This is a genomic window from Pedobacter cryoconitis, from assembly GCF_003259615.1.
Classification (GTDB): Bacteria; Bacteroidota; Bacteroidia; order Sphingobacteriales; family Sphingobacteriaceae; genus Pedobacter; species Pedobacter cryoconitis.
Map to the genome: position 1 here is coordinate 57672 of NZ_QLLR01000015.1, position 57671 is coordinate 115342.

General features: G+C 40.7%; 38 protein-coding genes (2 of these 38 cut by a window edge). 9 read left to right on the forward strand and 29 right to left on the reverse strand.

Annotation, left to right across the window (positions count from 1 at the left end; genetic code table 11):
* The 5 genes from LY11_RS14920 to LY11_RS14940 form a co-directional block, all read right to left on the reverse strand.
* On the reverse strand, window positions 1-752 hold the 5' portion of the coding sequence (locus LY11_RS14920) for an undecaprenyl-phosphate glucose phosphotransferase (RefSeq protein WP_111634467.1). 643 nt of this gene lie to the left of the window's left edge; the window shows 752 of its 1395 coding nt (coding positions 1-752); its start codon is at window positions 750-752; its stop codon lies beyond the left edge, outside the window.
* Between the two features lie 358 nt (window positions 753-1110).
* The gene (gene rfbA / locus LY11_RS14925; RefSeq protein WP_111634468.1) at window positions 1111-1971 is read right to left on the reverse strand and encodes a glucose-1-phosphate thymidylyltransferase RfbA; all 861 of its coding nucleotides are present in this window, start codon (window positions 1969-1971) and stop codon (window positions 1111-1113) included.
* A gap of 3 nt (window positions 1972-1974) precedes the next feature.
* Window positions 1975-2847 (reverse strand): dTDP-4-dehydrorhamnose reductase, encoded by an 873-nt coding sequence (rfbD, locus tag LY11_RS14930; RefSeq protein ID WP_111634469.1) that lies wholly within the window; start codon window positions 2845-2847, stop codon window positions 1975-1977.
* Window positions 2848-3903 (reverse strand): dTDP-glucose 4,6-dehydratase, encoded by a 1056-nt coding sequence (gene rfbB, locus LY11_RS14935; RefSeq protein ID WP_111634470.1) that lies wholly within the window; start codon window positions 3901-3903, stop codon window positions 2848-2850.
* 33 nt (window positions 3904-3936) lie between these two features.
* On the reverse strand, window positions 3937-4845 hold the full coding sequence (locus LY11_RS14940) for a nucleotidyltransferase family protein (RefSeq protein ID WP_111634471.1): 909 nt from the start codon (window positions 4843-4845) through the stop codon (window positions 3937-3939).
* 395 nt (window positions 4846-5240) lie between these two features.
* Here LY11_RS14940 and LY11_RS14945 point away from each other — a divergent pair, with 395 nt between their 5' ends.
* Complete coding sequence (locus LY11_RS14945; protein ID WP_111634472.1) at window positions 5241-6320, forward strand: mannose-1-phosphate guanylyltransferase; 1080 nt, start codon at window positions 5241-5243, stop codon at window positions 6318-6320.
* 62 nt (window positions 6321-6382) lie between these two features.
* A complete protein-coding gene (locus tag LY11_RS14950) occupies window positions 6383-7945 on the forward strand; it encodes a capsule assembly Wzi family protein (RefSeq protein WP_111634473.1) in 1563 nt (520 codons plus the stop codon).
* A gap of 14 nt (window positions 7946-7959) precedes the next feature.
* On the opposite strand, the gene LY11_RS14955 is transcribed toward LY11_RS14950, so the two are convergent.
* From LY11_RS14955 to LY11_RS15010, 12 genes are all read right to left on the reverse strand, one after another.
* Entirely contained in the window at window positions 7960-9066 is a 1107-nt protein-coding gene (locus LY11_RS14955) for a DUF1972 domain-containing protein (RefSeq protein ID WP_111634474.1), read from the reverse strand.
* Window positions 9057-10178 carry a glycosyltransferase family 4 protein gene (locus LY11_RS14960; protein ID WP_111634475.1) on the reverse strand — a complete coding sequence of 374 codons (1122 nt, stop codon included), beginning with the start codon at window positions 10176-10178 and terminating at the stop codon, window positions 9057-9059. Before LY11_RS14960 ends, LY11_RS14955 begins: the two co-directional genes overlap by 10 nt.
* The gene (locus LY11_RS14965) at window positions 10178-11254 is read right to left on the reverse strand and encodes a glycoside hydrolase family 99-like domain-containing protein (RefSeq protein WP_111634476.1); all 1077 of its coding nucleotides are present in this window, start codon (window positions 11252-11254) and stop codon (window positions 10178-10180) included. Before LY11_RS14965 ends, LY11_RS14960 begins: the two co-directional genes overlap by 1 nt.
* Before the next feature lie 33 nt (window positions 11255-11287).
* Window positions 11288-12343: an alpha-2,8-polysialyltransferase family protein gene (locus tag LY11_RS14970; RefSeq protein WP_111634477.1), complete on the reverse strand. Its 1056-nt coding sequence runs from the start codon at window positions 12341-12343 to the stop codon at window positions 11288-11290.
* Window positions 12300-13547 carry a hypothetical protein gene (locus LY11_RS14975; RefSeq protein WP_111634478.1) on the reverse strand — a complete coding sequence of 416 codons (1248 nt, stop codon included), beginning with the start codon at window positions 13545-13547 and terminating at the stop codon, window positions 12300-12302. Before LY11_RS14975 ends, LY11_RS14970 begins: the two co-directional genes overlap by 44 nt.
* Window positions 13531-14766 (reverse strand): MATE family efflux transporter, encoded by a 1236-nt coding sequence (locus LY11_RS14980; protein ID WP_111634479.1) that lies wholly within the window; start codon window positions 14764-14766, stop codon window positions 13531-13533. The genes LY11_RS14975 and LY11_RS14980 overlap by 17 nt, the downstream gene beginning before the upstream one ends.
* Window positions 14763-15395, reverse strand: a complete 633-nt coding sequence (locus LY11_RS14985; protein ID WP_111634480.1) for an HAD family hydrolase — start codon at window positions 15393-15395, stop codon at window positions 14763-14765. Before LY11_RS14985 ends, LY11_RS14980 begins: the two co-directional genes overlap by 4 nt.
* Complete coding sequence (locus LY11_RS14990; RefSeq protein WP_111634481.1) at window positions 15379-16116, reverse strand: 3-deoxy-manno-octulosonate cytidylyltransferase; 738 nt, start codon at window positions 16114-16116, stop codon at window positions 15379-15381. The genes LY11_RS14985 and LY11_RS14990 overlap by 17 nt, the downstream gene beginning before the upstream one ends.
* Window positions 16116-17657: an aldolase catalytic domain-containing protein gene (locus LY11_RS14995; RefSeq protein WP_111634482.1), complete on the reverse strand. Its 1542-nt coding sequence runs from the start codon at window positions 17655-17657 to the stop codon at window positions 16116-16118. Before LY11_RS14995 ends, LY11_RS14990 begins: the two co-directional genes overlap by 1 nt.
* Before the next feature lie 6 nt (window positions 17658-17663).
* Complete coding sequence (locus tag LY11_RS15000; protein WP_111634483.1) at window positions 17664-20021, reverse strand: GumC family protein; 2358 nt, start codon at window positions 20019-20021, stop codon at window positions 17664-17666.
* Window positions 20022-20046: 25 nt separating this feature from the next.
* Window positions 20047-20856: a polysaccharide biosynthesis/export family protein gene (locus LY11_RS15005; RefSeq protein WP_111634484.1), complete on the reverse strand. Its 810-nt coding sequence runs from the start codon at window positions 20854-20856 to the stop codon at window positions 20047-20049.
* A gap of 167 nt (window positions 20857-21023) precedes the next feature.
* Entirely contained in the window at window positions 21024-21752 is a 729-nt protein-coding gene (locus LY11_RS15010; protein WP_111634485.1) for a tyrosine-protein phosphatase, read from the reverse strand.
* Window positions 21753-22661: 909 nt separating this feature from the next.
* On the opposite strand from LY11_RS15010, the gene LY11_RS15015 reads away from it, so the two are divergent.
* The 5 genes from LY11_RS15015 (at window position 22662) to LY11_RS15035 (ending at window position 28637) form a co-directional block, all read left to right on the forward strand.
* Window positions 22662-23882, forward strand: a complete 1221-nt coding sequence (locus LY11_RS15015; protein WP_245952781.1) for a BamA/TamA family outer membrane protein — start codon at window positions 22662-22664, stop codon at window positions 23880-23882.
* 43 nt (window positions 23883-23925) lie between these two features.
* Window positions 23926-25131, forward strand: a complete 1206-nt coding sequence (locus LY11_RS15020; RefSeq protein ID WP_111634486.1) for an RsiV family protein — start codon at window positions 23926-23928, stop codon at window positions 25129-25131.
* A gap of 22 nt (window positions 25132-25153) precedes the next feature.
* Window positions 25154-25720: an HD domain-containing protein gene (locus tag LY11_RS15025; protein ID WP_111634487.1), complete on the forward strand. Its 567-nt coding sequence runs from the start codon at window positions 25154-25156 to the stop codon at window positions 25718-25720.
* A gap of 451 nt (window positions 25721-26171) precedes the next feature.
* Window positions 26172-27698 carry a serine hydrolase domain-containing protein gene (locus LY11_RS15030; protein ID WP_111634488.1) on the forward strand — a complete coding sequence of 509 codons (1527 nt, stop codon included), beginning with the start codon at window positions 26172-26174 and terminating at the stop codon, window positions 27696-27698.
* 51 nt (window positions 27699-27749) lie between these two features.
* Window positions 27750-28637, forward strand: coding sequence for a polysaccharide lyase (locus LY11_RS15035; RefSeq protein WP_245952783.1), 888 nt, complete (start codon window positions 27750-27752; stop codon window positions 28635-28637).
* Window positions 28638-28736: 99 nt separating this feature from the next.
* On the opposite strand, the gene LY11_RS15040 is transcribed toward LY11_RS15035, so the two are convergent.
* The 4 genes from LY11_RS15040 to LY11_RS15055 form a co-directional block, all read right to left on the reverse strand.
* Window positions 28737-29498 carry a ThuA domain-containing protein gene (locus LY11_RS15040; protein WP_211321559.1) on the reverse strand — a complete coding sequence of 254 codons (762 nt, stop codon included), beginning with the start codon at window positions 29496-29498 and terminating at the stop codon, window positions 28737-28739.
* A gap of 26 nt (window positions 29499-29524) precedes the next feature.
* Window positions 29525-31498: a glycoside hydrolase family 9 protein gene (locus tag LY11_RS15045; RefSeq protein WP_211321560.1), complete on the reverse strand. Its 1974-nt coding sequence runs from the start codon at window positions 31496-31498 to the stop codon at window positions 29525-29527.
* 48 nt (window positions 31499-31546) lie between these two features.
* Window positions 31547-33160 (reverse strand): Na+/H+ antiporter, encoded by a 1614-nt coding sequence (locus LY11_RS15050; RefSeq protein WP_111634490.1) that lies wholly within the window; start codon window positions 33158-33160, stop codon window positions 31547-31549.
* Window positions 33161-33239: 79 nt separating this feature from the next.
* The gene (locus LY11_RS15055) at window positions 33240-33929 is read right to left on the reverse strand and encodes a DUF2461 domain-containing protein (protein ID WP_111634491.1); all 690 of its coding nucleotides are present in this window, start codon (window positions 33927-33929) and stop codon (window positions 33240-33242) included.
* A gap of 158 nt (window positions 33930-34087) precedes the next feature.
* Between LY11_RS15055 and LY11_RS15060 the strand changes: the two genes are divergently transcribed.
* Window positions 34088-34423, forward strand: a complete 336-nt coding sequence (locus tag LY11_RS15060; protein WP_111634492.1) for a cupin domain-containing protein — start codon at window positions 34088-34090, stop codon at window positions 34421-34423.
* A 70-nt stretch (window positions 34424-34493) separates the two neighbouring features.
* Here the strand turns inward: LY11_RS15060 and LY11_RS15065 are convergent, their stop codons facing one another.
* The 8 genes from LY11_RS15065 to LY11_RS15100 form a co-directional block, all read right to left on the reverse strand.
* A complete protein-coding gene (locus LY11_RS15065; RefSeq protein ID WP_111634493.1) occupies window positions 34494-34859 on the reverse strand; it encodes a hypothetical protein in 366 nt (121 codons plus the stop codon).
* A gap of 137 nt (window positions 34860-34996) precedes the next feature.
* On the reverse strand, window positions 34997-35299 hold the full coding sequence (locus LY11_RS15070) for a tetratricopeptide repeat protein (RefSeq protein ID WP_111634494.1): 303 nt from the start codon (window positions 35297-35299) through the stop codon (window positions 34997-34999).
* Window positions 35300-35502: 203 nt separating this feature from the next.
* Complete coding sequence (locus LY11_RS15075; RefSeq protein WP_111634495.1) at window positions 35503-42945, reverse strand: non-ribosomal peptide synthetase; 7443 nt, start codon at window positions 42943-42945, stop codon at window positions 35503-35505.
* A 26-nt stretch (window positions 42946-42971) separates the two neighbouring features.
* A complete protein-coding gene (locus LY11_RS15080) occupies window positions 42972-52580 on the reverse strand; it encodes a non-ribosomal peptide synthetase (RefSeq protein WP_111634496.1) in 9609 nt (3202 codons plus the stop codon).
* Between the two features lie 86 nt (window positions 52581-52666).
* Window positions 52667-54265, reverse strand: coding sequence for an MBL fold metallo-hydrolase (locus LY11_RS15085; RefSeq protein ID WP_111634497.1), 1599 nt, complete (start codon window positions 54263-54265; stop codon window positions 52667-52669).
* A 517-nt stretch (window positions 54266-54782) separates the two neighbouring features.
* Window positions 54783-55199 (reverse strand): DoxX family protein, encoded by a 417-nt coding sequence (locus LY11_RS15090; RefSeq protein ID WP_111634498.1) that lies wholly within the window; start codon window positions 55197-55199, stop codon window positions 54783-54785.
* Between the two features lie 49 nt (window positions 55200-55248).
* Window positions 55249-55944, reverse strand: a complete 696-nt coding sequence (locus LY11_RS15095) for a GNAT family N-acetyltransferase (protein WP_111634499.1) — start codon at window positions 55942-55944, stop codon at window positions 55249-55251.
* Between the two features lie 27 nt (window positions 55945-55971).
* On the reverse strand, window positions 55972-56466 hold the full coding sequence (locus LY11_RS15100) for a MarR family transcriptional regulator (protein ID WP_111634500.1): 495 nt from the start codon (window positions 56464-56466) through the stop codon (window positions 55972-55974).
* Window positions 56467-56765: 299 nt separating this feature from the next.
* Between LY11_RS15100 and LY11_RS15105 the strand changes: the two genes are divergently transcribed.
* Window positions 56766-57671: the 5' end (the start) of an alpha-galactosidase gene (locus tag LY11_RS15105; RefSeq protein ID WP_111634501.1), read on the forward strand. It continues 1302 nt past the right edge of the window; the window shows 906 of its 2208 coding nt (coding positions 1-906); its start codon is at window positions 56766-56768; its stop codon lies beyond the right edge, outside the window.

Below are 57671 nucleotides of genomic sequence, written 5' to 3' on the forward strand. Positions count from 1 at the left end.
CCCATATAACTCATGGTATACGGCGCATCCAAAGAACCTGCGATGTCAGGAATGAACTTCAGGCGCAGACATTGTTTATCTGCTTCTCTGACCAAAGAATGCATCTTTGACATTCTTTCTGGTGGCACAGAAACGTACAGATCTTTGACACCACCTGCCGCTGCTGCTTTCATTTCAGCAATGGCAAAGTCAGAAATCATGCCTGTTTTATCACTGTAAAAGTCTTCATCCCGCTCTGCGATAATCCCATAAAAATCTACGTTATTTTGCTTTGTCAGATAACTGGCAAGTCGGTTTCCCGTAGGGTTCCCCCCCATTACAGCCACCTTTTTAGTGACATGGAATTTACTGATTAACAGGAATTGCAAAGATGTACCTACAAAACGGTTTAGCAAAAATGCACTGGAAAGCAGGAAATAAAAGATAGTAATGAATGTTTTTGAAAAGTCAACATTCTTTTCCAGTAAAAGATAAGCTGAAAACAACACGCTGTGCATGAGTATACTTCTCCAGGTGCTTCTGTAAATACGCTCCAGTCGTCTGGCTCCATACTCAGTATACATACCAAAAAACAAGGCATTAAACACCCAAATCAGGTTACATACGATCACATAATGATGTAATAATTCATAAGAAACATTTTTTCCCATGTAAATACTTAAATCATAGGCCGCAAAGTAAACCAGATTAAGCATTAACAGGTCAGTGACGGGTAAAACATACCTTAAAAGGTATAAATAACGTGTTTGCATAGGTAGATTTATTTATAGACACACGAATATAGCAAATAAGCGCCAATCGCAAAGAGAATTATAAATTTTATTCTAATATTTAACTTAAAAAGTTATTTATAGCGTGATATTTATTATTTAATCAAAATTTAACAATAATTGAATAAAATATAAGCGCCATACTCCTTATGGTTTTAAAAGCTTTTTTTAGATTTCATTTAAGAATAAAATAACAAGAATAATACCTCAATACGGAAAAAATGGGAATCAAAGGAAACATTCCTTACAACTTACAGCGATATTTACAAAAAAAAAAGATCCCTCAAACGATTGCCTGAGGGATCTTTTCAGCGCAGCACAATTGCCGCAAAAAACAAGCTTATTTTAGCAACTTCAACAAATACTGTCCATAACCGCTTTTAACTAAAGGCGTAGCTACAGCAGTCAGCTGCGCTTCATCTATAAAGCCCATCCGGTAAGCAACTTCTTCGATCGCCCCTATTTTCTGCCCCTGACGCTCTTCAATAACCTGAACAAATTGCCCAGCCTGCATCAAGGAGTTAAACGTACCAGTATCCAGCCAGGCTGTACCCCTGCTAAGCACACCAACTTTCAATTTCCCCTGCCCGAGGTAAACTTTATTTACATCGGTGATTTCATATTCTCCGCGTGGCGATGGTTTGATATTTTTTGCAATCTCCACCACACTGTTATCATAAAAATATAAACCCGGAACCGCATAATCAGATTTAGGATGAACCGGCTTCTCTTCAATAGATACCGCTTTTTTATCTTCATCAAATTCCACCACACCGTAACGTTCCGGATCAGAAACCTGGTAAGCAAAAACAACCCCTCCATCAGGATCGGCGCTTGCCTGCAATAATTTAGACATCCCTTCTCCGTAAAAAATATTATCCCCCAATACCAGGGCAACTTTATCTTTTCCAATAAAATCGGCCCCAATCACAAATGCCTGCGCCAGCCCATTTGGCTCCGCCTGCACTGCATAAGAAAATTTACAACCCAGGCGGCTTCCATCACCCAGCAGCTTTTCAAAGTTAGGCAGATCGTGAGGTGTAGAAATAATCAGTACTTCTCTGATCCCTGCCAGCATTAAAGTTGACAACGGATAATAGATCATCGGCTTATCATAAACCGGCATCATTTGTTTACTCATTACAAGTGTGAGCGGATGCAAACGCGTTCCACTCCCTCCTGCCAGAATTATTCCTTTCATATCTTAAATTTGAGGTACGTTAATTAAAGCCAATTGATTGATACAAACTAATAAACTATCTCTCCAGTAAGGAATTTCCAAATCAAAAGTCTCTTTGATTTTAGTTTTATCCATGACAGAGAATTTCGGCCTTACAGCCCTTGTCGGATATTTAGAAGTAGGAATAGGGAATAGTTTTACTGTAGTAGCACTGAGCTCAAAAATGCCCTGCGCAAAATCATACCACGAAGTCACCCCTTCATTACTGTAGTGATAAACGCCGTAAGCTGTTTTGCCAGATGCGATGATCGCTAAAATTGCTTTCGCCAGATCAATTGCATAAGTTGGCGTACCAATCTGATCGGCAATAATATTCAGCTCGTCTCTTTCTGCCCCTAATTTCAGCATGGTTTTCACAAAGTTATTTCCATATTCAGAATACAACCAGCTGGTACGCAGAATGAAATGAGCAGACAAAACTGCTGCAATATCTTTTTCTCCTGCTAATTTAGTGACCCCATAAACATTAACAGGCTCAGCAGTATCTTCTTCTTTCAATAAATTAACACTGTTACCGGCAAAGACAAAATCGGTAGAAACATGAACCATCGCTGCACCGTAAGCCTGGCAAAGCAGCGCAATATTCTTTGCACCATCCCTGTTAATCTGCTCACAAAGCCCCACATCATCTTCTGCTTTATCTACTGCCGTATAAGCCGCACAGTTAATCACAAATTTGGGCTGCTCTGCAATAAACAGTTTCTCCAGCGCTGCATAGTCCAGTATATTTCCCGCAGTTTCATCCGGAAAAGAGATAGACTCCAGTCCTGTTTGTGAAGCCACTTTTTTAATGCAGCTACCCAGCTGACCGGATGCGCCTAATACTAATATTTCCATTTATCTTTCTGCGTATTGAGTTTCATAATAAGACTGATAATTCGACGAAGTTACATCATCCAGCCATTGTTCATTTTCAAGGTACCAATCTACAGTTTTCGCCAGACCTTCTTCAAATTGAAGACTTGGAACCCAGTTTAATTTTTCCTGAAGCTTAGACGAATCGATTGCATACCTTAAATCATGACCGGCGCGATCGGTTACATAAGTAATCAATTGTTCAGAAGTACCAGCTGAACGGCCGAGCTTCTCATCCATAATCTTACAAAGAAGCTTAATCAGGTCAATGTTTTTCCATTCGTTATGACCACCAATATTATAGGTTTCACCTGCTTTTGCCTGGTGAAAGATCACATCAATAGCACGGGCATGATCTTCTACCCAAAGCCAGTCACGCACGTTTTCACCTTTACCATATACAGGCACAGCTTTGTTATTTTTAATATTATTGATCGCCAGCGGGATCAGCTTCTCCGGAAAATGGTGAGATCCATAGTTATTTGAACAGTTGGAAATCACAACATCCAGACCATAAGTATCGTGGTAAGCCCGAACAAAATGATCAGAACTTGCTTTAGAGGCAGAATATGGGCTATGCGGATCATAAGCAGTTGTTTCTGTAAACATCCCTGTTTCACCAAGCGCCCCATAAACTTCATCTGTAGAGACATGATAAAAACGTTTCTGAGCATAGTCACCTTTCCACTGTTCTTTTGCAGCATTCAGCAGATTAACTGTTCCGATTACATTGGTCATCACAAATTCCATCGGATTGGAGATCGAACGGTCAACATGAGATTCGGCAGCTAAATGAATAACAGCATCAAACTGCGCGGTACGGAACAGTTCAGCTATAAAAGCAGCATCCACAATATCGCCTTTTACAAATTCGTAGTTTGGTGCCGATTCTATATCAGTCAGATTTAAAAGGTTCCCTGCATAAGTTAACTTATCCAGGTTTACGATCTGATAATCGGGGTAGCTCTTTACGAACCTGCGCACCACATGGGAACCGATAAACCCGGCACCACCGGTAATTAAAATTTTCTTAGTCATCATTATAAATTTAATGGTTGATCACCCTGATTATTATTTCCACAAATCAGAAGGATAAAGACCTTCTGCTGTCAACTCCAGCAACCGCTCTTTAACGATCTGCGCATCTTCTTTAAAAGTGACCCCAAACCATTTAGCCTGGGTAGGGATCATTTTCACTACTCCCGCACCTGTGCTGATCAATTGATCGGCAACTTCAGGGATCAGGAATTCAGCTTTCAGGTTATTGACATTCTCTTGCAGAAACTTAAGATAACCAACTTCGCTCCAATTCACAAACTCTGGCGTAAAACAAAAGAAGTTCATACTCACTTTTGTATCCATTGGCAATTCAATCAGCGCATCACCGTCCTTCGCAAATGCTTTACCATCCTTTTTAACAACCTCTTTACGTTCTGTAATTCCGGTAATATGACCTGCTGCATTTACATTAATCTCCCCACGGGTCACTGAACCGTGATCACTTAAGCTATTTTTAAGCTCATATCCGATACAGGCATATTTCCCGGCCGCGGCTTCTGTAGTCAGAAAACCGTAAGCCTGCTTAAATGCGTCGTACCCATAAAAATCATCGGCATTAATCACAGCAAAGGGTGCATCCAGAACCTCTTTGGTACAGAGCAGCGCATGCTGTGTTCCAAATGGCTTTGTACGGTCTGCAGAGATCTCCTGACCACCACTAAACTTATCCAGAGATTGATAAACGTAGTCCAGTTCAATCCTGCCCGCAAGTTTAGGCTCAATAGATGCTTTAAAAGAGGCAGCAAACTCTTCACGGATGATAAAGATCACCTTACCAAACCCTGCTTTAATGGCATCAAAAATTGAATACTCCATAATGGTTTCTCCGGAAGGCCCAAAAGATTCAATTTGTTTGTTACCACCATAACGGCTCGCCATTCCGGCAGCCAAAATAACCAGTGAGGGTTTTAATTTAGTCATAAGTAGAAATGTTATAGGTACAAATATAGCACTCTTACCGATTTTACCTCATTAACACAGCATTAAATTTTCACTTAAATACAATATATTAACATAATAAGCCTTTTATTAAACGCAAATAGCAATAGAAACATAATTATAATAACATAAAAATAAATACATTTGCAAGAAGAGGATGTGATTAAGGTTAAAAAATCATTAACTCCTGAATTCTGTACCAGTTTACAGGGAATAATTCAATAATTTTAGAATCAAAGGGGATAAATGCCATTAAAACCTTACGCTATAAATTATTATCGTTCAATAATTAGCAAAACGAAAGAATAAATAACCAAAAAAGTAAATAAATATAAGATTTTCAATCATTTAAGAGCAACCATATTCAACCAGAAAAGATGAAAAACAACAACTTTGTATTGATAATGGCCGGCGGTATCGGCAGCAGGTTCTGGCCTAAAAGCCGCAATGCCTACCCTAAACAGTTTCTTGACATCCTTGGAATCGGCAAATCGCTCCTTCAATTAACATATGATCGTTTCTTGAAATTATGCCCGCCAGACAACATATACATTGTAACTAATAGTCAGTATAGTAATATTATTATCAATCAACTAAAAGGGATTAGCTTAGAGCAATTGATCTGCGAGCCAAGCCGGAACAACACAGCTCCATGTATCGCCTATGCCTCCTTCAAACTGAATAAAATCAACCCGGAAGCGAACATTGTCGTTGCGCCTTCAGATCATTTTATATTGCATGAGGACATTTTTATTGAAAAAGTGGAACAGGCACTGGCTTATACGCAGCAGCACGATGTACTGGTTACTTTAGGAATTTCACCAACCAGGCCGGACACCGGATATGGTTATATTAAATATGCGGCAGCTCAGGACCAGGGGCTTCATAAAGTAGTTCAGTTTACTGAGAAACCTTCCCTGGAAAAAGCGAAAGAATTCCTGAAAGCAGGAGATTATCTTTGGAATGCCGGTATTTTCATCTGGAAGGTCAGCGCTATTCTCAAAGGATTAAAAGAACACGCAGAAACGATCTATACATTATTTGATAGCGGAAAAGAGCTATATAACACTTCTGAAGAGCAGACATTCATTACGCAGAACTATCCAAAATCACCAAACATATCTATTGATTATGCGATCATGGAACAAGCTGATAATGTATATACTATTCCTTCAGATTTTGGCTGGTCAGATCTTGGGACCTGGGCTTCTTTGTATGAGTCCGCCCCAAGAAATGATGACAACAATGTATTATCTGCTAAACAGCTTAATATAAAAGATACACAGAACAGTATTATTCACATCAACAATGATAAGCTGGCTATTATCCGCGGCCTTGATAATTTCATCGTGGTAGACGAGGGCAATGCTTTATTGATTTACCCTAAAGACCAGGAACAGGAAATCAAAGAAGTGGTCAAAGAAATGAACATCACTTTCGGAGAAACTTTCAGTTAAAAAAACCATTAAGCTCTCTAAATATACACACGCTACTGTACCTTTTTTATCCTGATCCTGTTATGAGTTTAATTGATAATTTTAATACTAAGTTAATATTAGTCCCCGCAGCGCTTTTCGTACTGACCAGCCAGCTAAAGGCGCAAACTTTTAAAAATATAAAAGCCGAAGTGGAAACTCAGGCTATCGGAACAACCGGGGGCGTAGTTCCTTTCTGGATGCGGTCTAACCAGTTCGGCTCCACTCCTTCGCCTGGTGCATCGGCTAGTTTTATCGCAAGGTTCCACCGTGATTATAGCACACCTTCTTCTATAGATAGTACGGCAGGAAAGAAAAAGCTGATCGATTGGGGATTTGGATTTGATGGAAGAGCAAATGTGGGAAAAGAATCTGAACTTCAGTTAATTGAAGCTTATGCGAAAGTCAGAGCCGGAATTTTTCAGCTTCAGGGCGGAAGGACAAAAGATGTCATGGGCCTGAATGGTGATACAACCTTAAGTTCAGGTAATTTTTCTGTATCGGGAAATGCACTGGGCATCCCCAAAATCGAGCTTTCAATTCCCAATTATTATACTATTCCAGCCTTCAATGGCCTGTTCGCGATCAAAGGAAACTTTGCGCATGGCTGGGTTGGAAAAACAAGAATTCTGGATGTGATTAACGGTTCGCAGTCGAGCAATCAAATTTATCAAATCCAGAACACCCACCCTACTACTTATTTCCATCAAAAGTCTTTGTATGTTCGCCTGGGCAGGGAAGACTGGAAACTCAAATTTTATGGCGGATTCAATCATCAGGTATACTGGGGGAATGAGAAAGACGCTTATGGTCCCAATTTCAAGCTTTCCCCGCTGAAGTCGTTCTTTTATGTAGCCACAGGTAAGTCTTATGGAGCTGCCGGAGTACCTACTTCTAAAATTGGTAATCAGCTGGGCTCGGTTGATCTTGGCGCTGAATATGATTTTAACAGCGTTAAAGTCATGCTATACCGACAGACTTTTTATGATGTAGGTGCTTTATCAAAACTGGCAAATATCAGGGACGGTTTAAATGGAGTGAGCATTGAGAATAAAAATTACAACCGTAAAAATCGTGGATTTGAGTGGAAGAAAGCATTATTTGAGTTCTTTTATTCTAAAGATCAGGCAGGTTATCCGTGGTCTATACCCACCAAGTCAGGTGATGAGGATTATTACAATAATTTCTATTATTTGGAAGGATGGTCTTACAAGGGTGCAGGAGTCGGAAATCCACTGGTCACCACAAAAGACGATGCGCGAAAAGGCCAGGCTTTCCGGTATGCGGATAATTTCATCAATAACCGGATAGTCGCAGTACATTTCGGTCTTTCAGGAAGTTTACAGCAATGGGATTTCACGACAAAACTTACGTATTCAAAAAACTATGGTACTTTCGGAACGAGTGTTTATGGCGGGTCGACGGGCTCCATCAGAAATCCGCAGACGACAAATATCTTCGTCCCTGTTGACCAGTTTTCTTTTTACCTGGAAGGCATGAGACCAATAAACAAGGGCTATAGTGTTGGTTTTGCTACAGCCCTTGATCAGGGTAAACTACTTTATAATTCTTATGGTATGCTTTTAAAGCTGAGAAAGAGCTGGTAAACAGCAGATCAACCTTAACGGTTGATCTGCCCTTTAATGGCAGCAAAGTGATTGGCGTATTGATCAACGATCAATTCCCAATCATAAATCCGGGTAATTTTATCCCTGTTATTGGCTATCATCGACTGGTAGCTATCCTGGTCATAAACTACTTTCAGCAAGTGCTTTTGAACATCGGCCGCGTTTTGGAAATAAATAGCATCGCCTTCTAAAATATAACGATTGAAAGGGTTGTCATTGGCACAAATCAAACTGCTCGAGGCCATAGCTTCCAGCAAGGATGGATTAGTACCGCCAACGGTATGTCCATGAAAGTATATTTTCGAGAAATGCCTCAAGCTGTTTAAAGTGCCGATGTTATAAATTCCGCCAATAAATTGAATTTGAGGGTGTGCAGCAAATTTCTCTTTCAGATAATTCCCGTAAGCGGTTTCATGTTTGCCGACAACCAGAAACGGAATATCCAGGTTACCCATCGAAACACCATCCAGAATAACCTCTATACTGTTTTCCGGCTCTAACCTGGCAATCAGCATATTATAAGCATACGGAGCTAATTTATATTCCTGAAGAACGCCTGGATCAGGCTGATCAAATAAGGTAGCGCCATAGGCGATAAAAGTAGAGTCTTTTTGGTATTTATCCTTCAGATAGTTCTGAATTCCGATAGAGTCTGAAATCAAATGATCACTGTATTTTACGCCCAGACTTTCTGCATATCTCAGGAATTTCTTTACTTTTTCTGAGTACTTGGTACGTTTCCATTCCAGTCCATCCATATTGGTGGTCACCACCACTTTTTTAGGCAGCATCCAGCCCCAGACAGAACTGCTGGTATACCCTAATTGCAGGATTATATCACAATTTTGTCTGCGCACATCAAGAATACAGTTCAAATCATAAATAAACTGACCTGCAGTTCCAATTTTATCTTCAGGATCATAACAGTGCACAAGCTTAACTCCGTTCCATTCCTTTTCTTGATAGGGATGATTGTGAGAGTTATAAACGATAACCTCAAATCCTCTTTTTACTAACCCAAGCGCAAGGTACTCTGCACATTGTTCAAAACCACCATAATAGTTTGGTATACCTCTTGTCCCGATTATCGCTATGCGCATATATGATCTTTGCTAATTATATTATAAAATTTATCTGCTATTACTGTCCAGTTATATTTACTGGTTATTTCCTGTTTGATTTGTTCAAAAGGGTATGCTTTGTCCTCCAATACTGCGCGTAACATGAATTCAAATGCGGATTGATCACCGGGGTCAAATAAGTATTTGAAAAAGCCAAATTCTGACATCGCGGTCTGATTAGAACAAATCACCTTACAATCATTCATGGCGGCTTCTATAGGCGGGATACCAAATCCTTCTGCCAGTGATGGAAATGCAAAAGCTTCTGCCTGCTGATAAAAAGCGTTCAGATCGGGCCAGCTGATGCCTTCCAGAAAATGAATATATTTCCGGTTATCTTCGTTAATCAGGCTTTGTAATTCATTAAAAGCGTCTTGCTCAATTTTCTCTTTTTTACTTCCGATGAACACCAGGTTATAGCCTTGTTCATAGAGTTTTAAATTCAAAAAGGCTTTGAGCAGTCCGCCATGATTTTTCCTGGGCTCAAAACGACTGACAAACAGGATATACTTTTCAATGCCATATTTCGCTTTGATATTAATGTCAGTTTCTACCTTTCTTGGGCTTACGGTAACCGCATTCGGGGTCACATGAATTTGCTCCTTATCGATCAGAAACTTTTTAGAAACATCAAGTCTTGAATATTCTGAAACAGTTAATACGATGTCTGATCTTTTAGCGGAAGCTAAAAAAAGCACCTTTCTGCTGATGCGGTACGACCAGGGAAAGTATTGTTTAAATTCTAAAAAAAGCAGGTCATGAACAGTGTTGATAAATTTGCAGTTTTTAATAAAGGGAACAATATACTGGAAGTGTGCATAGTCATATTTCCCCTCTTTAATTAACCTGGGATACTCCGTCAGCAATCTTTTCATACTGGAACCTGCATTCAATTGCACAAATTGAAATCTTGGGTCAGGGAACAGTGCTTTTAAGTGCTGCAGGTCATTTGCACATAAAGAGATTTCGAGCCCTTCGAATTCCACCAGTGCAGAGTATAATCCGTACATGTAAGTGGCCGTGCCCTGAAAAGAATGATCAAATATATGTGCGTCGAGCAGAATTCTTATCTTTTTTGGTATCAAACTCATTATTGTTTATTTAAGGCTTTTTGTAGTCCTCTGAGGAAGTTTGGTCCTTTTGCAGAGGGAGTCAGGTAAGCACCTTCTCCGTTTTCATTCCATGCGTAGAGCAGTGCAATGTTTTCTTTTGTGGTGTGCGTTGTATTTTTATTCATCCAGGTCATCATACCGGAAACGGAATTGTAAACTGATTTCTCAGAATAACCGACAAAATAGGGAGCAGTATCATAGGCGTTATTTGCCGCTGCCCAAGGCCTTGGGTCCCAGTTCAGGGTTGATACAGGAATATAAGGCAGGTCACTGATTTTAGCCACCCTGTTCCATAGCCTTTTCTCAGCAGTGCGCATGCTGTCAATTGGAATCTGCGTGGTTTTCGCAGTAAAGCCTGCGCTATGCTGATTATATCCGGTCAGAATATCAAATCCACAGTCTTCTGCTTGTTTGATACTTTGCGGATCACCAGCAATACAGGCAGCCATCGTCACCCCGCTTAGTCCTTTCGCTATTGCTTCAGTTTTCAAATCCTGAAAAGCACTTTTAACTGCAGCCGCAGAGCCTAAATTTTTAACAAGACTGGGCACAGAAAACAAAATGAGCAGCGGTTTGCCATTTACTTTTAAATAATTTGGCGTTTGAAATTGCCTGATCCATTCTGCCTGAACAGTACTCCAGTCTGCCGTCCCGATTTCAAATCCTTTGTGGTTGGCCACCATCAGGCAGTATTCCATTTTACTGGTATTGGCAGAGCTTTGAAAATACTTCAAGGCATTGTTTAAGGGCTCTGTTCTGTATTTATCCTTCCCGCTATAATACCAGCAGAAGCTAAAGAACGACAGCCCCGCATTGGAGGCGGCCAGAATTTGCTGGTCAACAACTTTTTGTGAACTCGTAATCCACCCCCATTTCGGCTTCCTGTTCGCAAAGGAATTCATGAGCTTAGGGCTGATATGCTGTGCATATTTTCCGGTCCATCCATCAAAATAGTAAGCTCCTAATTTAATGTCAGCAGCAGGTTTTTCTTTTGGGCTGCCCTGAAAGCCACCGGTAAACGGAATAATCGCAATCGCCAGGATCGCTATATTCATTTTGAGGGGAAGAAACGATGTCAAATTCATAAGCTATTGAAAAACAGTATATTCATTACTAAAATACTTTCTTAATTGCGCATAGATATACGTAAATTTCTTTTTTTCTTTACGGGCTAAAAGGTCAATCATCTGTGGGGTGAGCAAAGAAATCCCTTTAACGCCAAAAAATTCATGGGCATAAATTATGGTATTAGAATAAACGCCGACAACTTCTTTAAATTTTCCGTTCAACAGCATCGATTCGGCCGGAATACCATAGTCTTCAAAAAATTCAACCTGGCTGGAGGTGAGCTTACTTAAGGCTTCAATTTTTTCAGGACATGACCTTGGGTGAGGTTTAATAATCACCGTCAGCTTCAAATCGTTACAACGTTGAATGAATTTCTCATACAGATTCAGTTCTTCCTGCAAGGGAACAACCTTATCTTCAGAAAGAGATTGACAGAGCAGCAGCACGTCTTTGCCTTTAAAAGTATCAGCGCCTTCAGTAATTTGATAGGCAGTTTTCAAGACAGACAGAAACTCCTTTTTAAGGCTTGCCAGTGGCACATAACACTCCGCACTCACTTCTTCAACCTTACTGAACATGATCACCTGGCTGAAAATGGAATAATAATTTTTATAGACGTAGTATTTAACTTTCGACTGGATAAACAGGTACCCTGCAATTTGTTTTAACAGGCTGTGGTGTTTGAGTTCCGGCAGATAATCCAGAATGCCATCTTCTGATTTGATATAAGTTTTATCATCCCCAAAAAGATCATAAATGATTTTAAAGAGAACCGTTTGCTCGGAAAAGACCAGGATCGTTTCTACTGTTTTAAAGTAATCTTGCCGGAGGGATTGAATGATCGCATCTATATATGCGGATGCCGTGTTCGCTTTAGCTTTGGAAAGCACAGAAAGTTGTGACCATTCAATGATCATCCGGATCGTATCCTGATCGGTATCGAGTATTTTTATAATCTCAGCAAATGATTTCGGAGAGGATTTCTCTATGATATATTGCGGGTCGATTATATTTTCCTTAAGAATATAGCTCTTAGCCAAAAGAGCTTGCCATGGACTGCCTACTATGATCAACATATATTTTCTTTTCGTTATTTAGCGCTTCAATAGAGATTAGAATTAAAAGGGATAATTCTACGTAATAAATCAGGGGCAAAAGGAAGGACACCGCCAGGTAAACCAGGATAATAACGGTAGACAGGGAGCCTTTTTTATAATGGACCATTGGAAAGGACAGGTATATAAATACAGCTGTCATTAAACCGAGTTCAATAATCACAGACAGGTATCCGGATTCAATAACCAGTGCATTATCAAAAAATGCAGCGGTATGCGCACCTACTTTACCTAAGCCAATTCCATTGCCAATATTCTCCCATGCGATTTTATAACCCCTGTCCAGACTCTCAAAGTGTCCGGCAGAACTGGTATCTTCTAAAGAGGTACTGTTGCTCCAGAAAGTATCAATGGTACTGAGTTCCATTTCCTGGATAGCGGTGGGAACAATGAAAAACTGGATGATGACCACCAGTACCAGCACAACCAGATATTTTACTGTTTTCGGGGTAAAAATATTCAGGTAAGGAATGGCAAAGAAAAACAGATAGGTCGCAATGGTGGAACGGGTAAAGGTTAGCACAAGGCTGATGGTCAGCACCATGCTCAGGGTCTTGGCAAATTTAGCACTAAACAGTTCTTTGTATTTGAACAGGATAACCAAAGCCAGAATTAAATAAACGCTGTATGGAATGGGCGCAATAAACCCTCCTGCCCCTCTTTGCAGCAAGCCGTAACCAATGTAAAAGGTGAAATTGAGCTTTTCATCGCTAAAGGTGTTTACTGGATAACCTGCATTCAGGTAAATACTTTCTCCTAAAAACAGTTGCTGAATAATGGTAAAAATTGCCATCACAAAGGCACCGATAACAAACCATTTACAAATTCTTTCCCAGTCAATTAAGTCTGACAGTTTGTACAGCGAAATGGTCATTAAAATGGGCAGCAGGTATATCCTATAACTGTAAGCGGCGAGTAAACCGACACTGTTAAAGATCAGGTGTGCAGTTAACAGAAAAACGGTACTGAGAAGAATAACCAGCTTTATACCACTTATTTTAGGCCCCTTATGAGTAATAGCCAGGATAAACAGGGCTAATACTGCTAATTCCTTCCACAGCACGATGAGCGAGAAATACTTTCTGAGGTATCCGTTCACGATCAGTGAATGCCATGGAAGCAATAGCACAAGGCTTAAAAATAATCTATTAACTAATGCCTTCATTATTTGTCTTTTTAAAAATGTAGTAGTAAGAATAAAGCGCAATTAAAAATTCGGCAGCGAGCAAAGAGGCTATTGAACTGTACTTCAGATAACCCAGGAAATATCCGAGCAGATTCAGGACAAGCACAATCACGAGTCCGTAAATGGTCAGCCTGTTAAAGATCCCTCCGCCTTCAAATGCCTGCAAAAAAGTAATGGTAAAAAAGGACATACAAACTACACCGATCAGGGCAACGCCAACGTTAAAGTTGAACCGGATCACGTCAGAAATAGCAGTCGCCTTTGGCACGATGATATGAATAATCTCCTCCGAATAATTCAGGTAAACAACCAGAAATAAAACGAAACACAGTGTGGCCCCGAGGTTCAGAAACATGGATAGTTTCAGCGCCTTTTTCCTTTCGAGTTTACAGAAATATGGGTAGACAGAGGTAATCAGTATTGCCCTGCCCATACTGAAAATATTATAAAAGGTAAAGGCATAAGAGATCATCCCCAGCGTAGTTTTATCAAGCAGAAAACCGACCAGGATCAATCCGATTGAATTATAGGCCCTGGCACAGAAACTACCCGTAGTAAAAAGCATGGTTTCATTAAACTGGCTTTTAGGCCATGTTTTTTTGATCCCCACCAGCACGAGGTTGGACTTGGTAAACCATTTCAAAAAGAATCCGGAAATTATAGCTGCAGCGAGCAATGGGCCAATTTTAGCAACACTGATAATATAACTGTTGGTCAGGTCAAGCTTCTTCCAGATCAGCAGGTAAAGTACAAGTAAAGCGACCCCGTTTGTGGTCAGGTTGATCAGCGCCTGACTGGAGATTTTACCAACTCCTTTTAAAATCCAGTCGCAGTAATAGAGATAGATTACCCCCCATATAATTAAAAGGGTGGCGAAAGTAAGAGAATCTTCAATAAAAAAGGAATAGACAATGGAGAACAATACCCAGACTATAAACCCTATAAAACGGAAGGTACTCACGGTAGTTACCATTTTTTTTATGTCCGTAATTTCCTTCAGCTTGATCAGCTCTTTTACACCAAAATTCTGTGAGCCGAAGTCAATGACAGTCTGCCCTATAGAAGTGATGGTGATAAATAAAGAAAAGTACCCATAAGTACTGACAGAAAAATTCCTGGAAACCAGCAGCACAATAATTAAGGTGCAAAGCCTGTTCAGGGATTCAAAGAAAACCGTCTTAAGGATACTGAATTTCATTGTGCAGCGATTAGCTTAAATTGTGTGATGTAATTTTCAGAAAGACGTTTCAGCTCAGGATTGTTATAGCCTGCAAAAGAAATCGTATTGAATTCAGCAGCGTCATAATCATTGATAGAATCACCGATCAGCACGACCTCATTTTTATCATACTGATTCGCTGTTAATACATTTTCAACGAGTTGTTTTTTGGGTGTCGGAGAGCCGTTGATCGTTTTAAAATACCTCGAAAGACCTAATTCATCATTGATCAGCTGAAGTTCTTTACCGTCAGATCCGGAAACAATGTGCATCTGGAAATTCTGCCAGTTGGCTTTAATGAATTCAACGCTGTCAGCAATCAACAGTTTTTCATCCAGCAACAGGGAAAGCATAATTTCAGAAAACCGGGCTGCCAGTTCCAATACCTGCGCTTCAGTGATCGTTTCTTTCCTGATCTGCTCAAAGAAATACCTGAATTTAACATACCTTGAAAGGCCGCCATTCAGTTCATGGTAAGCCATCAGCTCCTCCACTTGTTCTTTAGGATATTTTGCCAATACCAGTTCAAATCCTTTTGATCTTATGGGCATGGAGTCCATAATGACCCCATCGAAATCCCATAATATTACTTTATACTTTGATAGCATCTTCTTTGAGTTTAGCTAATACTTCTGTTAAGTCTTCCGGATTGTCTATCGCAATAGACTCACTGGACAACTCAATCATTCTCACTTCGTAATTCAGCTCCAGAAATCTTAAAATTTCAATGTCTTCTTCGGCTTCCAGAACTGTTTTATTTTTTGTTTCAGCAAAAGCTTTTAAAGCCAGGAAAGGAAATGCGTATATACAAACCTGTCTCCATGCTTTAACAAAGTCCAGGCTTTTATTTCCCGGAACAGGGCTCCTGGACATGTACAAAAGCCTGCCATCCGGTCTGAAAACAACTTTAGGCACTGACTTGCTTCTGTACTGTCTTTCATCGGTAATTGAGCAATATCCGTTCAGGATCTCCCCTGGATAAGTATCCAGATGGGAGATCATTTTTGTAATATCATTGGGGTTAAACAAAGGCTCATCACCCTGAACATTGATGTAATAGTCTGCTTTCACAAGGGCTGCGACTTCAGCTATCCGGTCTGTACCGGTTAAGCAGTGATCGGAGGTTAATAAGACCTGAATACCGAAGGACTCGCAATGCTCTACAATGCGCTGATCTTCAGTAGCCACGTATACTAAACTCTTATCTACAGCCTGAATACATTGTTCATAGGTCCGCAATAACATGCTTTTACCGTTTATATCGAGCAGCGGTTTCCCTGGAAACCTGGTCGATTGATACCGTGCGGGAATAACTACAATAAAGTTCATTAGCACACCAAACTATAGACTGAACCGGACTGTAAGGTTTTATACCTTGTAGGTGTTAAAGAGATAATATCTTTAGCATAAGCTTCCTGGAAGGTTTGGAATAAAAATTCATTTTCTTCCACCAGGCTTCTTTCCAGCTGAGAAATCGAAGCTTCCTGATAACCGTCAAAACCAGCAATATAAATCTCTTCGGCTTTTAATTCCAGCGCTGTTTGCAAGGCCAGGATACTGTGCGATTCTTTGAATTTCTCTGTAAAGGAGATCTGTTCAAATTCGAAACACTGATCATGGATCTGCGCAGGAATATAAGTCCCCATTTTACGCGGGAATGGAGGGAAAACACAAATTCCTTTAAAATCACCAAGGTCACTGAATACTTTTTCCAAACGATGGCCTTCATTTCCTACCAGGCAGTAAAACTGATCTGCCTGAACGTCTTTATAGTACAAGGCATTTTTTGAACTTGAATGTACCACGGCAATATTTTCAGTCTGGTTGATAAATTCAATGATCGCTTTAGCGTGTTCTACTGAATTTGGCCCGCCTCCCAGGATAAGTACTTTATCGTAAGATTTTGCAGGCTTGAAAACCGGCAGCTGCTCATTGTCTTTGATATTGTTCTTTTGATTCTGAAGTGCCCTGACCATACTGTTCAGAGAGTATACACGGGTAGTATACCAGTCCATTACATCTTTTTGAGGCAATGAATTTGATCCTGAAATCATATAAGGTACGTTAGTTCCCCATTCGTATTTTTTCAACAGCTTATCAAAACCGTCCACGACATTTCCAATCGCATTAAAGTCGATGTCCATGTTATATTTGGTATTCAAAACTGACAGTAACAGTTCAGTTTTTAAATTCCCTGCGCCACGGCCCATTCCTAAAATAGTTGAGTCCACAATATCAGCACCGTAATCAATGGCAGTCAAGGAGTTGATCAGTGCCATTTCCAGGTTATTGTGACCGTGGAAACCAATTTTACAATCAGTCTTTGAACGGATCAGGTCCATAGTTTGTTTCACATCATCAGGAAATACACCTCCGTAACTGTCTACCATGTAGAAATAATCAGCAAGTCCGTCAAGACCACTCAGCTCTTCCACGAAATTGCCGTATTGTTTCCATTTAGACATATACATCACGTTGAAACCTACTTCGAAACCGTATCTTTTGATTTCTGCGGCCAGTTTCAAAGCACGGCCTAATTGCTGCGGGTCCAGTGCGATACGCACCATATCAACGATACCGATGATCGGTTGCAGCAGGTCTGCTACGTGTTCAACTCTAATATCTTTTTCATTAAAAATGATAACGAGTTTTTTATTGGTCAGACTTTTTAACTCCTGCAGTTCATAGACAGGAGAATAAAAATATTTGCCATAATATTCTTTGATAGGAATGCTTCTGTAACCAACCTCTATGTAATCAACTGGCAGGTTGTTTAGAGATGACAGATAAGTATGGACTAAGCTTTTATCGAAGTCCCAGTTCGTGTAATAACCACCGTCCCTTAAGGTACAATCAAGTATTTTAAACATAATTAATTAAGATTTGAACAACTTTTTAAACCACTTTTTATTTTTATCATCTGGAGCGTCATAAGAACCATAACCATAGCCATATCCGTAGCCGTAACCGTAACCATGACCATCAATGTCATTGACAACGATTCCAATATTTTTCATCATTTCATTTCTGCTCAGGTCTTCCACAATATTCAATTGCTGTTTCGCAGTGAAGTTTTGCCTCACCAGGTAAACACAGGCATCTGCATGGGCAGACATCAGTTGTGCATCTGCCAGAATCCCGATCGGAGGAGCATCGATAATGATATAATCAAACTGTAATTTGAGTTCTTCAATCAGTTCCTTTGTACGGTCATCCAATAACATTTCTGCTGGATTTGGAGGTACAGGCCCTGAACTGATGATGGATAAGTTCTTGTGGATACTTAATGGTTTTACAATATCCTTCGCCGTTAAATTGGGATCAATAATATAATTGGTAAACCCTGAATCATTTGGAATATCCAGCTTGGCAGACAGGCCGGGTTTACGTAAATCAAGTTCCATCAAAAGGACTTTTTTGTTGGAAAGCGCCAGTACATTCCCCAGGTTAATCGCGACAAAAGATTTTCCTTCTCCCGCCATACTTGATGTAATCAGGATAACCTTCGCATCTGCAGCTTTCATGTAGAAATAAAGATTAGTTCTCAGCGCCCTGAATTGTTCAGAGACGGCAGATCTTGAACTGTTAGCCACAACCAGGTTAGTACCTTCTTCGTTATGGCTGATTTCCCCGATGACAGGCACGCTGGTTAACTTGCTTATATCTTCTTTGGTCTGGATCTTATCATTTAAAATATCTTTCAGGTAGATGACTGCTATCGGAATAAACAGGCCCAGGAAAAGTCCGACGATATAGATCATCGCTTTTTTAGGGCTGAATGGCTTCACTTCTGATTTAGGCGGATCAATAGTCCTGGAATTCGAGATATTTGATGTTTTAGAAATCGCAGTCTCTTCACTTTTCTGCATCAAAAAGAGGTAAAGCTCCTGCTTGATTTGCTGCTGACGTGCCAGGTTCAGGTAATTGCGTTCAATTTCCGGTACACCGCGGACCTGAGTTTCAGCCTTTTTCATTTGATTGCTTAACTTATCCCTGGTGATCGTAAACGCATCCAGTGTAGTCACCAGATTGGCTTCAATGTCAGCTCTTGCATTTGCAATCTCTTTATCCAATATGATAATCGCCGGATTGGCTTCCGTGATACCGATTAATCTTTTCGCTCTTTCCAGGGTCAGGGCATTGAATTTTTCTACAGCACCGCTGAACACTAAATCTGCAGGCACTAAAGAACTTGGTAATACACGTTTGTTCTTCGTTCCGTCTTTCAAGTATTCCTGCAGGCTTTTAAGAATACTGATCTGTGTTTCCATTTTACTCAGGTCACTCACATACTGCCCTGTGGTCTGCACTAAAAGTTTAGACTGCTCAGTCATATCGGCCAGGTTATTCTTTTGTTTAAAGCCCTGAATATTGCCTTCCAGGTCACCCAGTTCTCTGCCAATGAAATTCAAACGGTTCTGAATAAATTTAACAGTACTGTCAGCGATTTCATTTTTATCCTTTACGTTTTCCTGAACATAGCTTTCAATCAGCTTATTCAAAATATCCTCTCCTTTTTTAGGGATCGGGTGGTTCAGGGAGACATCGATAATGGTAATCAGCTTATTCTTCACCTCAACGGTAAGGTCTTCCATCATATCTGCCACTTTGTTATCGACAGAATTGATGTTCACTTTGTATTTACCATATAAATCTTCAACCTCTGTATTTCTGGTAATCAGCACTGTACCTACACACGGGATTTTAAAAGGTTTACCCAAACTAACCACTGTATCCAGTTTTTTAGAATTGATGGCAAGCTGATTATTTTTCAGAAGCTCTATACCTAGATTCGTTTCTTTAATGGTGTCTTGCGCAGCGATTATTCTTACCTTAACTGGTGATTTATAGAGTTCTGTATTTTTTACTCTTCCTTTTCTGTAGTAGGTAATATTCAGGTCCATGTCATGAACAACACGCTCCATTAAATACCGGGTCTTTAAAATTTCAGCTTCATTATCAACGGTGCTTTTTGCACCTAATAATCCGCCAAGATCACCCAGCAGGTCACTGCCGGCCATCAGGCCACTCCCCTTTTTCTCATCATTAACCAGCACCCTTGCCGATATTTTATAAGCTGGTGTCTTGTATCTGGCGTACAGTACGGATAAGGTAACACAAATTAATAATGACAATAAAATCCAATACCAATTGTATAATAAACGTGATAGGATTTGCTTTATATCTAAAGTGTCCTCTTTTGGTGACATCCTATTTTCAACTATCTTATTCATTGATTTATACTAAAAAGGTGAGCGACTAAAGCCTTGAAAACAAGACAATTAAAACTGAGAGCGCAGTTCCAATAATGGCATAGGTTTGAGTTCTTGCCTGGTTTAAAGAAGCAGCTTTTCCTTTGTTAGGCTCGACGTAAATAACATCGTTTTGTTTGAGGTAATAAAAAGGGCTGTTAAACAGTTCTGAAGAGTTTAAATTCAGACGTGCGAATTCTTTCTTACCGTTATTTTCCCGGATCAACAGGATGTTTTCACGCCTGCCGAATATCGTCAGATCTCCTGCTAAACCTAAGGCATCCAGCACACTAACTCTTTCATTAGGCAATACATACGAAGCAGGTCTTCCAACCTCTCCTAATACCGTAACTTTAAAATTAGCATAGCGCACCTGTACATTCGGATCTTTGTAAACGATTGCGGCTTTTTCCTTGATCAAGTCTCTGGCCTGGAAAGTGGTCAGCCCTCCGATCTTTACTTTACCAACGATAGACAGATCAATTTCCCCGTTTTTATCAACCAGGAACCCAGAAGCAGGGGGTGTAGCGACAATCCCGCCGGATGGCCCGGGGATAGTGCTCAAAGCTTGTGTACCTACCTGATTTACAACCATAGAAGTTGCGGGATCAATCGTAAAGATGGAAATCGAAAGAATATCATCAGGCTGAATAGCTGGCTCTGTAAAGACTGCTGTATTAGCTAATACAGATTTTTCTGCGGACGTGATGTCCTGAAAGTAGGGTACATTTTTAGTACTTGCACATGATGTAAAAAGTAAAGCCAAAAACAGTAGGGCACCGTTTCTAATTTCACCATTTCTAAAACTTCTTCTCATAGGTGGATAAGGCGTTTTTAACGGGTTATAATTTTAAGAGTTTATTTGGACTATCATTGGTAACTATATATTCTGTAAGTCCAGTTTGAATATATAAATCGTTTTATCTGGAAATCAATTCAATATCAAAAAGCTGAAGCCTTTTAGCTATAGCTTTAAGCGCTCATTCAGGAGAAAATCTCCTTGTTTTTAAAATCATAATTACCCAGCTTTTTATACAAAGAGCCATTGGTAATGGCAGATGAAAGCACGCGTAAATGTTTGTGATGATGCAGGTCTGTGGCAGCAAAATCATAAAGCTTGTTTTCCAGCAGGTATTCGGATACGCGTTTTACTTCATTACCATAATATCCACAAACAGCTAATAAATTTAACTGAAACATCACCCCCATTTCTTTATACCTGGTATACCTGCTTAATTGATTATGATTAAAGGAATAGCGCTCCGGATGCGCAAGAATAACATGATACCCAAGAATCTTCAAGTCAAAGATTACCTGATCAAGTCCGGGAGATTCTGAGAGATAAGACATCTCAATCAGAATATATTTCCCCGGCAAACAAAGCAACCCCTCTTTAACCTGAAAATTTTCATCGATCATATATTCCGCTGCCGCATCAATATCTACTTCTAAATCAATAGTTTTCAATCCGTATTTCACTTTATTCAAAGCGGATGAAATAGTATTAGCATCATTTGGGTACAATTCCTCAAAAATATGAGGCGTACACAGGAACTTACTAAATCCTAAATCACTTAACTGCTTAATCAAATCCAAAGACTGCTCAATATCAGGAGATCCATCATCAATCCCTGGCAATAAATGGGAATGCATGTCTACACCCAGCCATTCTACATCCTCAACTTGATTTTTTTTCTTAAAAAATGTAAACATTCTATATAATAAGGTATTTCGTAAAGCAATAAGAATCTGATTTCTCCAACCGGAGATTAATACGGTATGTTTTTTAACGAAAGTACAAATTTATTCATACATAAAATGATTTAGACATTAAATTATTGTGTTTTTTTTATCAAGTAAAGGTACAAGAGTCAAAAACAGACCGTTTAAATTCGATTTAAAAACTTATTCGAACAGAAAATATGGTGCTTAAAAAAAGAAGTATCAAAAGGTATGCTTAGTTTATGAACAAGACACAAATTGACAAAATCATCGTTTAAACCTATATAAAGACAATATTGAAGCTATTCAAAGTAACAAACCTGTCACAAAACAGTATTGGGCAAAAATGAACAACAATGCTTAACCAATCCTTAGACTAATTCATCCACAACCTGCAGGAATAGCACTCAGGAGCGTCAATGCGCTATTAAAATCAACTACGCAACCAAAACACAAAACCATAACAATACCTTTAGTTAATTTATTTTTCAATTATAATCTATTCAAACGCTCATGTTTTCATTTTTATTGCAATTATATAAATACATAGTACAATAATAATTTAATTAATTAAAATGATTCCCCTCAAACAGATGATAAATAAGGCAATAAAATTGAGTTGACGTAATCTTTACCCGCCTGGAAATAGTTTCGTTTTACCAGATTTCCAAATAATAAATAGTCAGCACATAAAACATTATGCTGATTTCGGGGTTTAAGACATACAGTAACTACTCCTAACGCCTTTATAAATTGGAATTCATACACTCAGCAAATCAGACAAAAAAGCGTAATCATAATCAGATAAGATTCTATTTAGTATCGAAGTTATTTTTATTTGCAGGATTGCTGACTGTAAGCAGCCTTGCTTATAGCCAGCAACCCAAACCAACTGACTCCTTGAAAAAGGATTCAGCAGTTGCTTATATTGCAAAAACAGCTCAGCCAGTTGACTCTACCTATAAACAATATGATATTTCTGACTTATTCAGAAAGGTGTTGCATCCTAATAGAAAAGTAAACCCGCTACGTAAAAAGTCAGGGATTACGGTAATACCCAATGTAGCTTACAATCCAAGTATTGGAGCACAAATTGGCATCAAGGCCGTTGCTGGCAGAGTATTAGGAAGTGACCCCAATACATTGATGTCTGTAGCGGCCACTTCGGCTTCTATTACCACTAAAGGCATTATTTATTTTTATATTAATCATAATATTTATACTCCGGGTAATAAATGGAATTTTCAGGGAAGCTTGGTTGCCGCAAAAACTGTGACACCGGATTTCGGATTAGGTATAGGGAATAATCAATCTGGAAGTGTAGAAGATGAGGCGCTGTTAAATCCAGATCGCAAAGGCTATGTACTGCATGCTGAGTATTACAGTTTCAAAGAGAAAGTATACAAACAGGTGGAAGAAAACTTGTTCGTGGGTGCTGGTGTATCATTTGATATGAGAAGAAAGATTGAGGACAGGACAACGGATAACGAGTTAACACCTTATAATATATACAGTGACCGTCATGGATTTGATCGTGATCACTATAGTTCAAATGGCTTGCTCTTCAATGTTCAGTATACCACTCGCGATAACCAGAACAGAGCTTATAAAGGGATTTATGCAGATGCCGGAATCAGAGTAAACCAGTCCTGGATAGGCAGTACAAAAAATGCAGTACAATTCACAACTGATTTCAGAAAATACTGGAGTCTTTCTGCACGCAATCCTGAACATGTAATTGCGTTCTGGAACTGGGGATCATATCTGGCAAGTGGAGCGATTCCTTATTTGGAATTACCGGGAACGGGTAAAGATCCGGCTTTCCGTAGCGGAAGAGGTTACACAATAGGTTATTTTAAAGGGACTAATTATAACTATTCAGAATTAGAGTACCGGTTCCCTATTACCAGGAATAAGTTTTTGAGCGGCGTTACCTTCTTTAATGTACAAACAACTAATGATGAGCTTGGCACAAAAATATTTGATAAGTGGCAACCTGGAGGCGGTGCAGGTTTACGCGTGTTATTCAATAAAGCGACACGAACGAACCTATGCCTTGATTACGCTTTCGGAAATTATGGTTCAAGAGGATTCTTTTTGGGATTAAATGAGGCGTTCTAAATGCTGAAATTTGTTTATTTTCACAAAAACAGCTATAAAACCTATGAACCCGACAGAAAAAAACAAATCAAGCAAACAGATTAAACTATTAGTCTATACTTTTTGTGCGTCAGCATTAATTGCCGGCTGTCATTCCGCAGAGAAAAAAACATCAGCTACTGATAGTACTGCGACAACAGCAGTAACCCAGCGGGTAGCGGTTCAGGAACATCTTCCGAAAAGCTTTTATAAAAGATTCCAGGGAATTATTGGTGACCGGAATGTAGTGCTCAACCTAAGCCGGACCGGGAACAATTTTACAGGTACTTATGATTATAATGGTACGCAGGTGAACCTGATAACTGATACTATTATTAATCAGGATAGTATAATTCTTACTGAAAGTGGTCTTGGTGACCGATATTCAGACGATATTCCTGCCGGACCAAAGTTACAGTTAAAGTGGACAGGAACAGTCTTTAGCGGGCTAAGGGTGCAAGGAAAAGAAAAATCAAGTATCCGCCTGGAAGAAACATATCCTGAAGGAAGTTATGCTTTTAACATCGCCAGTTATCAGGATTCTATCAAAGCGCTTCCTAAATTAAAAGATTCCCCTCAGGCGGTTATCAGCTACGAATATTTAATGCCAACGGGGCAAACTCCAGGGGTATTATGGCTTGACGAGCAGTTAAAGAAGATCATGGAAATACCAAAAGCACCTTCGTGGGAGGCTGGTATAAAAGCTAATGCCAAAAGTTATCTGGATGCTTACAGAACTGAGATAGCTAGCATGAAAGATGAAGAAGACAAATTGGGTGCTACTTCAAATTACTCCAGAAGCCAGAATCTCTATATGCAGTACAATGGTGGTGGTTTTACTATAGTTAAAGCATTATTTGATGGTTATTCTGGTGGTGCGCACAATAATTATGCGACAACAATGTATTGTTTTGATGTGAAAAATCAAAAGCAACTGGCAATGACTGATGTTGTAAATATTGATTCTGTTTCCCTGCAAAAACTAGTAGAAAAGAATTTCAGAATACAGTACAAGGTAAAACCTGCTGAGGCATTAACCACGCAGTTGTTTGATGATCACCTGGCAGCGAACAAGAACTTCTTTTTTGATACCAGCGGAATTGCATTTTTATATAATCCATATGAAGTCGCTAGTTTTGCACAGGGACAAATTGTAGTTTCTGTTCCTTATAAGGATTTGAAAAAGTATCTTAATCCTGCTTTTGTCAAAAGAATGGAACTTAGTTTATAACCGGATTTTATAATTAAATACAATGGTTGCGAAAGAAATAATATCAAATGAGAAAGAGATAATATCCACTGATAATAAACGATTATTCAATGAAGCCCGGGCATTTGCAATAAAAGCACATGGTAATCAGCAATATGGGGTCTCCCCCTATGAAATCCACCTTGGAAATGTAATTAGTGTGCTGATGAGGTTTAATGTTGATTTGAGCAGCACTTATAAGCTGAATTTATTGATCGCTGCCTGGCTGCACGATGTATTAGAAGATACGAAAGTGACCAAGGCTGAGCTGGAAGCGAAATTCGGAGCTACAGTCACCGAAATTGTCTATACTTTAAGCGATGATCAGGGAGCAAGCAGGGAGGAAAGGAAAGTTAACTTTTATAAAAAGATAGCTAAAAACGAGGACGCGATTATTGTCAAACTTGCGGATAGAATTTCAAATGTTGAGTTTAGTATCATCCATGGCAATGAACGGAAGCTTGAAATATATAAGACTGAACAGCTGAAATTAGAAGAAGTATTAATTCCAGTATTAAAATCAGCATTAGGGCTTGAACTTTTAGCTTATCTGAGAAAATTGTTAAAATAAAGCGTTGAACTATTGCTTTCTGGCAATTTTCATCCATACACGTTTTCGCCACGAATAAAAAATTCAGGCTGAGTTCATAATTTAAGAATTATTTCAATCGTTTGAATCTTCCTCTAATGACGTTTTCCATACGTCCGGGAAGATTCAAACGATTTTTTTATAACCTGTTTTCTTAAATTCATTTACATAAACCAAGTATAAACATGATGAAAAACTCTCCCTAAAGGAGGTGGGATTGGTATGTATCAACCATTCCCCCCCAACCAGGCCCTGCTATCTGACCTATCCTAATGACTACTGTTTTCACATACGCTACCAATTACTATATCACCTATAATACTATTTATTACATCACTTACAATACCAATTACTACATCACCTACAATACCGACTACTACCCTACATACATTACTGACTATTAACCAATTACAATTCCGCAAAACAGGTAATCATGAAAAACAGAATTTCATTTCTATTGCTCCATGTATTCGTACTGACTTTATTCAGCTGCAACAATGAGCAAAAAACAACTATAAAGCATCAATTTTCCAGCGGCAGTATCAAAGCGCTGAATAAATACCTGAATGAAGTGCGTATGGCTTATGCTATCCCTGGTTTATCTGTTGGAATTATACATCAGGATTCAGTTTTCAACCGGACTATTGGAATTGCAGATGAGCAACAGCATCAGCTTGATTCCTTACTCCCTTTTTCTGCCGGAAGTATTTCTGAACCACTGGTTGCTACAGCGATCATGAAGTTACTGGATTCAGGGCTGATTAAACTGGATGATCCGGTACAGCAATATCTGCCGTATTTTAAGACTGCAGATAAGATAAATAAAAAGATAACTATCAGACACTTATTATCTCATACTTCAGGGATACAGCATTACCCACTATTATGGGATACACCGGATACTTCCGTTAAAGCTTTGGAAACTACAACCCGGAGTATTTCATCGCAGCAGTTAAAATTTCCGTTTCCGGGTAGCCGGGTGGTCCGATCTCCATATAATTATGATATTCTTGCCGATCTGATAGGAAAAGTAACCAGAAAACCATTTGAAGATTATATAGATCAGTATGTTTTTAAAAAACTCGGAATGAAATCTTCAGGCTTTTTAAAACCAGCATTCACAGTACAACCTTTCAGCAGAAATAACTGGCTGACTTTTACTTCAAAACCTGACCGTGTTTATCCTTATAACCGTGAAAATAGCGGCAGCAATGGTTTACATACAACTTCTGCAGATCTTTCTATCTGGATGGAAATGCTTTTAAATAAAGGAAAAACAGAGCGGGGTGCCTTTGTCAACAGCGCGACTTTTGCTGATTTTTTCTCCGCAAGGTATATGACGGGCAAGCTATCAGGCATAACTCTGGGTTGGGAACTGAGTAAGGAAGATGGTCAGGAGATATTTACGAAAACAAGCAATATTACCAATTTCCAGAATCAGATTGTGCTGATTCCTGAACAAGAGATTGGCATTACGTTTTTGAGCAATAGTTCAGCTCAGCCAATCAGTGCCGAACTGATCAGGAATATTACAAACTGGCTTAAAGGAGGACGTTTGCCTCTTGTAAAAACCCCTGTAAGCCTGGTTATGGGTAAAAAATTCCAGGAAAGCGGAAGCATTGATTCTGCAATCCATGTTTATCAGACCTTGAAAAAGACAAAAAACATTCAATACGACCTGAGTATTACTGCATTAAATTCGTTTGGCAATATTTTATTCAAACATGTGGGTAATCCATCCGCTGCGCTGAAATTGTATGAGTTTTCTGCTTCAGTATTCCCCAGTTCGGCAGAACCTTATCTAAATATGGCAGACCTCTATATTAAAAGTAAGGCCTATACCAATGCGATTATTGCAATCCAAAAATCAAAACCATTGATGAATCAAACTCAAATGGATGCTGCTTTTGGAATGGAACAATACATTAAGGAAAGGACCACCGATCAGGACCCTGGATAAGAAGTCCCTGTTAATCAGCTCAACAATCAATCAAAATATAAACCTAAAACTATGAAAACCATTTTTAAACAATCAAATTTCCTCCTTGCCGCCCTTGGAATTACAATAGCAATTGCAGGATGCAAGAAAGATGTACAGTCCAATGAAATTATTGATGAGGATGCAACAACTACAGCCAGAGCAGTTTATGCAAACCGGACAGTAAATTTCACGCATAGCGACGGCGCTTACAGTAAGGCTACAGCAGCAGCTGATATGGGAGATATTCTTGGAAACTGGCAAGCTGGCAATGTTAACATTTCCAATAACCAGGTGAGCGTCAGGATTCCAGCCAATTCTATTTCTTCGGTTCCTGCAAGTGCTGGCAGCGGAAATACAGTTCAGATAGATGTTCCGGATGGATCTGAATACGAGTTAAGTTTTAAAATACGCTTTGATTCAAATTTCCAATGGAGCAGAGGTGGAAAAGCCGGATTTGGATTCCTGATTGGCGATGGCTTTACGGGTTGTAATAAAGCGGATAGCGGAACAGGGGGAAGTGCAAGGATTATGTGGTACAATCCATCGAATCAAAAGGATAATAGCGGTACGGATAAACCTTATTTCAGACCTTACGTATATTATAAAGATATGCCTGAGGATTGTGGAAATAATTTTGGAAAACAGAGTAAACAACTGGCAAAAAATACCTGGTACACTGTCAAAATCAAAATAAAGAGCAATACAGGCGCTAATTTTGACGGACAAATTTCTTATTCCGTTGATGGAGTGGATTTATTAACGAAAAATGATATTCGCTGGACTACTGATACTTCTAAGCGCTTAATCAAAGTAATCACATTTCATACTTTCAGGGGCGGAAGCCAGGATTACTGGGCTTCAACTTCAGATGGTTTGATCTATTATGATGATTTGACCTGGAATAGAATAGCAAGTTAAAATGAGGGGCTGTAAAGTTGAGTTACAGCCCTTTATAATTTTTAAGCCCCTTAAAGACTCTCTGCAGCACTTTAATTCTTTGCAGCTTCTTAAAATTCTTTATTGACCAGATGCCCAAAGGATTGCATTACCAAACATGGTTTTAAATTCATTGGATTTTAACAGGTTAGCATGATGCCCGATCAGGAAATAGACATTCCTGGCTTTCATTTTTTCATTACTCCAGATTACCGGATGATCTCCCATTTTGATGGCAGAAGCGGGTTGATAACTTGATTCATCCACATTGGCAAGTACTTTAACCTGGGCTCTCGGGTTTTTATCAAAAGTATACCATTCGTCATCAGGAATGATAAACGAGGCTGGCAATCCTTTCATTACAGGATGATCTTTAGCTTCTACATAAACCTTTCCCGAAGCAAGTCCGGCGATATAACTTTTGAAACGTATACCGCCCATAAAGCCCGAAAACCAATCCCACATCGGGTAGCCATCAAATTCCCCAAGCAAAGTTGCATGATGAAAACCTACCCAGCCTCCACGCCCCTGTTCAATATATTTCTCAAAAGCAGACTTAGCCTGATCTGTCCAGGTATAAGGCGGATAATTCAATTGAATAAACAATTTATACTTTGAGAGGTAAGCTGCATCAATAGCTTTTGTATCATTGATTACCGTGATTTCAAAGTTATTCTTTGCTGCAAAACTTTGAAGCCAGTCTAGTGCAGCAACGACAAATCCTTCATGCAGACCTCCCCTTTCGGTCAATACCAATGCTTTAAAGGCCGGTTCTTTAGCAAAAGCTCCAGCAGAAAAGGTCATGAATACCATGATTACACTTACCAGTTTAAAATATCTCATTTTCTTTATGTTATATTGATTAATCATTACTGTTTTGAATTCACTGATGCTTTTGAATTCGATGATACCTTTGGATTCACCGACATAGCCGTAACTGCTTGTAAAAACCAGCTGGTATGTGGAATCCATTGTTCGCTCCAACGCCACTCATTTCCATGATCTTCTACTTTAAAATCAATGCCAGAACCGTCTCCTTTTCCGTCTTTTCCTGTGATGCCATTAGAAATCCCGCCCTTGCCTGAGCCATGACCATACATAGAACGCATATAAGGCACATTATTTTTTCCGTAGCCATATAGCATACACATGTTATATGGGTTATTCCCTAAAATCCAGGACACCAGGTTACTGGCATAAACTGCAAGTTCCCGCTTAACCCCAAATTCTCTTTTTTCCGGATAAACCAATCGGCCGCCAATCAGTGCTGCTGCCGCTAATGAGCCTAAACGCGCATCTTCTCCCTGCCACCACCAGCCGCTTTCGTTTTCATGCGGTATAAAAAACCCTTCTTTAATTTTTCCCCGGTAAAGGAAATGCTGCCGGGCATAACCAAAAGGATTAATGACATGATGCGTTACTTTCAAGTTGTAGTCTAATGAAGTTTTAATTACCTGCAAAGCCATTTTACGTTGCACCTCGTCTTTTTCAATATCCAGATACCTGGCCAGTGCTATCACAGGCAAACCTGCGTCAGCTGCATGCCAAAAAGGTCTGCCTGCGTCGTTTGCTATAAAATAACCTTCAGGAGACAACCTGTTTTTCAAATTCAAAGCCCTTTTGCGGGCCTGCTCACGGTATTCAGCTTTTCCGGTAGCAATCCATAGCTCTGAAGCGGCCATTAATGCGCAATAGTCATCAATAATATTATCTTTTCCATCATCAGCATATACTGTGCTGAATTTCTGCAGATGCGCAAAGGCACGTTCTGCTGCTGCAAGGTATTGTGCAGAAGAAAATACCCCATTTTTATTCCATCTTGAAATCCGCGCCAAAGCTGCGATGGCCATACCACCACCTTCCCGGTAAGCACATTGATAATCACTGGTCGTTTTACTGTCCGCTAATAAGCCAACCACCCTTCTTGCATTCGGATCTTTATCAAAATAACTAAAGACAGTCATATAAAAATATCCTTCGGGTGATAAAGACCGCATGATATAATCTGCGCCATAAAGGGCTTCGTCCTGAAGCTTATCTTTGATTTTCACTTCATCCAGTAATTCCGGAACTTGTTCGACAGTATTAATCATCGACCAGTCTACTATAGGAATCTGTTGCGGCAGCATATAATTTGTATAAGCCAGGTGTGAAAAGTATTTACTAATATCACCGGAAGCATCACACCATCCTCCCCGAAGATCCACAGTCTGCTCACTTCCAAAAAGTCTGACCTGTTTATCGGCAGCCAATTCTTCTTCAGAGTTAGCACGCTGATGGTTAAAGAAGTTCACCATGGCCGGAATCCCTATTTTACCGATAGCTTTATCCTCAATTTTAAAATCATAAGATTGATACTTTTTGCCTTGAACGGTCAGCTGTATTTTATATATTCCGGGTTGATGAAAAGCAGTAAAGCCGGCAGGACTATACCAGTTCTCCAAATCCCAATCTGTTACTTGTTGTGCTTTCCCAAGCTTACCGGAGAAAACTGATTTCAAGGTAACCGCATCCAGGATCTCAAACTTCAAAATCCCCGGTAAAGGCCGACGGTGTTTGATCATTGCCGATTTAGGCCCATCAAGGTTATAAGCGACCTGATTTGAAAGAATGATGACCTCGCGGTTTAAAGAATCATTCAGATGATCTGCTTTGAAAACGCTGGCTACCGATGGAGCCGCCAGGTTGAAAGGTTTGAAAGTATTACTAAGATTAACAGTGCGAGCAGTGTTAGCGCCTATCATTGCGGCAGAAGAGCCGTAATGTGTACCCAATAACAAACCAAATAAAGTTAACAGGATCAGTTTTTGAGGATTTAGTGTATTGGAGAAACGTTTTACCATTTTATAATTGAATAACTTATTATGAATTACACCAAATTAATTATCATTTTAAAAAAGATTACCTGTAGTGCTTAATTCTTCCAGATCCAGTCGTTTTTCTTCTTCTCTGATAATATCATCATCGTAGTTCCTGTCATTTTTCAAAAGATGTAATTCATCACGCTGAATGTGAATCAGATCCAGCATAATTTCGCGGTAGACTTTCAATTCTTGTTTATCAATTTTACCCGCTCTGAAGGCTTCAAGGTTGTTCCTTTTACCAGTTAACGAGTTCTCCAGTTCAGCCTTAAAACTAGCCATCAATTCGTTATGGATACATTGAAACTGATAGTTTTTTTGTAACCTGCCCAGTGACTTATCAATTAACCGCAGCTTGATTTGCGCACTTTGTTCCTGCTCTGGTATTTTATAAGTATTCACAGGTATTTTTAATATTTTGATTACATAAGGTAAAGACAGTCCTTGGATAACCAGAGTGACCAGGATCACAACAAAAGTGATAAACAGGATTAAGTTTCGCAGGGGAAATGGTGTATGGCTGTTTAACATCAGCGGTATAGAAAGTGCCGCCGCCAGGGAAACCACACCGCGCATTCCGGCCCAGACTATAACAACCGAAGAATGCCAGGTCATGCCCTGATAACGGACTCTCGTTTTCTTATTCACTAAACTGGTGAGCCTGCTCGTAGAAAACAGCCAGAAAAATCTGACCAGTAGAGCCAGGATACTGATCCCGACCCCATAAGTTATCGCCGTTTTCAAAGGATATTCTGAGCCTAAACCTGCAACAATATCCGGTAAGGCCAAACCAATTAAAATAAATACCACTCCATTCATCATAAATGTGATGGCTGACCAAACAGAGTTGACTTTAACTCTGGAATTTGGCGTTAGAATCACATGCGACTGACTACATAAAAATAATCCTCCGGAGACAACCGCCATGACACCGGAAACCTTGAAATGTTCCGCCACGATATACATGAAATATGGGGTAAGCAACGTTAAAGCAGTATCAATATTTTCATTTGTGGGCAGCCAGCGGTGAAGTGCATAAAATACACAGCCTATCGCAAGGCCGGTTAAAATTCCAAAGCCAGCAACAAAAACAAAGTTTATGGCAGCATCCTGAAACACAAAATTTCCGGTAACCACTGCCGCAAGAGCGAATTTGAAGACGATTAAACTGGATGCGTCATTAACCAGGCTCTCCCCTTCTAATAAGGAATTGATAGTTTTAGGAATTTTGATACCTTTTAGAACTGAAGATGCGGCAATTGCATCGGGCGGTGAAATAATCCCTCCCAGTAAAAACCCAAGTGCTAAAGTGAAACCGGGGATGAAAGCAACCGAAGCATAGGCTACGGCTACCGAAGTGATCAGTACCAGACCTACTGCCAGTAAAAAGATAGCACCCCTGTATTCCCGAAAGTCTTTCCAGGAAGTAGTCCAGGCAGCTTCGTATAATAATGGAGGCAAAAAAAGTAAAAAGATAATATCCGGATCAACAGTAAGATGTGGTATCCCAGGAATAAATCCTATAATTAAACCCGCTAAGACTAAAAATATAGGATAAGAGATTTTCAATTTATGTCCAACCATCACCAGAATGGTTACACCTAAAAGCAAAACAAGGATTAAAATAAGGTTTTCATGAAGCATCGTATCTCAGATTATATCTAAATATATATTATTCTGAAATAATCTTTATCAAAAAACGCGAGTTATCAGGGGTTTAAGTTTATATTCCATTAGTATCAGTTGTCAGTAGCTCACTCATATAATCAAAAAACGGGCGCATATTTTTGAAGGTCTGTCCGGCCTTTTGTAAAAAGTCATCTTTTAATACCTCTTCGTCCGAAAATCTGCGGATCAGCAAAAATTGTTTATACCGTAAAAGATCAATAGCTTCATCATTGGCATCAAAACCTTTAGGTGTAGTTTTGAGTTGTTCACCTTTTAAAGTTTCAAATGCGGAGATAAATGAGGCGCTGTTTAATATTTTTCTGAGCGGAGCGGCATCAAAAGAAATCTCTTGTCTGATGCGTTTCAGATCGTCAGGAGACGGCCCGAAGAAACCACCTGCCAGATAGCTGTTCCCTGATTCAAGATGGAAATGATACCCCCCTCTGCGCAATTTGCCAGCACGTCTGAAACTACCGCTCCAATGGGTTTTATAAGGGATCTTATCTTTTGAGAAACGCGTATCTCTGTAAATACGATACAGACTCTTTTTTCCTGAAGGAGTTTCAATCACATCATGGGTATTCATTTCTTGTAATAACGCATCGGCAAAGTTTTCTATCTGTACCTGCTCTTTTTGAAATTCATCTTTATGTGCATTGAACCATTCTCTATCATTGTTATCTTTTAATTTAGCTAAGAAATCAAAGTTAGATGGATGAAGTTGTGCTAAAGGAAGTTTTTGCATAATATATGGAGGCGGGTAAAAGTTGCCTGCACACAAATATAAGTGGAGTCAGAAATTAAATCTCCACAGTTAAGTAAATTTAAAATTCACAAGCTGTTAGATTTGCCGAAAGATGCCTATGTTTAATTGATTAAAAAACACAATAACAAAAATATACTATGAGCAATCCTGTCTTTCATCAATTTTCGGATATAGAAACTAAAGAGTTATCACCGGGTTATTTATCAAAAATAATTCATACTGATAATAATACTATCAATTTTCTGGAGGTAAAAGCAGGAAGTGTATCTGCGCTGCACCAGCATATCAATCATCAATGTGTATTTGTGATAGCCGGTCAATTTGAATTAACTGTTGATGGTGTTTCAAAAGTACTGGATACTGGCACATTCGCTATTATTCCACCGAACATTATTCACGGAGGAAAAGCGATTACCGATTGTAAACTGATAGATATATTTGACCCTGTCAGGGAAGATTTTAAATTATTGTAACCCAATCCGGTTACAATAATTCATGAGGGGAAGAAAATTGAAATAGACCAGGCAGTAAGCTCAATAAAATTTAATAGCGAATGTCAAAGCTTCCCTTTGCCTGTTTGGCTGCGAAAGTAAACTTATACTTTTCACCTTTGGAATTTTCAATTTTAAACTCATTAGTTTCTGAACCCGTCAGCTCTTTTTCAAAGATGACTTTTGAACCGGATTTTATGGTAAGGTGCAGGGTTCCTTTTGTGAGCGTGGTTGAATACTTAAAGTTAAATGGCTCTTTGTTAGTCAGCAGCTTAATCTTGAAATCCTGTTTACCAGTGAACTCATCAAAGGTGGCATAACAATGACCAGGCGTATCGCTGCCTTTCCAGTTTCTCGTATAACTTGGTAATTGGAATAAGGTGGTAAAAAAAATAAGAAGAATTTTAAAGTTCATCATGAGATTTGGTTTTATAAATAAACATACAGAATAATTATGCCAATCAAAAACAAGACAATAAAACCCTAAATAACAACACTTTACAAAACATCAGCTGTTCAGTATTGAACAGCTGATGTACATAAACGTACATTGAATTAATGTGCCTGCGGATCAAAATAAGCCATCACAGTCCATTCATCTGCCTCAAAACCTTCCGCTTTTTTAAAATAGTTTTGAGCATCTGCACTGGTCTTCGCCGAAATATTCAATAGTGCAATACCTATATTTAAATATAAATTGCGATCAGCCGACCCAATCGATTCAGCCTTTTTAAAAAACACCATAGCCTCTTCGTAATCTCCCTGATCACAGCGCAAAGCACCGATGTTTGTGAGTACCAGCGTATTTTCAGGAAATTCAGAGACTAAACCTGTTAAAATATGCTCTGCCTCTTCCACTGAACCTTTTCATTTGGCCAGCCCCAAAGGCCTGCGTTCAATTTCTTGATCAGCATTAATTTTTCAACCAGAAAGTCAGTATTGTTTTCCATCAACAGCTTTGGTATAAAATCCGGTTGCAGAAAAACCACAACCGGATTATTGCAAGATAACAGTTCCTTTGATTCCAGCCAAAAAGACTGTTATATACTGAAAACAGGCCGTTACAAATCAGTATAACAAATAATATGTGTTTTTAAACAGGCAGCCAAAGTTATTGCTTCCTTACCTTTCACCATACTAAAATGGGTTCCCGGAACAGTATACACCACCGCGTTACCCGCATGTTTTTCCCAGCCCAGCCCCTGTTCATAACCTGTCCAGTCCTCATCCTCAGTTTTAACAATAATTGTTAATGCTTTAACTTCCCCATTCACAGGATAATCCATTTGTACATTCGTAAACTGTAAATCAAGCAACCTCAGGATAAAAGCGGCATCCTCTTCTTTAACATCCGTTTGATGCGTCAGGAAATCAGCCATAAACCTGCTTAATTCCTGTTCCGGAATATCCTTCACAGCAGTTAAAAACGCTGCCGTCCAGTGCGGATAAGGTGTCTGTATTAAATGATAATAATTAAGGAGATCCAGCAAAGCCTCTCCCTGATTTCCGGCAGGCTTAACATTCTCCTGTAACACAGTCGCCGCGTCCAGAATAGCCAGCAAATCAACCTGTTCCCCTTGACGTTCCAGCTGCAACGTCATTTCATAAACTACCTTTCCACCAAAAGAATGACCTATTAAACGATAAGGTCCTGCTGGTTGTACGGACTTGATCCAGCTGATATTCATCGCCGCAATTGCAGCTATATTATCCAGAGGCTTTTCCCCTTTGAATAGTCCCATCATTTGCAGCCCATATACCGCACCGCTATCCTCAAAATTTTTACCCAGTTCATCATAACCATCGCAAATTCCATCTGAACCCGGTATGATAAATACAGGCTCATCCTGCCGCCCGGAATTCAATAAAACAAGATGTTCATTATTTGTCTGATTAAGCTGTTTCTGCAGCAGGCCAGCTAATGTACTAATGGTTGTATTGACCAGTAAATCCTGCATCTGCACCTTGTAGCCTAACTTTCTGATTGGATTCATCACACGCATAGCTAATAAAGAATGTCCTCCCAGATCAAAGAAACTATCATGGATTCCTACCGGGGACACATGAAGTAACTCTTCCCAGATAGCCACCAGCTCTGATTCCAACTCGTTCCTTGCAGCTACATAACCCTGATGCTGCTGAACAGAAGCACCAGCCGACGGTAAAGCTTTTTTATCCAGTTTACCATGTGAAGTCAATGGCATAGTTTCCAATTCCACAAACACACGCGGCACCATATATTCCGGCAATTGCGTCTCCAGGTAAGACACCAGGTTATCCTTCGCAAAAGAACCTTCAGGAACTACATAACAAACCAAATGATTACTACCCGATTCATCTGCTCGGGTCAGTACAACAGACTGACTTACAAAATCACTCTGCTGAACAGCATTCTCAATCTCTCCCAGCTCAATCCGGTAACCCCGTACCTTAACCTGATCATCCATACGGCCAATAAACTCTATGTTTCCATCCGGAAGCCACCTGCCAATATCACCTGTTTTATACAAACGGCCACCAGCTGTATTTCCAAAAGGATCAGCCACAAAACGTGCTGAAGTTAACTCTGGCTGATTCAGATAACCTCTTGCCACACCAAAACCACCAATACAGATTTCTCCCGGCACCCCTGCAGGCAATAAATTACCTCCGGAATCCAGCAGATAAAGCTGTACATTACTGGCAGGCTTACCTATCGGCAGATAATCTGCTTCATTCCAGCCCCGCTTAAACTGATAAGTAGTAGCAAATACGGTACATTCAGTTGGCCCGTAGGCATTATGAAAATCAAGCGCAGATTCCGCCGTCCAGCTTTGCGCCAATGGTATCCCGCAGCGCTCTCCCCCGGCGGTAATATGTCTTAAACCTGGCGGCACCTGATCGGCTGGTATATTCCTTAAAAAACCAGGCGTAGCCAGCATATAAGTGACCTTTTCTTTATTCATCACCGATATAACTGCATCGGCATCCATTTGCACCTCTTTTGGGATTAAAACCAGTCCGGCCCCGTTCAGCAAGGCCATGAACATTTGTTCTACAGCGGCATCAAAAGTATAGCTCGAAAACAACAATACCCGGTCAGCATTGGTCAGCCTGAGTTTCTTCTGCCAGCCAAAAACCATATTGTGGACACTTCGATGTTCTATCAATACTCCTTTCGGCTTTCCGGTAGAACCCGATGTATAAATTACATAACATAAATGAGCAGCATGAAGCGCAGTTACTACCGGTGCAGCAGACTCCTGATCAATTACCGTCCAGTCTTCATCCATAGAAACAACCTGTATATCCTTACCCAGCAAATTCCTGCTATAAGCATTGCTCACTACAATACGGGCCCTGGTATCTTCCAGCAGGTAACTGATCCTTTCCTGAGGATAATCCGGATCTACAGGAACATAAGCACCTCCGGCCTTCAAAATCCCCAGTATACCGATAATCATATCCAGCGAACGGTCAATACAAACCGGCACCAGCATATCTTCCTTTACCCCCATCGAACGCAGGTAATGACCTAATTGATTACTTTGCTGATCAAGCTCTCTGTAAGTGAGTTGCTGATCTTTATAAATCAAAGCAACCGCGTCCGGACACTGCGCCACCTGCAAAGCAAACAAATCAACCAGTGTCAGTTCCATTGGATAAGCTGCTGCTGTTGCATTAAAAGCCGACAATTGCGCCAGCTCCTGCGCCGTTAATACCGGAACATCAGCAATACGCAGAGAATCCTGATCAAGATAGGCATCAAGCACAGCATCAAAATAGACATGAATATCTGCCAGTGTTTTGCCGCTCCTGAGCTCCTTACCCAATCTGTAATTTACAGCCAGCACATTGCCCGTAGTACTCACCGTACAATCCAGATGGGTATTGGTAACCTCTGAACTTTCCAGTTTTAAAGCATCTGCTTCGGCCTCCAGGTGATCCTGCTGCACAAACAAACCCGCTATACCATCCATCTGATCGAATACATGGAAATTAATATAGTTGAAAATAGTATCAAAGAAAGGATTACCGCTTGATGCTTGTTCTCCAATCAAGCGTGCAATTTCTGATAATGGCACACGATCTCTTTCTTTAAGTGAAATCAGTTGTTGTTCTATCTCCTGAAAATAAGCCTTCCAGGTTACATCAGGCCCGCTACCGATAAAACGGAAAGGGATGGTATTTAAAAAGCAGCCCAATACTTTATCTCCATCCTCGGTAATCGGACGGCCATTAGTCACCACGCCCACAGTAACTTCCTGTTCCACGGTCAACATGCTCAGCATATATTGATAAGCGCCAAGAAAGACCCCTTTTAAACTCAGTCCGTCAGCCTGCGTTTTAGCCTTCAGCCGGTTAAGGTAACCCACCTCATAAATCTTTAATAGATTATCATCGATCACTGTATCTGTGAAAATATCCAGACGCTTATAATCGGATAAAGACTGTACCCAGAATTTGCGGTTCTCTTCATTGCGTTGCTCTGAAATACTTTCGATCACAAAATCACGGTAACTCGCTTTCAATAGTGGTAATTCTACTTCCGCCTTACTTTGTACTTGTGCTACATAAAGATTATTGAGTTCGGTGGCAAAAGAAGCAACACTCCATCCATCAAGCATCGCATGATGAAACTGAAACAACAGGATATGTTCTTTCAAAGTCTGAAACACATTCATCCGCCATAAACTTCCCTGGTGAACCTCAAAAGGCTTTGTCCTTTCTGCAGCTAAATAAGCCCCCAGATAAGCACTCAGCTCTGTCTCTTTCAAGTCCCGGACATCGTGATATTCCACATGAATATCTCCCTGGCTATAAACAACCTGTATCCCCTGGGTATGCAGGTGAAGATCAAACCTCGTGCGTAAGATTGAATGTTTGGAAACCAGCCTTTTCAGTACCTGTTCAAAAACATCCTGCTCCAAAACCTGCGGTAATTTAAAGGTGATCTGATCATGATATATAGCCATTTCAGGGTTTAACTGGGAAGTGTAAACCATCCCGCTCTGAATAGCACTCATCGGGTAAATATCTTCGATTTCCAGTTCAGAATTTTGTTCCGCCATCTGCTGTTTCAACTGCGGAAGCAAATGCAAACGCAAAGTGTCCAGTTCTGCAAGAATCACTTCACGAACCGGATCTGTCTCTGGCGCAGCAATATGCCCTGAATCAATCAAAGCGGCCAGACTACTGACCGTTGAACATTCATATAAATCATATAAACGAATCGTGTCATTAAATGCTTTACGTAACCTGCTGATCACCCCGATAGCGACAATCGAATCTCCGCCAAGCTTGAAAAAATCATCATGAATACTTAACGTTTCAATGCCCAGCGAGAGCGCCCAGATCTCTTTGACTTTCTGCTCAGTCTGCGTTAACTGTTCACTAACTTCCAGTTCCTGTTCCGCGCTGATCAGCTGTGCATCTGCCAATCCTTTTTTATTCACTTTACCATTAGCCGTAAGCGGGAAAGCCTCGAGTTCCATCAATACCTGGGGCACCATGTAATCCGGCAAACGCGCTTGCAGATAAGTTATTAACCCATCGCGGTCAAATCGCTGTCCACGCTGAGCAACCACATAACCAACCAGGCGTTTTTGTCCCGATTCATCGGCTGGTGCCAATACTATACACTGGCTCACCAAACCGCTTTGCTGAATAATATTTTCAATTTCTCCCAGCTCGATACGGTAACCCCGGATTTTCACCTGATCATCCCTGCGGCCAATGAATTCAATATTTCCATCAGCAAGCCACCGTCCAATATCACCCGTTTTATATAAGCGGCCACCCTGCGTTTTTCCAAAAACATCAGGAATAAACCGCGCTGAGGTCAATGCGTCCTGGTTAAGATAACCGCGGGCGACACCCGCCCCGCCCACATAAATCTCTCCGGACACGCCAATAGGTACCGGCTGTCCATCATTATCCAGTATATATGCCTGGCGATTTCTCAGCGGCCGCCCGATAGGAATAATATCCTCATACTGATGCGCTGTTAACTGATAGGTCAGCGAAAAAGTTGTATTTTCAGTTGGCCCATATCCATTGATTAAAATCTTATCCGGATAAAACTGGCGGAAACGGTTAACATGGGCAACCGAGAGTTTCTCCCCCCCAACCATAATTGAAAGCAGGCCTTCAAATAAATCTATATCCACATCCACCAGCTGATTAAACCAGCCAGCAGTAAACCACATCACGGTGATTTTATTCAAGCGCAATACTGCTTTCAGTAAATTATTATCCAGTAAACTGCTGGCCGGACATAAGACCAGGCGACCTCCGTTAAGCCACATCCCCCAATATTCAAAAGTCGTGGCATCAAAAGAAGGAGAACCAGCAGATAACAACGCATCGCGGGAACTCAGCTTGATATAATTCGCGCCCGAAACCAGGCTGATAACATTGCTATGCGTAACCAAAACACCTTTAGGCTGCCCGGTAGAGCCAGAAGTATACATGACATAACATAAATGATGAGCACGAAGGTTTGTAGCCACAGCTGTTATAGGTTCCTGAGTGATGACCTCACGTTCCCCATCCAGAGAAATGACACAAATATCATCATACCCACTCAGCAGTAACCGGTTAGCCTCACTACTCACTACTACATCTGCCTTTGTATCGGATAAAATATAGCTGATCCGTTCCTGCGGATATTCAGAATCAATTGGCACATATGCACCGCCGGCTTTCAGAATACCCAATATTCCAATCATCATATCCACAGAACGCGTGATACAGATCGGAACCAGCGTATCTTCCCTGACTCCAGCGCAGCGCAGGTAATGCCCAAGCTGATTACTCTTTTCATCCAGCTCTTTATAAGTTAACCGCTCATCCAGATAAACCAGCGCTATAGCATCCGGAGTCTGCAGAGCCTGTGCACTAAATAAACCGACCAGTGTCTGCTCCCCTGGATAAGCAGAAACCCTGGCATTAAAAGTATTTAAAACCTCTTCCTGCTCAGCTTTACGCAATATTTGCAGCTGATCAATCTTCTGCGAAGGAGATAAAACGATAGCTTGAAGCAGGACCAGGTAATTACGGAACATCCGGTCTATGGTTGCACCCTTAAATAAATCAGTACAGTATTCTACCCCAACTTCAATTCCGGAGGTTCCCTCTATGGCAGATATATTCAAATCAAACTGACTGGTACTATGCCCGGTTTTCTGTTCTTTTAAAACAGCTTCCCCCAAACGGAATACGGGTACTTCGGGAATATTCTGTACCGTAAAAATGACCTGGTACAGCGGATTACGGCTTTTATCCCTTTCCTGACCAACTGTCTCCACCACACGTTCAAAAGGTACATCCTGATACTCATAAGCACTCAAAGTGGTTTCTTTTACCTGCTGAAGAAAAGCTACAAAAGAAGGATTACCGCTCAGGTTACTTCTGAGTGCCAGGGTGTTGGCGAAAAATCCAATTAACTCTTCCAGCTCCTGGCGTGTACGCCCGGCAATCACACTGCCCACACAAATATCATCCTGACCACTATAGCGGTAAAACAAGATTTTGATGGCTGATAAAAGAACCATATGCAAGGTAGCACCATGCTGACGCGCTAACGATTGCAATCCTGCAGATAGTTTTGCACCCAGTGGAAATACAGCCATTGCGCCCCTTGTACTTTGTATGGCCGGCCGCGGATAATCTATAGGTAATTCCAATGGACTGGTTCCCACCAGGCGATCCTTCCAATAAGCAATCCGGCGGCCCCAGTGTGATTCTTCCTGTGCGCGCTGCCATATAGAATAATCACCATATTGCAACGCCATCGGAGGAAGTGAAGCTGCTAAACCTGCTGTACTCATCTGGTATAAAGCAATAAGCTCTTTGATCAGGATCGAAAGTGACCAGCCATCGGCGGCGATATGATGCAAAATAATTACCAGTACATGCTCCTGATCCGAAATCCGGATCAGGTGTGCCCGCAGCATATGGTCTGTTTTAAGATCAATACGCTCTGCAGCCAGTGCAGCTAATAATTTGGTGAGCCCTGCTTCCCCTCCCTGGTAACCGGCCATCCTGTTTAAAGACCAGCGGTCTTTTTCTAAAATACACTGCATGGGCTGCCCTGCAGCATTCTGACGGATGACTGTTCTTAAGATCTCGTGCCTGTTCACCACCTCTTTAAGGGCCAGTTCTAGTGCATCTGTATTAAATTTTCCGGACAAGCGGAAATACATCGGCATGTGATAATGTGTACTTCCGTTGAGCTGATCAATCATCCAAAGTCCTTTCTGACCATAAGACAACGGGATTTCCTGTTTTTCTGCCCGGATTGGAATCGGGGAATGATCAAAATCATCACCCAGGGAGAGCTCATGACGTAAAAAATCAATGAGCTCCTTTTTATATTGTTTGATTTCCTGTAACAGCTCAGGATCAATCTGAGTCTGTTCCCCTAAATCAAGTTTAAGATTGTCATGTTCAAGAAAAATAGAAACCCCATTATTCCTTGCCTTTTTCAGCACACCAACAACCTGGTTAAAGTCCGTATTCATAGCTATGTGTTTTAGGTTAGATTGATTTAAAGGCTGATGACATTGACTCCAAGCCGAACTGTTTTAATCTGCAGTTCTTCTATGTAAGCGGCCAGTTTATCTATGTTTTTGCATTGGAATATACCTTTCACCGGAACATTAACTTCCAGTTCCTTTTGTATACTGCTGCTCACCCGCATAGCTAATAAAGAATGTCCACCCAGTTCAAAGAAACTGTCATGAATCCCTATCGGCGATACCTGCAGCAATTCTTCCCAGATGCCAACTAAAGTGGCTTCCAGCTCACTTCCCGCAGGCACATAATTCTTACTCAGCTGTCCTTTGGTATCTGCCGAAGGCAACGCCTTTTTATCCAGCTTTCCATGAGAAGTCAGTGGGATCGACTCCATTTCTACAAATACCCGCGGCACCATATACTCCGGTAATTGAGTTTCCAGGTAAGCCACCAGGTTTTCCCTGACAAAAACACCCGGAGAAACCACATAACAAATCAGCTGGTTATGACCAGACTCATCCGCATGTGCCACCACAATAGACTGCGCAACCAAACCACTCTGCTGAATCACACTTTCAATCTCCCCCAATTCAATACGGTAACCGCGTACTTTAACCTGGTCATCAATACGGCCTATAAATTCAATGTTCCCATCCGGAAGCCACCTGCCAGTATCACCAGTTTTATACAAACGGCCACTACCAAAAGGATTAGCCACAAAACGTTCAGCAGTTAACTCTTCCCGGTTCAGATAACCCCGTGCTACCCCCGCACCAGCAATACAAATCTCTCCCGGCACACCTGCAGGCAATAAATTACCTGCGTTATCCAGGATATGTATTTGCACATTTCCAACCGGCTGACCAATAGACAGATATTCCCCATGTTTTTTATTGGCAGCATAAGGATAAACTGTAGTGGTAATGGTACATTCAGTAGGCCCGTAAGCATTGTAAAAATCAAGGTCATTCTCCGCAGTCCAGCGCTGTGCAAGCAAAGTCGCACAACGTTCCCCTCCTGCAATCACGTGTTTTAAATCTTTTAACTCCCCTTTTTGAATCAGGCCATTTAAAAAACTAGGTGTTACATCCAGATAGGTAATCTTTTCAGCTGCAGTAACTTCCATCAGTTGGTCTGCATCCAGTTGTACCTCTTTTGAAATAATAACTAAGCCTGCGCCAGTTAATAAAGCCATAAAAAGCTGTTCCACAAAAGGGTCAAATGTATAATTGGAGAATAACAGCACCCGGTCACTTTCCGTTAATTTCAGCACGCGCTGGCGATCCCAGATTAAGTTAATCACCCCTGTATGTTCTATCAGCACGCCTTTGGGCTGCCCGGTAGAACCTGAAGTATAAATTACATAACATAAATTAGTTGCCTGCAGGTTAGTTTCTACAAGCGCAGAAGGTTCTTTCCTGATTAATTCCAGGTCTTCATCCAGCGAAACCACCAGGATATTTTCCTGCTGTTCAAGCAATCCGCGGTAATGTTCATTGCTGACTACAATACCTGCCCCGGTATCTGAAAGCATATAATTAATCCGGTCCTGAGGGTATTCAGGATCTATCGGCACATAAGCCCCTCCCGCTTTCAAAATTCCCAGTATAGCAATAACCATATCTATGGAACGCCCTAAACAGATCGGTACAAGCGTATCTTCCTGAACCCCGGCCGAACGTAAATAATGACCCAGCTGATTACTTTGCAAGTCAAGTTCTCTGTAAGTCAGCTGCTGATCCTCAAAAATCAGCGCTACTGCGCCGGGATGCTGAGCCGCCTGGTTAACGAATAAATCAACCAGTGTCTGCTTGTCCGGATAAGCCGCGGCAGTTGAATTGAACGTACTTAATAATTCCAGTTCCTGTACAGGTAAAACCGGGACATCGGCAATACGCTGCTCATAATTTTCAAGGTAAGCGGTGAGTACAAGGTCAAAATAAGCATGAATTTCAGCCAGTGCTTTACCACTTTTAAGCCCCCTGGTCCGGTGATAACTCACCACCAGAATGTCCCCGGTCACGCTAACCGAACAATCAAGATAAGTATTCGTTGCCTCATACCCGCCAGATGCGTTCTGCTCATCTTCCTGCTCCAATTGTACGTGTCCCTGTTTTGCAAACAGACCTTCTTCAGCATCCATATGATCATACACATGGAAATTAATATAATTGAAAATGGCATCGAAGAATGGATTACCGCTCGAAGACTGCTCGCCTGTGAGCTGTGCAATTTCCATTAAAGGCATCCTGTCCCGCTCTTTCAATGCAGTAAGCTGCTGCTCAATACGTTCAAAATATACCTTCCAGGTGAGCTCATTACCACCGCTAACCGAACGGAAAGGGATCGTATTTAAAAAACAGCCCAATACTTTATCGCCATCTTCAGTTAACGGGCGGCCATTGGTCACCACGCCGAACGTAACCTCCTGTTCTGCAGTCAGCCTGCTCAGCATATACTGATAAGCACCCAAAAACATACCTTTCAGACTCAGTCCATCAGCTTTAGTCTTGTCTTTCAACCTTTGCAGGTAATTCAGCTCATAGGCTTTTGCCCAATTGTCATCCGCCACAGTCTCATTAAACATATCTAACCGTTTATAGCCAGTTAATGATTCTGCCCAGAACGTCCGGTTATCCTGATTGCGTTTTTCTGCTATACTTTCTATGACAAAATCACGGTAACTCGCTTTTAACGGCGTTACCTGGACCTGATCTCCATGCGCAAGAATAGCCAGGTAAAGGTTGTTCAGTTCCGTTGTAAAAGAAGCGACACTCCATCCATCAAACATCGCATGGTGAAACTGGAAGACCAGGATATAGTCTTTCAAAGTCTGCAATAAACTGATCCGCCATAACTTACCCTGATGCACCACAAAAGGAACAGCACGTTCTTCTTCCAGGTAATTCGCTAAATAAGCCCCTGATCCGTTTTCAGTAAACGGACGAATATCGCGGAATACCATTTCAGCATCCCCTGTTTTATAAACAACCTGCACATCCCCGGTATGTACATCCAGATCAAACCTTGTCCGCAAAATTGAATGTTTGGCAACCAGTAGTTTTAAAGCCTGTTCAAAAATTTCCCGGTTCAGTGACGAAGGCATTTTAAAGGTCAGCTGATCATGATAAACCGACTGTTCAGGATTGAGCTGAGAGGCATAAACCATTCCACTCTGAATATCACTCATCGGGTAAACATCTTCGATCTCTGTCTCATCTTCAAAATCCGGCAGCAAAAGTGAACGCAGCGATTCCAGCTCAGCAATTACAGCATCGCGTATTGTATGGCCTTTATCTTCAGCAACGACTGCATGTCCTGAATCAATCAGCGCCGATAAACGGCTGATCGTTGAACACTCATATAAATCATATAAACGAATGGTATCGTTAAATGCTTTACGCAAGCGGCTGATAACCCCGATGGCAATAATCGAATCACCGCCAAGTTTAAAGAAATCATCATGAATCCCTAATTCTTCAATTTCCAGAGACATTGCCCAGATTTCCTTTACTTTTTGTTCAGTCTCTGTCAGCGAATCTTCCGCATCCGCCCTGATGAGCTGAATAGTATTCGCATCTGGCAAAGCTTTTTTATCCAGTTTACCATTTGCAGTTAACGGGAATACTTCCAGTGTTATAAACACATGCGGCACCATATAATCCGGTAAACGTGCTTCCAGGTAAGCAACCAGCCCGTCTCTGTCAAATCCTTGTTCATTTGCAATCACATAACCTACCAGGCGTTTCTGTCCGGATTCATCTGCAGGTGCCAGCACAACACATTGCCCCACTAAACCACTTTGCTGAATGGCACTTTCAATCTCTCCCAGTTCGATACGGTAACCGCGGATTTTCACCTGGTCATCCATCCGGCCAATAAATTCTAAATTCCCACTGGCAAGCCACCTGCCAATATCACCTGTTTTATATAAACGATTGCCGATCACAAAAGGATCTTTGATAAATCTTGCTGAGGTCAGTTCCTGTTGATTCAAATAGCCACGCGCTACACCTGCCCCGCCTACATAAATCTCTCCGGCCACACCAATAGGCACGGGCTGTGCAAAATTATCCAGCACATAAGCCTGCCGGTTATTCAGAGGACGGCCGAGCGGAATATTCCCTGACGAGCTGACTTCCTGAATCGTGTAACAGATAGAAAAAGTTGTATTCTCCGTTGGCCCATAACCATTGATAATAGTCTTATCCGGATAAAATTCGCGGAAGCGCCTGATATGCGCGGCTGATAGTTTCTCCCCGCCAACCATAATAGCCGATAAACCTTCAAATAAATCAATGTCTACATCAACAAGCAGGTTAAACCAGCCTGCGGTAAACCACATGACCGTGATTTTGTTGTCTTGCAATACTTCTTTGAACAGGCTGTTATCCAGTAAGCTGCTGGCCGGACAGAAAACCAGTCGTCCGCCATTCAGCAACATGCTCCAATATTCAAACGTTGTCGCATCAAAAGACGCTGACCCCGCAGACAGCAATACATCCCGGGAACTCAGCTTGATATAATCCGCACCCGAAATCAAACTGGTCACATTGCTATGGGTAACCAGAACACCTTTCGGCTGTCCGGTAGAACCAGAAGTATACATGACATAACATAAATGAGCAGGCCGAAGTGCTGTAGGCACGGCCGATGCCGGTTCCTGAGCAATAAGCTCCCGTTCCCCGTCTAACGAAATCACACGGACAGACGTTAGCAGTGATTTATTAGCCTCACTGCTGACCACTATACCCGCTTTGGTATCTGACAAAATATAATCGATACGCTCTTGCGGATATTCCGAATCAATGGGTACATAAGCACCTCCGGATTTCAGGATACCTAATATTCCGATCATCATATCCACAGAACGTGAGATACAGACCGGGACCAGTGTATCTTCTCTGACCCCTGCACTGCGCAGGTAATGTCCGAGCTGATTACTCTGTTCATCCAGTTCTTTATATGTTAAAGATTGCCCCAGGTAAACCAGTGCAACTGCATCAGGAGTCTGAGCCACCTGCCAGCTAAACAAATCTATTAAGGTCTGCTCATGCGGATAAGCAACTGCTGTGTTATTGAAATCAAAAAGCAGTGCTTGCAGTTCCGGTTTACGCAATAGCGGCAGCTGATCTATTTCTTGCGATGGCTTGCTTAAAATAGAGGCAAGCAGCTGCTGATAATTACCAAACATGCGGTCTATTGTTGCTGATTTAAACAAATCGGTACAATATTCCACACTGATTTCAATTCCTGCTGCCCGTGCTACGACAGAAACATTCAGGTCAAACTGGCTGGTTGCACGTCCTGTTTTTTGCTCCGTAAAAACAGCTTCCCCTAAACGGAATTCTGGTACTTCAGGAATATTCTGTACGGTAAAAATAACCTGGTACAAAGGATTTCTACTTTTATCCCTTTCCTGGCCAACCGCCTCCACCACACGTTCAAAAGGGACATCCTGATACTCATAGGCGCTCATTGCAGTTTCTTTAACCTGCTGCAACAAATCCAGAAACGAAGGGTTCCCGCCAAGGTTACTTCTCAAAGCCAGTGTATTGGCAAAAAAGCCGATCAGCCCTTCCAGCTCCTGACGTGTCCGTCCTGCAATCACACTGCCCACACAAATATCATCCTGACCGCTATACCGGTGAAGCAAAACTTTAAAAGCAGCTAACATAGTGATATGCAAGGTCGCGTCCTGTTCCCGGGCCAGCAATTGCAATGCCGCAGATAATTCTGTATCCAGCGTAAACACAGCTACCGCACCTTTTGTACTCTGAATTAAAGGACGTGGATAATCTGTGGGCAACTCCAGCTGACTGGTTCCTTCCAGCTGATGTTTCCAGTATGTGATCCCACCGCCCCACTGCCTTTCTTCCTGCGCACGCTGCCAGATAGAATAATCTCCGTATTGCAATGGAAGTGGAGGAAGTTTTGTTGTTAAATCCTTTATATTCAGTTGATAAAGAGATACCAGTTCCCGGATCAGTACCGAAACCGACCAGCCGTCTGCTGCGATATGGTGAAGGATAATAACCAATACTTGTTCCTGCTCCGAGAGCCGGATCAGATGCGCCCGCAGCATATGGTCTGTACGCAGATCTATGACTGATGAAGAAAGCAGGGACAGCAAATCATCCAGTTTGATTGCTCCGGTCTGGATGTGATTTATCCTGTCCATTGACCAGCTATCTTTTTCCAGAACAAACTGAAAAGGCTGATCGTCAGCATCCTGATGAATTACTGTCCTTAAAATCTCATGACGGTTTACCACTTCATTGATGGCTTGTTCAAGCGCATCGGCATCAACTGTTCCCGACAAACGGAAATACATAGGCATATGGTACTGCTTACTTCCGCTAAGCTGATCTATCTGCCAAAGCCCCTGTTGCCCATAAGACAAGGGAACATTCGTTTTCCTTTGGTAGACCGGAATAGCAGAATGGGATGAACCCTTCGCTATATTTTCTGCGATATAAGATGCAAGCCGCTCTATATTTTTATATTGAAATATACTTTTTACCGGAACATTTACCCCTAATTCCTTGTGTATATAACCACTAACCCGCATTGCGAGTAAGGAATGTCCGCCCAGTTCAAAGAAACTATCATGGATCCCTATAGAATTTACCTGCAACAGTTCTTCCCAGATATTAACCAGCCTGGCTTCTAATTCATTGCTGGCAGCCACATAGTTACTGCTCAGCTGCCCTTTAACTGCTGCTGAAGGCAATGCTTTTTTATCCAGTTTACCGTGAGCGGTCAGTGGAAAAGAAGCCATTTCTACAAAAACACGAGGCACCATATATTCTGGCAACTGAGTTTCCAGATAAGAGATCAAAGCTTGTTTGTCAAATACCTTTTCCGGGATCACATAACAAACGAGCTGATTGTTGCCCGACTCTTCCACCGCTATCACCACAGCCTGGCTAACCAGTCCGCTTTGCTGAACCGCATTTTCTATCTCTCCAAGCTCGATGCGGTAACCTCTTACCTTGACCTGATCATCTTTACGGCCAATAAATTCGATGTTCCCATCCGCAAGCCAGCGGCCAATATCTCCCGTTTTATACAAGAAGCCACCAGATTTGTTGCCAAGCGTATCCGGGATAAATTGTTTTGCAGTTAGCTCTTCGCGGTTCAGATACCCCCTGGCAACACCTGCCCCACCGATATAGATTTCCCCCGGTTCACCCAAAGGCAATAAATGCCCCTGATCATCCACTATATGTATTTGTTGATTTCCTGCGGGTTTACCGGCAGGAAGATATTCCCGGTGTTTAGCCTCAGGCTCATAAGCATAAATGGTAGAGGTTACTGTACATTCTGTGGGCCCATAAGCTACATAAAACTTTAAGTCAGGATGCGCTTGCGTCCACTGCTGTGCCAGTAAAGTTGTACAACGCTCTCCGCCAACCATGACCGTTTTTAAACTGCGCGGCGCTTTGTCAAAAGGTACATTTCTTAGAAACCCCGGTGTATTCAGGATATAGGTAATCTGTTCTTTATTCAGCAAAACAATAAGCGCTTGTGTATCGAGCTGTACTTCTTTTGGAATTAAGACCAGGCCTGCGCCATGCAGTAAAGCGACAAATAACTGCTCTACAAAAGGATCAAAAGTGTAACTGGTAAATGCTGCCACCCGGTCATGCTGGTCAAACTTTAAAAGTTGCTGACGGTCATAAACTAAGTTCACCACATTTTGATGGGCGACCATCACCCCTTTAGGCTGCCCGGTAGAACCAGAAGTATAGATTACATAACACAAATGATCAGGGCGCAATTCATTGAATACTGGTGAAACCGCTTGCTGAGCAATCTCCTGCCAGTCTGCATCCAGTGAAATTATACGGCGATCTGGCTGCTGTGCAAACTTTGTAAGGTGCGCTGCGCTGCTCACCAAGATAGCGGCCCTGGTATCAGTCAGCAGAAAATTAATTCTTTCCTGGGGATATTCGGGATCAATCGGAACATAAGCGCCCCCTGCTTTCAAAATACCCAGTATACCAATCACCATTTCTGCCGAGCGGCCTATACAAACCGGCACCAGTGTATCTTCTTTCACTCCTGCACTGCGCAAATAATGCCCGAGCTGATTACTCTTTTCATCCAGCTCTTTGTAGGTTAAATGCTGATCCTGATAAATCACTGCAATCGCATCAGGATGCAGGTTTGCCTGCGCTGTAAATAGCGTGGCCAGGTTTTTATCTACAGGATAAAGTGCTTCTGTAGCATTGAATATTTTCAATTGCGCCAATTCCGCTGTGGTGAGTATTAAGGGTTTCTTCCCCGTTATAAACGCAGGTATTCCAGCTTCGGCATCAACCTTAATTTCTTCCACAGGAAGCTGAAGGCTGTTTGTAAACTGCTTCAGAATGGATAATAACTGCGTGACAAATGTTGCGATTTCTGTTTCCCGGAAGTATTCATGGCGAAATCCAATGACCAGTCTTAAGGGTTCATTTTCTCCGTAATCATGCCACATAATTTCCAGTGGAGTTTGCTGAAGCCTGCTAAATATAAGCTCATGCGTGAATTGAATATCAGTTCCTAAATTGAAAGATAAATCAAATACGATATGATTGATTACAAAGTCAAAGAAAGGCCCGGCTAAAGGATCATGTTTAAAATACCTGCTCAGATCACCAGCAGTATAATCAAGGTGCTGATAATCTTCTTTTTGAGAGCGGGCAATAGCCTGGATGAAATCAATCAATTTAGTTGCTGGCTGATAGTTCCCTTCAAATGGGGCTACCCCGGAGAACATTCCCAAAATTTCCCGCAGATGTTTTTGATTTCGCTTATGTGCAACTGTACCGAAAAGGGAATGCTCCTGTCCATAGGTTTTAGCCAGGTAAATCACCATGGCAGCAATCGTTAAATGCTGCAAACGGACTTGACTGGTGGCTGTTAACTGCGCCAATTGTCCCTGCTGCTCTTTGGTTAAAAGATAGGTATAACACTGGCTTTCTTTCCCCAGGTCATTCAAGGCCTTATAATTTCGCTGAAGGATGGAAGCCGGTTTAGTCTTTATTTTTGCCTTCCAGTATTCAGCACTGCTTTGATAAGCGTCAGACTGGTAATGTGCCGCTGCTTTTTCTACCTCCTGCAGATAAGAAGGGGAAACAAAAACCTGCTGTTCATTATTTAACAGGCTTTTATATTTACTGGAAATATAATTTGTCCAGACCCTGATACTATAGCCATCAAAGAACAGGTGATGAAACTTAAAATAATAGTAATGTTCATTGCCGGATGCTTTAAGGATATATTGTTCAACAGGCAACCTTGATTTTTCTAATAAAATCGGCTGATCATTCTGATTTTCTATCCATTGGAGAATCATTGCTGCAGGCTGTTCATAGCTTGTAAAGTCTATGAGCTGAACCGGAAACTGACGTTCCCTTTCTGCAAGCTGGTATCCAGGGTTAAAATCGTCTGCGGCAACCGCCATTTTAAAAACATCAAAAACAGCATAGGAAGAAACGATAGCACTGACAAATTTATCAAGGTCTAATGCGCCCGTTATCTTAAAATAGTTATTGATATTGTAATGGGGACTATTGATATTAATCAGCTGATCAATAAAGATGTCCTGCTGAGCAGGATGAATAGGGAATGTGTTGGATGAGAGTTTCATGCAAGGTTAAATTAGCCACTCCTATAGGAGCTCTATAGGAGTAGGCAGTAAGAAATCTATAAGATGATTGTTAATTTTTAATCAGGCTATTTGTTATAGAGTATTTCTCTTTCACCGAATAGCCGCTCAGCGACAATTCCTTTTTCCCTGCACTCTGCTATTAATTTGTTGGATTGTACAATAGGATTTGACGCATCAGTATATTTGATACTGCTGATAAATTCAACCCAGGGCTCTTGTCCCATTGCATAAACATAAACTTCCTTAGGATGGAAGATGTCTACCAGGGACATTCCTTTTTTACAGTCAGATCCTGATAGTCTGCGGCTGTTATCCTGATCTCTGGGTAATTTTTGAGGAAGCAGCTGTCCGTATAACCAGGATAAAGGGGCTCCATCACATTCCATCCCCAGGAAAACAACATCCACATCCCCTATTTTTCTTTGGATATGTGCATATAATTCTGGTTCCATGATTCTTGAATCCGCAAAAAATGCGAGTTTAAAATCTCCTATCTGTACGAAATAGCAAGACTTTGTCAAGATATTCAGGTCACTGTGCTCCCCTGTAAATGGTACTCCGGTAATCATCGCATCCGCAAATTTTACAGATTCCATTTCATTGATCGAGATCACATTGTTAAAACCAATATGATTAAACATGAGCTTTAAATCAGGGTCCTGAAGTTTACCGCTGCAGGTATTGGGAACAATAATATTTTTGATTTTATGGCGTAATGGCAATAAGGTTTCAAATAAAATATGATCCTGATGGTTATGCGTAATCAAAACATAATCAATAGTATCAGGAAGATCCACATCTGAAAAATGGTCAACTTCTGAAGCATAGCCATAATAGCTGATCAGGGGATCAACCAGGATGCTGATATCTTTGGTTTCAATCAAAATACAAGCATGGCCGAAATAGCGCATCCGAATCTTATCGCCTGCGTATTTTTCATAAGCGGGAGGAACATCGGTTGTAAAAAAAGTCTCAAAAAGTGCCGATTGATCTTCGGTAATACCCAGCTGCTCTTTGATATAAGCGATGGTCTGGGGAACTCTCTTCATTTTAGCCAGCGCATCAATTCCAGGATGATCAAAAGCAATGTCTAAATGCAATGTATTTTCATCATTCAGCTTCGGCGTACTCAGGCAAAATGGTCTGTGGTCATTGTCAGTGATCCATAAGGCTAAACTCTGAGCACTTTTATTGTAATAAGAACTTTCATATAAAAGTGGTTCAAAGAACCTGAAGCCTCCGTTGTTGTTCCGGTCATAATAGAGCTCTACATAACCTTTAAGTTCTTCAGGTACGCGTGCATACATTTCTTCCATTGCGAAACCTTTCGCATCAGCTTTCAGCAGCTTATCTAATTTATTGACTGCTTTTGAAAATTCCAGGACTGGCTGCTGCTTCAATAAGGTATCTTCATAAATTGCTTTGACTTCACCGGCCCTCTCTATGGGTATATCCATAAAGGGGCCTCCCCTTAAGTTTGGATTCAGGACAGCTTCTGCATGAAGCTCCGGTGCCATTAAATAGGATTCCATAATGGTCATGTGCCGCCCGACAATATTCATCGCGGCTGTTGCCGGAGATATTAGATGACTCCATGCATACCATTTATCGACTAATGGCTCCATGACTAAATTGGGTTTAAGGTATACTTCAGTGTTTTTCATTGGTAGGTTAATTGTAAGTTAATTTTACTCTAAGATAAACTATATGACATTTATTTATATTTATGCACTATTTAAATAACAAAACCATTCACATATCCTTAAATGAGGATGTGTTTACATTATTTAGCTGAATTACAGCTATTCGATAATTACAATTTCAGAACGAATAGTCACAAAAACAAATAATAATTACACATAATTAAAATTTATTCAAAAATCAGCGTTTAAACCAATATTTATAGGAAAAACAAACCGTCTATTATTTTCATTTAAATAATAAACATTTGTTAATATTAATTTTAAAGAAACAAAGCGAATCAGCATGTTACCACTTTAATGAATTCTGTGAGCAGCAAGCGGGCCTGTGAATGTGGCTATTGAGCAGGATTAACCTGCGGCTGAAGAAGAACTTTTCAGCCAGTATTAGTGATCGGAATATAAAAAGGGCATAATCTCCCGATTATACCCGCTGGTTATTTGCTTTAAATAAGATTTATGGAGAATGAAATAATATGGATTACGACTGACTTTCCGGCTGATTAATTCCTGCTTTTTCGCCAGATAAGAAAATAGCAAGTAAAGAAACCAGCAGTACGAAGCTGAATTCTACTCCATTCCTTCCCGGGCCAACTACATACCATCCGGCCGGATAATGAACCAGCACAATGCCTGTGATTAAGATCAAACAAAAACCAGGGATAATGAAACGAAGAAATTTTCCGAGGATTAATAGTATTGATCCGAAAACCTGAAATATGATCATAGCCCAGGCGATAGTTACACCAAAAGGTGCAAAGCCTACGGCGTTTAAATAAGAATCGCCAAAGGCATTTACGGTTTGGTTGAATACGCCATGCAGACTGTGCGTAAGAAAAATAGTAGCTACCGCTAAACGTATTAGAAAGAGAGGGTTGATTGCGTTAATTTTATTCATTCTTAAATATATTATTTTTCCCTGTGATCTATTTATTCTTTTTTTCGATTTAGCTATTCCCCAGGTATTTCAACTTGATCAGCGGAAAATCTATCCTGGTTTTAAAGTCTAAATGCTCGTAAATTTTTATGGCTCTTGTATTCGTATCAACAACATGTAAAAAAGGGGTATTTCCCTGTGCTAAGTTTTTGTTGCACAATACATTTAATAAACGTTGTGCATATCCGTTACCCGTATGATCAGGATGTGTACAAACTGCACTTAATTCTGTAAAACCGTTCAAATTAAATCGTTCTCCGGCAACTGCAACCAGTTTACCATCTTTTTTAACCCCATAATAATCACCTAGTGCAGCAGTTCTTTCTTTAAAAAACCCGGGCTGTACTAAATTGACCAATTGCAATAATTCCTGATTATCAAACGCAGAAAGCTTAACTATCTGCTCCATATTTACCGCTTTATTCAACGTAGGTATATAGCACATTTGCAAACAGTTTAGCCTGTTCAGCACTTCCCATCCTTCGGGGATAAATGCCAGGTTATCTTTTAAAAAAACTTCTTCATTTACCTTAAAATAAGGTGCTATTTGTGTTAACAATTCTCCGTCCGGATTCGCCATCCCCATAAAAGGGATAGTACCTTCACTATATCTTTTAATTGCTGAATTACCGGTTGAAAAATCCTGATGAACTGTTTCAAGCGCGTTCCAGATCGGGTTATCCAATAGCGGCAAGTACTTTTCCATTGTATAGTATAATTTGATATTTAATAATTAATCTGTCTTTTTTGAAGCTTGTAAACCGTGATACCTTTGATAATAGGTCTTCTCTTTCAGCATTTCTTCCAGTTTTTGAATATTTTGTAAAAGCTGTACTTCCTGCTCAAATATCTCCTGGTTTAAAGCAGAAATATCCTCCCACAGTACCCGGTATTTCGCCAAATCTTTCTGCCCTTTTTTTGTTAGTTTCAACAGGCGTTTCCTGCTGTCACTAACTGATTTTTCAGATTCAATATATCCTATATTCTCCAGGCTCTTTGCAATATGGATTACTGCAGGATGGGTCAGGTTCAGTTCTTTTGCAATCTCTGAGATACTGATACTGCTGCGCTTGCTGATTAAATAATAAAGAATAAAATCTTTTGTTTCCAGTGGTAAGCCCTGTTCTTTATAAATAAGGGTCATATCACTGGTCAGCGATTCATACAACCGGCGCAGCCTGGCACCAATGGCAAAAGAGCCTGATTCATTAATAATGTTCGCTATCATTGTATATATTTACGTAAACGTTTACGTAAATATATACAATGATAGCGACAGCCCACTAACAATTTTCAGTTATCCCTGTAAGGACCTATAAATCAATTGGTAAATTATGCTTTTAAAGACAGCGGACTGGAAATCTTCGGGCAGCAGGAAAGCCAGCGGAAACTTTAACATCGGTGTGTAACATTTAGCTCACGTTTAAACCTGACCGTATCAATTTATAATGAATAAATAATAACTTATAGGCTGATTAGCTGATCACACCCTGAACCAATTCGTATCCTGAAAAAGATTTTAACTCCATGAACAAACTATTCAAATCCGTTTTATCGCAATCCTTTTTTATTTCCTTGTTTACGATCGCATCCGCTAATCAAAGCCAGGCACAAAATGTGATCATCCCTATAGAAACTGCACATAATGCCATGGTTTTACAGGCAGATGAAAGCAAGAATTTAAAAAACATCTTTTTAGGTAAAAAGTTGTCTGATGCTCAGGAATATGATTTTATTAAAAGTGTTTACAAGCAGACAGAAGATTATAGTAGTTTACTGAACTCTGCTTATACACCATCGGGATCAAAAAACCTGGTAGAACCTGCTATTTCTGTCATTCATGCAGATGGCAACCTGTCTTTAGATTTAAGATATGTTAGTCATCAGCAAACCAGGTTAAATGATAATGTATCCTTATTAAAGGTGCTGCTGAAAGATCCTGTTTATAATTTTGAAGTTACTTTATATTATAAATCTTATTATAAAGAGGATGTCATTGAGCAGTGGAGCGTAATTAAACATCAGGAGAAAGGGAACGTTACGTTGCAAAAGTTTGCTTCAGCGAATTTGTATCTTAAAGCAAAAAGTTACTGGTTAAAGCAGTTCCATGGAGATTGGGCCAAAGAAATGCAACCTGAAGAATCTCAGTTAACTCATGGTATAAAAACGCTTGATACTAAATTAGGGACGCGCGCCAACCTGTTTATGCCTTCGGTTTTTATGATTTCATTAGACAAGCCAGCGGGCGAAGATGAAGGAAATGTATTGTACGGGGCACTGGAATGGAGCGGGAATTTCAAAATTGATTTTGAAGTAGACTTTCAGGACAACCTGAGAATTATTGCTGGTATAAACAACTATGCTTCGGCTTATCAATTGAAACCGAATGAAGAGTTTGCGACCCCTGCATTTTTATATACGTTTTCTGATAAA

Excerpts from the sequence above, each read along its gene's own strand:
- LY11_RS15100 (WP_111634500.1), bottom strand. The coding sequence starts at position 56,466 with ATGATAGCGAACATTATTAATGAATCAGGCTCTTTTGCCATTGGTGCC.
- LY11_RS15025 (WP_111634487.1), top strand. The coding sequence starts at position 25,154 with ATGGTTGCGAAAGAAATAATATCAAATGAGAAAGAGATAATATCCACT.
- LY11_RS15075 (WP_111634495.1), bottom strand. The coding sequence starts at position 42,945 with ATGAATACGGACTTTAACCAGGTTGTTGGTGTGCTGAAAAAGGCAAGG.
- LY11_RS14950 (WP_111634473.1), top strand. The coding sequence starts at position 6,383 with ATGAGTTTAATTGATAATTTTAATACTAAGTTAATATTAGTCCCCGCA.
- LY11_RS14980 (WP_111634479.1), bottom strand. The coding sequence starts at position 14,766 with ATGAAATTCAGTATCCTTAAGACGGTTTTCTTTGAATCCCTGAACAGG.
- LY11_RS15080 (WP_111634496.1), bottom strand. The coding sequence starts at position 52,580 with ATGAAACTCTCATCCAACACATTCCCTATTCATCCTGCTCAGCAGGAC.
- LY11_RS15010 (WP_111634485.1), bottom strand. The coding sequence starts at position 21,752 with ATGTTTACATTTTTTAAGAAAAAAAATCAAGTTGAGGATGTAGAATGG.
- LY11_RS15030 (WP_111634488.1), top strand. The coding sequence starts at position 26,172 with ATGAAAAACAGAATTTCATTTCTATTGCTCCATGTATTCGTACTGACT.
- LY11_RS15005 (WP_111634484.1), bottom strand. The coding sequence starts at position 20,856 with ATGAGAAGAAGTTTTAGAAATGGTGAAATTAGAAACGGTGCCCTACTG.
- LY11_RS14970 (WP_111634477.1), bottom strand. The coding sequence starts at position 12,343 with ATGTTGATCATAGTAGGCAGTCCATGGCAAGCTCTTTTGGCTAAGAGC.
- LY11_RS15055 (WP_111634491.1), bottom strand. The coding sequence starts at position 33,929 with ATGCAAAAACTTCCTTTAGCACAACTTCATCCATCTAACTTTGATTTC.
- LY11_RS15050 (WP_111634490.1), bottom strand. The coding sequence starts at position 33,160 with ATGCTTCATGAAAACCTTATTTTAATCCTTGTTTTGCTTTTAGGTGTA.
- LY11_RS15020 (WP_111634486.1), top strand. The coding sequence starts at position 23,926 with ATGAACCCGACAGAAAAAAACAAATCAAGCAAACAGATTAAACTATTA.
- LY11_RS14955 (WP_111634474.1), bottom strand. The coding sequence starts at position 9,066 with ATGCGCATAGCGATAATCGGGACAAGAGGTATACCAAACTATTATGGT.
- rfbB (WP_111634470.1), bottom strand. The coding sequence starts at position 3,903 with ATGACTAAGAAAATTTTAATTACCGGTGGTGCCGGGTTTATCGGTTCC.
- LY11_RS14945 (WP_111634472.1), top strand. The coding sequence starts at position 5,241 with ATGAAAAACAACAACTTTGTATTGATAATGGCCGGCGGTATCGGCAGC.
- LY11_RS15040 (WP_211321559.1), bottom strand. The coding sequence starts at position 29,498 with ATGAGATATTTTAAACTGGTAAGTGTAATCATGGTATTCATGACCTTT.
- LY11_RS15045 (WP_211321560.1), bottom strand. The coding sequence starts at position 31,498 with ATGGTAAAACGTTTCTCCAATACACTAAATCCTCAAAAACTGATCCTG.
- LY11_RS14985 (WP_111634480.1), bottom strand. The coding sequence starts at position 15,395 with ATGCTATCAAAGTATAAAGTAATATTATGGGATTTCGATGGGGTCATT.
- LY11_RS15090 (WP_111634498.1), bottom strand. The coding sequence starts at position 55,199 with ATGAATAAAATTAACGCAATCAACCCTCTCTTTCTAATACGTTTAGCG.
- LY11_RS15065 (WP_111634493.1), bottom strand. The coding sequence starts at position 34,859 with ATGATGAACTTTAAAATTCTTCTTATTTTTTTTACCACCTTATTCCAA.
- LY11_RS14960 (WP_111634475.1), bottom strand. The coding sequence starts at position 10,178 with ATGAGTTTGATACCAAAAAAGATAAGAATTCTGCTCGACGCACATATA.
- LY11_RS15060 (WP_111634492.1), top strand. The coding sequence starts at position 34,088 with ATGAGCAATCCTGTCTTTCATCAATTTTCGGATATAGAAACTAAAGAG.
- rfbD (WP_111634469.1), bottom strand. The coding sequence starts at position 2,847 with ATGGAAATATTAGTATTAGGCGCATCCGGTCAGCTGGGTAGCTGCATT.
- LY11_RS14995 (WP_111634482.1), bottom strand. The coding sequence starts at position 17,657 with ATGTTTAAAATACTTGATTGTACCTTAAGGGACGGTGGTTATTACACG.
- LY11_RS15035 (WP_245952783.1), top strand. The coding sequence starts at position 27,750 with ATGAAAACCATTTTTAAACAATCAAATTTCCTCCTTGCCGCCCTTGGA.
- LY11_RS14965 (WP_111634476.1), bottom strand. The coding sequence starts at position 11,254 with ATGAATATAGCGATCCTGGCGATTGCGATTATTCCGTTTACCGGTGGC.
- LY11_RS15085 (WP_111634497.1), bottom strand. The coding sequence starts at position 54,265 with ATGAAAAACACTGAAGTATACCTTAAACCCAATTTAGTCATGGAGCCA.
- LY11_RS15095 (WP_111634499.1), bottom strand. The coding sequence starts at position 55,944 with ATGGAAAAGTACTTGCCGCTATTGGATAACCCGATCTGGAACGCGCTT.
- LY11_RS14990 (WP_111634481.1), bottom strand. The coding sequence starts at position 16,116 with ATGAACTTTATTGTAGTTATTCCCGCACGGTATCAATCGACCAGGTTT.
- LY11_RS14940 (WP_111634471.1), bottom strand. The coding sequence starts at position 4,845 with ATGACTAAATTAAAACCCTCACTGGTTATTTTGGCTGCCGGAATGGCG.
- LY11_RS15000 (WP_111634483.1), bottom strand. The coding sequence starts at position 20,021 with ATGAATAAGATAGTTGAAAATAGGATGTCACCAAAAGAGGACACTTTA.
- rfbA (WP_111634468.1), bottom strand. The coding sequence starts at position 1,971 with ATGAAAGGAATAATTCTGGCAGGAGGGAGTGGAACGCGTTTGCATCCG.
- LY11_RS14975 (WP_111634478.1), bottom strand. The coding sequence starts at position 13,547 with ATGAAGGCATTAGTTAATAGATTATTTTTAAGCCTTGTGCTATTGCTT.